The organism is Demequina sp. NBRC 110054 (assembly GCF_002090115.1).
In the GTDB taxonomy this organism is placed as follows: domain Bacteria; phylum Actinomycetota; class Actinomycetes; order Actinomycetales; family Demequinaceae; genus Demequina.
Map to the genome: position 1 here is coordinate 571996 of NZ_BBRK01000005.1, position 55862 is coordinate 627857.

55 protein-coding genes, 3 tRNA genes and 1 other RNA gene (2 of these 59 only partly in view) are annotated in these 55862 nt (G+C 70.7%); 23 read left to right on the top strand and 36 right to left on the bottom strand.

What is annotated here, in order from left to right; genetic code table 11:
• A protein-coding gene (locus B7K23_RS11890; RefSeq protein WP_084126788.1) for a potassium channel family protein crosses the window boundary here: on the top strand, window positions 1–54 show its 3' portion. 249 nt of this gene lie to the left of the window's left edge; only the last 54 of its 303 coding nucleotides appear in the window; the start codon falls outside the window, past its left edge; the stop codon is at window positions 52–54.
• Between the two features lie 48 nt (window positions 55–102).
• On the opposite strand, the gene rnpB is transcribed toward B7K23_RS11890, so the two are convergent.
• An RNA gene (rnpB, locus tag B7K23_RS11895) (RNase P RNA component class A) lies at window positions 103–470 on the bottom strand.
• A gap of 62 nt (window positions 471–532) precedes the next feature.
• Between rnpB and B7K23_RS11900 the strand changes: the two genes are divergently transcribed.
• On the top strand, window positions 533–1303 hold the full coding sequence (locus B7K23_RS11900; protein WP_084126789.1) for a YaaA family protein: 771 nt from the start codon (window positions 533–535) through the stop codon (window positions 1301–1303).
• Window positions 1304–1357: 54 nt separating this feature from the next.
• On the opposite strand, the gene B7K23_RS11905 is transcribed toward B7K23_RS11900, so the two are convergent.
• The 5 genes from B7K23_RS11905 to B7K23_RS11925 all read right to left on the bottom strand — a co-directional run bounded on the left by B7K23_RS11905 (window position 1358) and on the right by B7K23_RS11925 (window position 5426).
• Window positions 1358–2119, bottom strand: a complete 762-nt coding sequence (locus tag B7K23_RS11905; RefSeq protein WP_200809830.1) for an SDR family oxidoreductase — start codon at window positions 2117–2119, stop codon at window positions 1358–1360.
• 97 nt (window positions 2120–2216) lie between these two features.
• Window positions 2217–2957 (bottom strand): histidine phosphatase family protein, encoded by a 741-nt coding sequence (locus B7K23_RS11910; protein WP_159451402.1) that lies wholly within the window; start codon window positions 2955–2957, stop codon window positions 2217–2219.
• 4 nt (window positions 2958–2961) lie between these two features.
• Entirely contained in the window at window positions 2962–3693 is a 732-nt protein-coding gene (locus tag B7K23_RS11915; protein ID WP_084126791.1) for a zinc ribbon domain-containing protein, read from the bottom strand.
• Between the two features lie 20 nt (window positions 3694–3713).
• Window positions 3714–4541, bottom strand: coding sequence for a Nif3-like dinuclear metal center hexameric protein (locus B7K23_RS11920; protein WP_084126792.1), 828 nt, complete (start codon window positions 4539–4541; stop codon window positions 3714–3716).
• A 9-nt stretch (window positions 4542–4550) separates the two neighbouring features.
• On the bottom strand, window positions 4551–5426 hold the full coding sequence (locus tag B7K23_RS11925; protein ID WP_084126793.1) for a potassium channel family protein: 876 nt from the start codon (window positions 5424–5426) through the stop codon (window positions 4551–4553).
• Window positions 5427–5638: 212 nt separating this feature from the next.
• On the opposite strand from B7K23_RS11925, the gene B7K23_RS11930 reads away from it, so the two are divergent.
• Entirely contained in the window at window positions 5639–5944 is a 306-nt protein-coding gene (locus tag B7K23_RS11930; RefSeq protein WP_143338263.1) for a hypothetical protein, read from the top strand.
• 176 nt (window positions 5945–6120) lie between these two features.
• On the opposite strand, the gene B7K23_RS11935 is transcribed toward B7K23_RS11930, so the two are convergent.
• Window positions 6121–8367 (bottom strand): Ig-like domain repeat protein, encoded by a 2247-nt coding sequence (locus B7K23_RS11935; RefSeq protein WP_143338264.1) that lies wholly within the window; start codon window positions 8365–8367, stop codon window positions 6121–6123.
• A 218-nt stretch (window positions 8368–8585) separates the two neighbouring features.
• On the opposite strand from B7K23_RS11935, the gene B7K23_RS11940 reads away from it, so the two are divergent.
• Both B7K23_RS11940 and B7K23_RS11945 read left to right on the top strand, forming a co-directional pair.
• Complete coding sequence (locus B7K23_RS11940; protein WP_084126796.1) at window positions 8586–9524, top strand: hypothetical protein; 939 nt, start codon at window positions 8586–8588, stop codon at window positions 9522–9524.
• Window positions 9521–9991: a MarR family transcriptional regulator gene (locus B7K23_RS11945; protein WP_084126797.1), complete on the top strand. Its 471-nt coding sequence runs from the start codon at window positions 9521–9523 to the stop codon at window positions 9989–9991. Before B7K23_RS11940 ends, B7K23_RS11945 begins: the two co-directional genes overlap by 4 nt.
• 14 nt (window positions 9992–10005) lie before the next feature.
• Here B7K23_RS11945 and B7K23_RS11950 read toward each other — a convergent pair.
• The 3 genes from B7K23_RS11950 to B7K23_RS11960 all read right to left on the bottom strand — a co-directional run bounded on the left by B7K23_RS11950 (window position 10006) and on the right by B7K23_RS11960 (window position 11032).
• Window positions 10006–10079, bottom strand: a tRNA-Val gene (locus tag B7K23_RS11950).
• 63 nt (window positions 10080–10142) lie between these two features.
• Window positions 10143–10607: a redoxin domain-containing protein gene (locus tag B7K23_RS11955; protein WP_234996516.1), complete on the bottom strand. Its 465-nt coding sequence runs from the start codon at window positions 10605–10607 to the stop codon at window positions 10143–10145.
• On the bottom strand, window positions 10604–11032 hold the full coding sequence (locus B7K23_RS11960; RefSeq protein WP_234996517.1) for a DUF3052 domain-containing protein: 429 nt from the start codon (window positions 11030–11032) through the stop codon (window positions 10604–10606). The genes B7K23_RS11955 and B7K23_RS11960 overlap by 4 nt, the downstream gene beginning before the upstream one ends.
• Before the next feature lie 270 nt (window positions 11033–11302).
• Between B7K23_RS11960 and aceE the strand changes: the two genes are divergently transcribed.
• Window positions 11303–14014 (top strand): pyruvate dehydrogenase (acetyl-transferring), homodimeric type, encoded by a 2712-nt coding sequence (gene aceE / locus B7K23_RS11965; RefSeq protein ID WP_084126800.1) that lies wholly within the window; start codon window positions 11303–11305, stop codon window positions 14012–14014.
• A gap of 77 nt (window positions 14015–14091) precedes the next feature.
• Here aceE and B7K23_RS11970 read toward each other — a convergent pair whose 3' ends face one another.
• Window positions 14092–15033, bottom strand: coding sequence for a hypothetical protein (locus B7K23_RS11970; protein ID WP_084126801.1), 942 nt, complete (start codon window positions 15031–15033; stop codon window positions 14092–14094).
• 315 nt (window positions 15034–15348) lie between these two features.
• On the opposite strand from B7K23_RS11970, the gene B7K23_RS11975 reads away from it, so the two are divergent.
• The 5 genes from B7K23_RS11975 to fabF all read left to right on the top strand — a co-directional run bounded on the left by B7K23_RS11975 (window position 15349) and on the right by fabF (window position 20188).
• Entirely contained in the window at window positions 15349–16518 is a 1170-nt protein-coding gene (locus tag B7K23_RS11975; protein ID WP_084126802.1) for a CdaR family transcriptional regulator, read from the top strand.
• 77 nt (window positions 16519–16595) lie between these two features.
• On the top strand, window positions 16596–17510 hold the full coding sequence (locus B7K23_RS11980; protein WP_084126803.1) for an ACP S-malonyltransferase: 915 nt from the start codon (window positions 16596–16598) through the stop codon (window positions 17508–17510).
• Window positions 17507–18508 (top strand): beta-ketoacyl-ACP synthase III, encoded by a 1002-nt coding sequence (locus tag B7K23_RS11985; RefSeq protein WP_084126804.1) that lies wholly within the window; start codon window positions 17507–17509, stop codon window positions 18506–18508. The genes B7K23_RS11980 and B7K23_RS11985 overlap by 4 nt, the downstream gene beginning before the upstream one ends.
• Window positions 18509–18582: 74 nt before the next feature.
• Window positions 18583–18831 (top strand): acyl carrier protein, encoded by a 249-nt coding sequence (locus B7K23_RS11990; protein WP_084126805.1) that lies wholly within the window; start codon window positions 18583–18585, stop codon window positions 18829–18831.
• A 121-nt stretch (window positions 18832–18952) separates the two neighbouring features.
• Window positions 18953–20188, top strand: coding sequence for a beta-ketoacyl-ACP synthase II (gene fabF, locus B7K23_RS11995; RefSeq protein ID WP_084126806.1), 1236 nt, complete (start codon window positions 18953–18955; stop codon window positions 20186–20188).
• Window positions 20189–20412: 224 nt separating this feature from the next.
• On the opposite strand, the gene B7K23_RS12000 is transcribed toward fabF, so the two are convergent.
• Both B7K23_RS12000 and B7K23_RS12005 read right to left on the bottom strand, forming a co-directional pair.
• Window positions 20413–20775: a DUF4440 domain-containing protein gene (locus B7K23_RS12000; protein WP_084126807.1), complete on the bottom strand. Its 363-nt coding sequence runs from the start codon at window positions 20773–20775 to the stop codon at window positions 20413–20415.
• The gene (locus B7K23_RS12005) at window positions 20775–21272 is read right to left on the bottom strand and encodes a DUF3145 domain-containing protein (protein ID WP_084126808.1); all 498 of its coding nucleotides are present in this window, start codon (window positions 21270–21272) and stop codon (window positions 20775–20777) included. Before B7K23_RS12005 ends, B7K23_RS12000 begins: the two co-directional genes overlap by 1 nt.
• A gap of 179 nt (window positions 21273–21451) precedes the next feature.
• On the opposite strand from B7K23_RS12005, the gene B7K23_RS12010 reads away from it, so the two are divergent.
• Complete coding sequence (locus tag B7K23_RS12010) at window positions 21452–22102, top strand: NAD(P)H-hydrate epimerase (protein WP_159451403.1); 651 nt, start codon at window positions 21452–21454, stop codon at window positions 22100–22102.
• A gap of 24 nt (window positions 22103–22126) precedes the next feature.
• Here the strand turns inward: B7K23_RS12010 and def are convergent, their stop codons facing one another.
• The gene (gene def / locus B7K23_RS12015) at window positions 22127–22624 is read right to left on the bottom strand and encodes a peptide deformylase (protein ID WP_084126810.1); all 498 of its coding nucleotides are present in this window, start codon (window positions 22622–22624) and stop codon (window positions 22127–22129) included.
• A 42-nt stretch (window positions 22625–22666) separates the two neighbouring features.
• Here def and B7K23_RS12020 point away from each other — a divergent pair, with 42 nt between their 5' ends.
• Window positions 22667–23545 (top strand): NAD(P)H-hydrate dehydratase, encoded by an 879-nt coding sequence (locus B7K23_RS12020; RefSeq protein ID WP_084126811.1) that lies wholly within the window; start codon window positions 22667–22669, stop codon window positions 23543–23545.
• A gap of 75 nt (window positions 23546–23620) precedes the next feature.
• Here B7K23_RS12020 and B7K23_RS12025 read toward each other — a convergent pair whose 3' ends face one another.
• Together B7K23_RS12025 and B7K23_RS12030 are read right to left on the bottom strand one after the other, a co-directional pair.
• Window positions 23621–23917 carry a DUF1905 domain-containing protein gene (locus B7K23_RS12025; protein ID WP_084126812.1) on the bottom strand — a complete coding sequence of 99 codons (297 nt, stop codon included), beginning with the start codon at window positions 23915–23917 and terminating at the stop codon, window positions 23621–23623.
• 131 nt (window positions 23918–24048) lie between these two features.
• Window positions 24049–24121 (bottom strand) — tRNA-Asn (locus B7K23_RS12030).
• Between the two features lie 131 nt (window positions 24122–24252).
• Here B7K23_RS12030 and B7K23_RS12035 point away from each other — a divergent pair.
• Window positions 24253–24326, top strand: a tRNA-Ile gene (locus B7K23_RS12035).
• A 37-nt stretch (window positions 24327–24363) separates the two neighbouring features.
• Here B7K23_RS12035 and B7K23_RS12040 read toward each other — a convergent pair.
• The 6 genes from B7K23_RS12040 to dnaG all read right to left on the bottom strand — a co-directional run bounded on the left by B7K23_RS12040 (window position 24364) and on the right by dnaG (window position 31771).
• Window positions 24364–25746, bottom strand: a complete 1383-nt coding sequence (locus B7K23_RS12040) for a DUF2252 domain-containing protein (protein WP_084126813.1) — start codon at window positions 25744–25746, stop codon at window positions 24364–24366.
• A gap of 225 nt (window positions 25747–25971) precedes the next feature.
• Entirely contained in the window at window positions 25972–26856 is an 885-nt protein-coding gene (phnE, locus tag B7K23_RS12045; protein WP_084126814.1) for a phosphonate ABC transporter, permease protein PhnE, read from the bottom strand.
• Window positions 26856–27671, bottom strand: a complete 816-nt coding sequence (gene phnE, locus B7K23_RS12050; RefSeq protein WP_084126815.1) for a phosphonate ABC transporter, permease protein PhnE — start codon at window positions 27669–27671, stop codon at window positions 26856–26858. The genes phnE (B7K23_RS12045) and phnE (B7K23_RS12050) overlap by 1 nt, the downstream gene beginning before the upstream one ends.
• Window positions 27668–28435 carry a phosphonate ABC transporter ATP-binding protein gene (phnC, locus tag B7K23_RS12055; protein WP_084126816.1) on the bottom strand — a complete coding sequence of 256 codons (768 nt, stop codon included), beginning with the start codon at window positions 28433–28435 and terminating at the stop codon, window positions 27668–27670. The genes phnE (B7K23_RS12050) and phnC overlap by 4 nt, the downstream gene beginning before the upstream one ends.
• Window positions 28436–28520: 85 nt before the next feature.
• Entirely contained in the window at window positions 28521–29558 is a 1038-nt protein-coding gene (gene phnD, locus B7K23_RS12060) for a phosphate/phosphite/phosphonate ABC transporter substrate-binding protein (protein ID WP_234996518.1), read from the bottom strand.
• 230 nt (window positions 29559–29788) lie between these two features.
• Entirely contained in the window at window positions 29789–31771 is a 1983-nt protein-coding gene (gene dnaG, locus B7K23_RS12065; RefSeq protein ID WP_084126818.1) for a DNA primase, read from the bottom strand.
• A gap of 114 nt (window positions 31772–31885) precedes the next feature.
• On the opposite strand from dnaG, the gene B7K23_RS12070 reads away from it, so the two are divergent.
• The 4 genes from B7K23_RS12070 to B7K23_RS12085 are packed head-to-tail and all read left to right on the top strand — an operon-like array spanning window position 31886 to window position 34187.
• Window positions 31886–32341 (top strand): DUF6941 family protein, encoded by a 456-nt coding sequence (locus tag B7K23_RS12070; protein ID WP_084126819.1) that lies wholly within the window; start codon window positions 31886–31888, stop codon window positions 32339–32341.
• A complete protein-coding gene (locus B7K23_RS12075) occupies window positions 32341–32760 on the top strand; it encodes a hypothetical protein (RefSeq protein WP_084126820.1) in 420 nt (139 codons plus the stop codon). The genes B7K23_RS12070 and B7K23_RS12075 overlap by 1 nt, the downstream gene beginning before the upstream one ends.
• Complete coding sequence (locus B7K23_RS12080) at window positions 32757–33209, top strand: hypothetical protein (protein WP_234996519.1); 453 nt, start codon at window positions 32757–32759, stop codon at window positions 33207–33209. The genes B7K23_RS12075 and B7K23_RS12080 overlap by 4 nt, the downstream gene beginning before the upstream one ends.
• Window positions 33210–33221: 12 nt before the next feature.
• Complete coding sequence (locus tag B7K23_RS12085; RefSeq protein ID WP_084126821.1) at window positions 33222–34187, top strand: DUF368 domain-containing protein; 966 nt, start codon at window positions 33222–33224, stop codon at window positions 34185–34187.
• A 47-nt stretch (window positions 34188–34234) separates the two neighbouring features.
• Here B7K23_RS12085 and B7K23_RS12090 read toward each other — a convergent pair whose 3' ends face one another.
• The 12 genes from B7K23_RS12090 to B7K23_RS12145 form a co-directional block, all read right to left on the bottom strand.
• Entirely contained in the window at window positions 34235–35515 is a 1281-nt protein-coding gene (locus B7K23_RS12090) for a deoxyguanosinetriphosphate triphosphohydrolase (RefSeq protein WP_084126822.1), read from the bottom strand.
• On the bottom strand, window positions 35512–35985 hold the full coding sequence (locus B7K23_RS12095) for a hypothetical protein (protein WP_084126823.1): 474 nt from the start codon (window positions 35983–35985) through the stop codon (window positions 35512–35514). The genes B7K23_RS12090 and B7K23_RS12095 overlap by 4 nt, the downstream gene beginning before the upstream one ends.
• A gap of 6 nt (window positions 35986–35991) precedes the next feature.
• The gene (locus B7K23_RS15530; protein WP_143338265.1) at window positions 35992–36774 is read right to left on the bottom strand and encodes a hypothetical protein; all 783 of its coding nucleotides are present in this window, start codon (window positions 36772–36774) and stop codon (window positions 35992–35994) included.
• Between the two features lie 11 nt (window positions 36775–36785).
• Window positions 36786–37556: a twin-arginine translocase subunit TatC gene (tatC, locus tag B7K23_RS12105; protein ID WP_084126824.1), complete on the bottom strand. Its 771-nt coding sequence runs from the start codon at window positions 37554–37556 to the stop codon at window positions 36786–36788.
• The gene (tatA, locus tag B7K23_RS12110) at window positions 37553–37810 is read right to left on the bottom strand and encodes a twin-arginine translocase TatA/TatE family subunit (protein ID WP_084126825.1); all 258 of its coding nucleotides are present in this window, start codon (window positions 37808–37810) and stop codon (window positions 37553–37555) included. The genes tatC and tatA overlap by 4 nt, the downstream gene beginning before the upstream one ends.
• A gap of 33 nt (window positions 37811–37843) precedes the next feature.
• Window positions 37844–38905: an intradiol ring-cleavage dioxygenase gene (locus tag B7K23_RS12115; RefSeq protein ID WP_084126826.1), complete on the bottom strand. Its 1062-nt coding sequence runs from the start codon at window positions 38903–38905 to the stop codon at window positions 37844–37846.
• A gap of 208 nt (window positions 38906–39113) precedes the next feature.
• The gene (gene dusB / locus B7K23_RS12120) at window positions 39114–40289 is read right to left on the bottom strand and encodes a tRNA dihydrouridine synthase DusB (protein WP_084126827.1); all 1176 of its coding nucleotides are present in this window, start codon (window positions 40287–40289) and stop codon (window positions 39114–39116) included.
• Between the two features lie 245 nt (window positions 40290–40534).
• Window positions 40535–40888, bottom strand: coding sequence for a hypothetical protein (locus B7K23_RS12125; RefSeq protein ID WP_084126828.1), 354 nt, complete (start codon window positions 40886–40888; stop codon window positions 40535–40537).
• Window positions 40889–41148: 260 nt separating this feature from the next.
• Window positions 41149–42666 (bottom strand): sugar transferase, encoded by a 1518-nt coding sequence (locus B7K23_RS12130; protein ID WP_234996520.1) that lies wholly within the window; start codon window positions 42664–42666, stop codon window positions 41149–41151.
• A gap of 154 nt (window positions 42667–42820) precedes the next feature.
• Window positions 42821–45073 carry a glycosyltransferase gene (locus B7K23_RS12135; protein ID WP_084126829.1) on the bottom strand — a complete coding sequence of 751 codons (2253 nt, stop codon included), beginning with the start codon at window positions 45071–45073 and terminating at the stop codon, window positions 42821–42823.
• A gap of 65 nt (window positions 45074–45138) precedes the next feature.
• Window positions 45139–46491 carry an NAD(P)-binding protein gene (locus tag B7K23_RS12140; protein WP_200809831.1) on the bottom strand — a complete coding sequence of 451 codons (1353 nt, stop codon included), beginning with the start codon at window positions 46489–46491 and terminating at the stop codon, window positions 45139–45141.
• A 220-nt stretch (window positions 46492–46711) separates the two neighbouring features.
• A complete protein-coding gene (locus tag B7K23_RS12145; protein WP_084126831.1) occupies window positions 46712–48124 on the bottom strand; it encodes a hypothetical protein in 1413 nt (470 codons plus the stop codon).
• Window positions 48125–48226: 102 nt separating this feature from the next.
• Between B7K23_RS12145 and B7K23_RS12150 the strand changes: the two genes are divergently transcribed.
• The 4 genes from B7K23_RS12150 (at window position 48227) to B7K23_RS12165 (ending at window position 52720) form a co-directional block, all read left to right on the top strand.
• Window positions 48227–49525 (top strand): Wzz/FepE/Etk N-terminal domain-containing protein, encoded by a 1299-nt coding sequence (locus B7K23_RS12150; RefSeq protein WP_084126832.1) that lies wholly within the window; start codon window positions 48227–48229, stop codon window positions 49523–49525.
• A gap of 167 nt (window positions 49526–49692) precedes the next feature.
• Window positions 49693–50787 (top strand): glycosyltransferase, encoded by a 1095-nt coding sequence (locus B7K23_RS12155; protein ID WP_084126833.1) that lies wholly within the window; start codon window positions 49693–49695, stop codon window positions 50785–50787.
• Window positions 50784–51824 (top strand): glycosyltransferase family 1 protein, encoded by a 1041-nt coding sequence (locus tag B7K23_RS12160; protein WP_084126834.1) that lies wholly within the window; start codon window positions 50784–50786, stop codon window positions 51822–51824. Before B7K23_RS12155 ends, B7K23_RS12160 begins: the two co-directional genes overlap by 4 nt.
• Window positions 51821–52720, top strand: a complete 900-nt coding sequence (locus B7K23_RS12165; RefSeq protein WP_084126835.1) for a glycosyltransferase family 2 protein — start codon at window positions 51821–51823, stop codon at window positions 52718–52720. Before B7K23_RS12160 ends, B7K23_RS12165 begins: the two co-directional genes overlap by 4 nt.
• Window positions 52721–52803: 83 nt before the next feature.
• Here B7K23_RS12165 and B7K23_RS12170 read toward each other — a convergent pair whose 3' ends face one another.
• The gene (locus B7K23_RS12170; protein ID WP_084126836.1) at window positions 52804–54012 is read right to left on the bottom strand and encodes a hypothetical protein; all 1209 of its coding nucleotides are present in this window, start codon (window positions 54010–54012) and stop codon (window positions 52804–52806) included.
• Window positions 54012–54746 carry an HAD family hydrolase gene (locus B7K23_RS12175; protein WP_143338266.1) on the bottom strand — a complete coding sequence of 245 codons (735 nt, stop codon included), beginning with the start codon at window positions 54744–54746 and terminating at the stop codon, window positions 54012–54014. The genes B7K23_RS12170 and B7K23_RS12175 overlap by 1 nt, the downstream gene beginning before the upstream one ends.
• 124 nt (window positions 54747–54870) lie before the next feature.
• On the opposite strand from B7K23_RS12175, the gene B7K23_RS12180 reads away from it, so the two are divergent.
• On the top strand, window positions 54871–55862 hold the 5' portion of the coding sequence (locus tag B7K23_RS12180) for a lipopolysaccharide biosynthesis protein (RefSeq protein WP_159451404.1). It continues 343 nt past the right edge of the window; only the first 992 of its 1335 coding nucleotides appear in the window; it begins with the start codon at window positions 54871–54873; its stop codon lies beyond the right edge, outside the window.

Sequence of the window (55862 nt, forward strand, 5' to 3'; positions counted from 1 at the left end):
ATCCTGGTCTCGTACCTGAACGCCCGTCTCGCGCGCAGGCGCTGGCGTCAGTGACGGTTGGGCCGCTCAAGCCGGGCGCCACACGGCCGGACGACAAGAGGGCGGATGAGCTGGCCGATACGCCGGGTTCTGTCTCTCAGACCGGAGCCTGAGGGGCGGCCATCCATCTAGGCCCTGGATTGCTCCAGGGCTCGAGCAGCCTACCCGGGAGCATCGGGCGAGCAGCCCTCGAACGCTCCCTGTCTGGCCTTGCTTCGGGTGGGGTTTACCTTGCCGCTCCCGTCACCGGTCGCGCGGTGAGCTCTTACCTCACCCTTTCACCCTTACCCCCGCCGTGAGGCGAGGGCGGTCTTCTCTCTGTGGCACTGTCCCGCGGGTCACCCCGGGTGGCCGTTAGCCATCACCCTGCTCTGCGAAGCCCGGACGTTCCTCGGGATCCCGGAGGATCACGCGACCGCCTGGCCAGCTCATCCGCTCCACAAGGATACCTGGCGGTTCTTCGGGACCGCACGCTCCGGCTAGCCTGTCACCCGTGCTCGTCCTGCTCCCTCCCTCCGAAGGCAAGACCGCGCCCGCGCAGGGCGCCCCCGTCGATCTCGCCACCCTGTCCCATCCGGACCTCGCGGACGCGCGTGGCAGGGTCGGAGACACGCTCGCCAAGGTGAGCGGGCAGCGCAACGCGATGCAGGTGCTCGAGGTGGGCGCGAGCCTCGCCGACGACGTGGCGCGCAACGTGACCGTCTGGGACAACCCCGCCGACGCATCGTCCAGGGTCTACACGGGCGTCCTGTACGACGCGGCCGGCATGGCGGGCTGGGACGATGCGACGCTCGCCCGCGCGGCGGACCGCGTCCGGGTGGTCTCGGCGCTGTGGGGCGCGGTCTCCCCCGCCGACCGCATCCCCGCCTACCGACTGTCCATGGGGACGACGCTGGGGCGCCTGGGCGGTCTCGCCTCCTTCTGGCGGCCTCACCTCACGCCCGAGCTCGACGCGCTCGCCGGCGGCGGCCTGGTCGTGGACTGCCGCAGCGCGGCGTACGTCGCGGCCTACCGGCCCGACGCGCCCTGGGTGACGGTCAAGGTGATGCGCGAGCTGAACGGCAAGCGCGCGGTGGTGAGCCACATGGCCAAGCACACCCGCGGTCTCCTCGCGGCACACCTGGTCAGGTCCGATGCTGCGCCCGAGACCGCTTCGGACCTCGCCGATGCCGCGGCCGGGATGATCGGCGACGCGCTCGTCGACGTCGCGCTCGCCGCAAAGGCCAAGGGGCCCGACGAGCTCACGCTCGTCATCGCGGGCTGAGCCGCCTCCGCGGTCTCCAGAAGCGAGGAGCCTCCCGCACCGCTCTGGCTCGGCTCAGGCGAGCGAGATGCCGCCGTCCACGGCGAGCGTCTGCCCGGTGACGAATCCGCACGTCATGAGGAACAGGTAGGCCTGAGCGATCTCGCTGACCTCCGCGGTGCGTCCCAGCGGGATCGCCTCCGCCATCGACGCCTTGGTCTCCTCGAGTTGCTGAGGGTCCAGGTCGCGCCACAGGCCCGTCTCGGTCCACGTGGGGGCGACGGCGTTGACGCGCACGCGCGGCGCGAGCTCGATCGCGAGCCCCTTCACCATCGTCGCGATCGCCTCGTTGCCGACCGTCGCACCGGACGAGGTCGACGGCGAGCCGCCGGTGCCCGCGGTGAAGGTCAGCGATCCGCCGTCGGCGATGCGCGGACCCAGGGCGCGCGCGACCTCGAGGTTCGCGAACAGCTTGCCCTCGACCGTCTCGCGGATCGTCTCGAGGTCCGCGTCGAGGAAGCCCCCGCCCATCGCGCCGCCGAGCGTCGACACCACGTGGTCGACCTCTCCCAGCTGCTCGCCCATCGTCGCGAGCGCGCCGGGCGCGGTGGCGTCGATCGCCGCGCCACCCGCGGCGGCACCCGTCGCACGCAGCTCGGAGACCGCGGCCTCGAGACGCTCGCGATCCCTCCCCACGAGCACCACCCTCGCGCCCGCATCCGCGGCCCTGCGCGCGACTTCGAAACCGAATCCCGAGGTGCCCCCGATCACGAGCAGTCGGGCTCCACGCAGCGAGGCGAGAAGGGTGTCGGAGGCGGGCATGGCGGCGTCGGACATAGGTCGCTCCAAGGTGTCAGGGGGTCTCACGTGCGGAACGTTGCGGGCCCCATCGTAGTTCCCCACGCCAGTGCTGAGAACGGCGACTCGCGGCGGCTCAATGCGTCGGCGCGCCGATGCACAGGATGTGCCTCTCGGCGAGCTCCCCGTCGCGCGTCACGCGCAGCTGAAGGATCGTCATCGACGCGGGCGAGGGCCAGATCCGGGACCACCGCGCGGGGGGCGCCTCGAGCGACCTGCCGACGATGGACTTGATCGCGACCGCATGCGACGCGAGTGCGATCGACCTCGCCTTGTCTGCGCCCTCGACGCACGACCGCGCGTGCTCGCGCGCAAGGTCTCCGAGCAGGTCCTCGAGGCGATCCGCGACGTCGTCGAGCGACTCCCCTCCCGGGGCGCTCGCCTCGCCGTCGCGCCACCGCAGCAACTCGCCACCGTCGCGCTCGATGATGTCGGGAGCCGTCAGCCCCTCCCAGTCGCCGAAGTCGACCTCCTTGAGCCGCGGCTCGACCTCGACGTGCGCACCCACCCGGCGACCGATCGCGCCGCCGGTCTCCTGCGTGCGGGTCATGGGCGAGGCGAGGACGCGGTCGACCTTCGGCAGGTCCATCCAGGTGCGTCGCCCGATCTGGTGCACCGCGTCGGCAGCCTTGGCGGCCTGCACGCGCCCCGCAGAGGCGAGCGACGGGCCGGGCACGCCCGAGCCGGAGAACCGATGCTCGAGCGTCATCGGCGTCACGCCGTGGCGCACGAGCACCAGGACGAGCGGCGCGACGAGGTTCTCCGTGGGGGCCTCGGTGATCGAGGAGGTGGCGGCGGCCGCGGTCTGACCCGTCACCGGCTCACGCGTTCCTGACGAGGATCCGGCCGCACTCCTCGCAACGGACGATGCGGTCGGGCGCCGCTGCGGTGATCTCGGCGAGGTCGCCCGCATTGAGCGTCATGTGGCAGCCCTGGCACGTGCTGCCGACGAGCGAGGCCGCGCCCACGCCGCCGTGCTGCTCGCGGAGCTTGTCGTAGAGCTTCAGCAGGCCCTCATCCAGGTCGCGGGCCGCGGTGCCGCGCTCATCGTGCACCTTCACGAGCTCGTCGTCGATCTCCTTGACGGCGGCGTCGCGCTCGGCGTTCACCTCGGCGATCTGCGCCTCGAGCGCGACGGCCTGCTCGACTGCCGAGGCGAGCACGGTCTCCGCGTTCTCGGCCTGCTCCATCGCCTCGAGCTCGACGTCCTCAAGCGCGCTCAGCCTGCGCGCGAGCACCTCGAGCTCGCTCTGCAGCGCCTGGAGGTCCTTCGGCGAGCCCGAGCCCGAGTCGAGCCGCTTCTGGTCGCGCTCCTGACGCGTGCGCACCGCCTGGACGTCGTCCTCGGCCTTGGTCACGGCGCGGCGCAGGTCACCCGCCTCGGCCGTCCTGGCGATCCGCTCCTCGTGGAGGTCGGCGAGGCGCGCGTTGAGCTCGTCGAGCTGCGCGTTCTGCGGCAGCGTCGCGCGCTTGTGGCGCAGCTGCTGCGCGCGGAGGTCGGCGTCCTGGACGTCCAGCAGACGCTTCTGGTCTGCTGCGGGGGCGGTGGCCACGAGTGGTCTCCTTCAGGGGGTCAGGAACCGGTCGCGCCGAAGCGCGCGGTCCACGGGTCGGTGGTGAGGGTGCTCACGGTGGTCTCGATGCCGAGCGTCTCCTCGAGGTGTCTGGCCGCGCCCTTGAGCCACGACCACTCCGACGCGGAGTGTGCCACATCCACCAGGTACGGCCGACCATCGCCGAGCAGCGCCTCCTCGCGAGCCTCGGACGCGGGGTGGTGGCGCAGGTCGGCGGTGACGTACACGTCGGCGCCCGACGCGCGCACGAGGTCCAGGAAGGAGTCTCCGCTGCCGCCGAGGACGGCGACCGTCTCGACGCGTCCCGTGAGGTCCCCCGCGACGCGCACTCCGTGCGCCGTGGGAGGCAGCACATCGGCGGCGCGGGCCGCGAACTGGTGCAGGGTCGTGGGCTCCGCGAGCCGGCCGATCCGTCCCGCGCCGAGCGTGGGGTCCTCGGAGTCAGGCACGAGCGGCACGGTGTCGACGATCCCCAGGTCGGCCGCGAGCGCGTCGGCGACTCCCCCGGCGGCCGCGTCGGCGTTGGTGTGAGCGTTGAACAGCGCGATGCCGCGCTCGATCAGCTCGTGCACGACCGCGCCCTTGCCCGTGTCGGCGCGCACGGTGTGCACGCCCCTGAGCAGCAGCGGATGGTGGGTGACGATCATGTCGGCGTCCTCGTCGACGGCCTCCTCGACGAGCGCCAGCACCGGGTCGACCGCGAGCAGCACCTTCTCGACGACGGCGTCGGGCCGACCGAGGATCAGACCGTTGCGGTCCCAGCTCTCTGCCAGGCGCGGCGGATAGCGCTCTTCGAGGACGGCGACGACGTCGGATACCTGGGCCATGGCTCCACGCTACTGCGCCGGGGGCTCCTGCGCGCTACCCGCCCCCGCATCGTCCGGGGACGATGCCTTCTTGCCTTCGCCGAGGATCGTCGCGGGCGTCTCGCCGTGAGACAGGAGCGCGTCGATCTTGCCCTCGAGGTGCTCGATCCGGCGCAGCATCTCGTTCTGGCGCTTCTCGGCGGCCAGGAACGCGTGGTGGTCGCGGTCCACCTCGGCAGCGTCGCGCTTCTCCTCCTCGTCGCCGGACGTCACGGAGACGAACCACGCCGCGACCGACGCGGTCACGACACCGATGAGGGCGATGCCGAGGAGCATCATGCCGCCCGCGACGAGCCGGCCCGTGACCGTCACCGGGGCGTAGTCCCCGTACCCGACCGTCGTGACGGTCACGAAGGCCCACCACAGCGCATCCGTGAACGACGTGATGTCGGACCCCTCGTGACCGCGCTCGGCCGAGAGCACCCACACGGAGCCGATCCACAGCAGGAGGACGGTCGACGCGATGACGGCCTGCATCGTCTTCATGCGGCCCTGCGAGGACAGGAACGACGTCCCCTGCGCGAAGACCGTGAGGATCTTGAGGGGGCGCGCGGCCGGCAGGAGCACCGCGATGACGTCGAGCGGATGCGTCCACAGGTAGTTCCACGACTTCTTGGACAGCGTCGCGCGGATGATGAGGTCGGCGAGGAAGATCGCCCAGATCACGACCTGAAGCGTCTCGAGACCGGTGCGCACACCCCACGGCAGCACCGCGAAGGCGATGATGCGGGTCGACCAGGCCACGAGGAAGACGAACGCGAGCACCGCCATCGTCCCGTCGGTGCGCTTCCGGTAGCCCTCGTACTTGCTGCCGTCAGTGAGCTCGTTCAACTGGTCGAGCGCCATCGAGTCCTCCCCGTTCCCGCCGTCTCCCCCGAGGCTAGCGCGCGGCGCGCCGCGAGCGCGTGAGGCCGCGTCGCCCCAGCGTCGAGTGACATTCCTCACGATGACCCCCGGAAACCTTCCACGCGGAGAGCGGCTGCCGATGGGCCGGGCGACCCGCCGTCTCGCTCACGGCGGATCCGCACGACTCGACAAGAACAGACTGGGGGGACGCGATGCGTTCAGATACTGTGATCACTCTTTCGCTGCGGCACTGGACCCGTCGGGACCACGCCCGCTTCTGGATCGACACGCTCGCGCCGTCGCTCGCCGCGGCCGTCATCGGCCTCACGACCGCGGCCACGATCCTCATCGTCGCAGGCACCGAGGAGCCCCGCGCCCTTGCGACCGCCGCGCTCATCGCCACGTGCGGCCTGGCCTTCCCGACCGCCGTCGCCTGGAACGTGTCACGCTTCCGCGCCCCGTCCGGCTTCGACGTCGTGCGCTCCGAACTGCCCTCCACGGAGTACGTCGCCGACTGAAGCTGAGTCTCCCCGCACGCCGGGCCCGGCCTCATGCCGGGCCCGGCGTTCGCGTCTCCGGGCACTGTCGGCCGCGCGGGCGCCGGGACGTGCGGGACCCGGTGTGTGGGCAGGGTGTTCGTGGGGGCGGTATTCGTGGGCTGGCCCACGCCGCCGCGGGCCCCCGCGCGGTCAGGCTAGCGAGCGAAATACGAGGTCGACTGACGCTTCGACGTCAGGAAGTCGTTGCGCGAGAGGTATCGGATCTCCACGCGCCCCTTCGGCAGCTTCCAGCTCTTGACCTTGGCCTTGTACGCCGACCCCGAGAGCTCGAGCGTGACCCACTGCGACCTTCGCTTGCCGTCGACGTACACGGCGACCTTGCCGGACTCCTTCGCCTTGAGCGGACCCGTGACCTTGACGGCGAAGACGGAGCTCTTGCCCTCCTCCACCGTGGGCGAGTTCGTGACCCTGACCGTCGGGATGGCCTTGAGCGTCTTCGCGACCACCGTGGCGGTCGAGGACGCGTGCGTCGACGTGCCCTCGTACGCCACGGACAGCGTGCGCTGGCCTGGCTTCCACGTCGCGGGCATCCAGAACGCGACCGTGCCATCGTCCCGCAGCGTCTTCTCCCAGGTACTCGACCCGCGGCTGACGACGACCTGCCCCCCGGCACCTTCGGCGCCCTCGACGGCGACGACCACCTTGATCGCGTTGCCGTACCGCTTGGTCTTCGCCGTGGCCGAGGCCTCGGTCGCGACCTTCGGGGTGACCGTGAGCTCGGTCGTGGACTCAGAGCCTGCGATGCCGTCGGCGCCGCCGTAGACCGCGCGCACAGCATGCGTGCCGACCGCGAGGCTCGAGGACAGCTCCGCGGTGACGTCGCCATCGGTCAGTGAGACGGTCGTGTAGATGCTGCCGTCGACATACAGGTCGACGTCGCCGGTGGGCGTCGTGTCCGCCGCGACCGTCACGGTCGCCTCGGGCGCGGTGCCCCTGTACACCGACGGCACGCTCACGGTCGTCGTCGAGGCGTCGGCGGCCGCAGGCTCCTCCGTGGGATCGTCCGTGGGCTCCTCGGCCGCGGGCGCGGTCGGGTTCGTGACGATCTCCACGGTCGCGGTGGTGCTCGTCGTGCTCACGACGGTGACCGTGAACAGGTCGGAACCGGCGGTGTAGGCCTCGCCCGCCTGGAACGAGGACCACATGTCGCTGCCGTCTTCGACCGCGAGGATCTCGATCTCACCGTCCGAGCCCTGGATGCGCGACACGACGACGCCCGGCTCGTAGTAGAGCGCGTGGGAGTAAGCGAAGAGGTAGTAGCCGTCGTACGAGTAGAACGCGCTCGAGTCGACTCCTAGGCCGCTGCGGTACTCCACGAAGTACTCGCTGCCGTCGTCTGGGTCGACGACCGTCGCCGCGGTGGTGCCGGACGATGCGGTGGTCTGGTTGAGCGTCACGGTCGTGGTCTGGCTCGCGTCGGCGTCGTAGGTCAGCACGTCGGTCAGGGACGATGCGCCGGGCAGGTCGAGGTCGTAGCGGTAGGCGGCGTCGAGCGCTCCGGACGGGAAGCCGCTCACCGTGAGCGCCTGAGGACCGTAGACGCCGAAGTACTCGGCAGAGCCGGTCTCCCACGTGAGGTACGAGTGGCCGAGGCTCAGGTTGTGGCCGAGCTCGTGGACGGTCGTCGCGGTGCCGAGAGCCGTGATCTGGACCGTGCCTCCGTAGTGGAACGACGAACCGACGGTCGCGATCCCCGCGTAGCCGTAGTCGCAGTCCTCGGGCGAGTAGACGATGAGGTGATTGGCGGTGCCCACGAAGGACACCCCTGGGAACTCGGCCTTGGCGGCTGTCCAGATCTCGGAGTAGCTCGCCGAGCACGACCCGTCCCAGGACATCGTCGCGGTGTCGGCGACCTCGAAGCTGCCGATCGCGCCCCGCGCCTCGGTGACCCAGTAGTCGGCCGCGTATTCAGTGTTCGCGACCGCATCGGCGAGCGAGACGTCCTCCGTCGCGCTCGCATCGTCGATGGTGACGACGTACGCGCGGTGGGACGCGACGGCCACCGTCGCCTCGGCGGGGGCGACCACGGTCGCGGACTGCACCTCGGAGCCTTCGACGGTCGCCTCGACGGTCGACCCGGACTCGATGTCCTCGAGGGCCTCGCCCTCCACCGCGTCGACCTCGCCGTCCTCGCTGATGATGACCTGGGCCTCCTCGGCCTCGCCGTGGCCCTCCGCCTCGATGACCACGTCGAGCAGCGTGCCCTCGAGCGTCTCACCCGCCTCGTCGGACGCCGTCGCGGGCACTCCGACCATCGCGAGGGACGCGGCCGCGACGAGCGCGGCGAGCGGGCGCAGCCGCCCGAAGCGGGCCTTCGACGCGCGCGCGGCGGCCCCCGGTCGCAGGGGCTCGCGGTGCATCGAGGGGTCGGGAAAAGCCATGGCCCAGACACTCCGGCATCCGAGGACAGTTTCTCAAGCGACTGTGAGCAATTCCGCGGCGCAAATGCAGTCATAGGTGGACAAACGCGCATCCGAGGCCTGGATCGCCGCCTCGCCCACGGCCGCGGGACATAGGTCCCTTCAGATCGCTCCACGAAGATAGGTAATGTGTTGCATAAGTCAACGCTGACCCACCGACGATCGAGGAGCGCAGCGCCATGGACTCCCGCTTCCGCACACCGCTCATGATGTCCCTGCCCCTGGCGGCCCTCGCCGCCCTCGCCTCCGGCGCAGGGGTCCTGGCCGACGACCTGTATCGGCGCGACATGGAGAGCTTCGCGGTCCAGGGCGCCGCGCAGGACTGGGTCACGCTGCTGCTCGCCGTCCCTGCCGTCCTCGCGCTCGGCTTCGCCGCGTGCCGTGGCTCCCGTGGCGCGCTGCTGCTGTGGCACGGCGCGGTGCTCTACCTCGCCTACACGTACGCGATCGCGTCCTTCATGGTGCAGTTCAACGTGCTCTTCCTCGTCTACACCTCCACCTTCGGCCTCGCGGTCCTCACCCTCGCGACGAGCCTGCCCCGCACGATCCACACCACGCCGTCGGACGCTTTCGGGGTCGGTTGGCCGCGCAGGACCGTGACCGCGGTGCTGTGGGCGATCGTCGTCGTCTTCGCCTTCCTGTGGCTGTCTGACATCGTCCCCGCCCTGCTCGGCGGCACCCGGCCCGAGTCGCTCGCCGAGTCCGGCACGCCGACCAACGGAGTCGAGGCGATTGACCTGTCACTGCTGCTGCCGACCTCCGCCCTCGCCGGCTACTGGACGCTCCGGCGACAGGTGCGCGGCGCGGTGCTCGCCATGGCCTTGCTCGCCTTCACCGCGCTGCTTGGGCTCGCACTCGTCGCGATGGTGATCGGGCTCGATGCGGCAGGGCTCACCGACGGGATCGCCCCCGCGTTCGTGTTCGGGATGCTCGCACTCGGCACGACCGGGCTCGGCGCGATCGCGTGGCGCCGTACCGCAGGCATCGCGACCGCATCTGACCACCGACGCGACGGCTCTTCCACCGGTACCCCCACCGCCTGCGACTTCGCCGGCCCGCCCGACGAAGCCAACCGAGCCCGCGTTGCCGTGGCAGCCGCCTCGGAGCGCACCGCGTGACCGCGCCCGCCGACCCGGCTCGGGTGCTGTTCGCCACCGTCTTCCTGCTCGCCCAGTCGTGGAAGAACCTGCTGGACGACGAGCTCGCGCCCGCGGGCCTGTCCGCCAAGCAGTGGATGCTGCTCGTCGCGATCGAGACCTTCGGCGACGAGGCGCCGACGCTCAACCAGGCGGCCGAGCGCTACGGCGCCACGCGGCAGGCCACCAAGCAGCTCGCGGTGAGGCTCGAGCGCGGCGGCTTCGTGCGCATCGAGAGCGATCCCGACGACGGCCGCACGCTCCGGTTGAATCTCACCGCACGGCACCGCGAGTTCTGGGACGCTCGCGCGCAGCGGCACCTCGAGGGCCTGACGGCGCTGTTCTCGGAGGTTGATGACGGCTCGCTCTCGGGTGCGGCCGAGACGCTCACCGTGCTGCTCGCCTCGTCCAGGGACGCCGAGCGCACGGGGCTGTTCGGGGACCGCTGAGACGAGCGGATCAGTGGGCCCTGCCGGACTCGAACCGACGACACCTGCGGTGTAAACGCAGTGCTCTAACCAACTGAGCTAAGGGCCCGCGGGGACCCATTGTCCCCCACGCGCGCCGCCGGCGTGAACGGCCGGCGCACGCGCCACGCGCTCAGTCGAGCAGCGTCGCAACCTCGCGCCGGTAGTCGTCGACGTCCCGGGCCTCGCCGGTCGGGTTCACGACGGCCCACCGCACGACGCCCTCGGCGTCGATGAGGAAGGTGCCGCGCGTCGCGAGTCCCTTGCGGGGGTTGAAGACGCCGTAGTCGCGCGAGATGTCACCGTGCGGCCAGAAGTCGCTCAGGAGTGCCCCGCGGTACTGATGCGTGTCCGCCCACGCCTTGAGCGTGTAGATCGAGTCGCACGACACGACGAGCACCGTGAGGTCGTCGCGCTCGAGCAGGTCGGGGGCGTCTCGCAGGTCCACGAGCTCATTGGTGCACGTGTCCGAGAATGCGAAGGGCACGAACACCAGCAGCGTCGCTGTGCCGCGCAGATCCGCCAGGGAGACGGTCCTGCCGTTCTGGTCGGTGAGCGCGAGCTCGGGAGCGGGATGACCGACCAGCGGGTTGGTCACTTGCTGCGCCCCTTCTCGACGAGCTGGGTGGCCCACCATCCGGTGCCGACCACGAAGGTCGAGGTGGCGTGCAGGCCCGCGATGGACGAGGCCTCCTCGACGTCGCGCGGCTCGACCGCGCCGGTGCTGCCCGCCTTGGGCGTGAGCAGCCACACGGGCCGCCCGTCGTCCAACAGCGACTGAACGTCCATGAGGAGGTCCGCGAGGTCGTCGTCCCCGTCACGGAACCACACGATGGCGCCGTCGGTGACGTCGCCGAAGTCTTCGTCGACGAGGGATTCCCCCGTGGTCTCCTCGATCGCGTCCCTCAACGCCTGGTCGACGTCGTCGTCGTAGCCGAACTCCTGGATGACATGCCCATGCTCGAGGCCGAGCCTCGCGGCGAGGCTGCTGTCAGCAGCCGTCGCGCCCTCCTGTGTCGCCACGGTGGCGGCGCTCCCTTCGTCGTCGAAGCCGCGCCGTCCGACGCGTCTTCCGCACAGCGTAGAGGCCGACGCGTACACGGTGCAATTGCCACGGTCGGGACCATGGTCCTGCCGGTGATACTGTGCCTCGGTCCCCATGCGACCCCGCGGGGTTGCCGCCGGCGTGACAAGGCGCCGGAATATGACCAGAATGGCGAGGAGAGCGGCCATAGCCGCGTTCCCCGATAGACAGCGGCGCAGCATCCCGCGCCCGCGACAGGAAGAGGACCCGTGACAGAGCACGGCGCAATCGACAAGGACCCCACCGAGACCTCCGAGTGGCTCGAGTCCGTCGACGAGATGATCGAGCACGGTGGCGAGAGCCGCGCCGAGTACGTGATCGACCGTGTGGTCGACCACGCCGCCAAGCGCCAGCTGTCCGTGCCGCTGAGCCTCAACACCCCGTACGTCAACACGATCCACGTGGATGACGAGCCCGAGTTCCCCGGCGACGAGGAGCTCGAGCGCCGCTACCGCGGCTGGATCCGCTGGAACGCGGCCGCGATGGTCACGCGCGCACAGGGCCCCGGCAAGGGCGTCGGCGGCCACATCTCGTCGTACGCGTCCGTCGCGACGCTCTACGAGGTCGGCCTCAACCACTTCTTCAAGGGCAAGGACCACCCGAGCGGTGGCGACCAGATCTACTTCCAGGGCCACGCCGCCCCTGGCATGTATGCCCGCGGCTTCATGGAGGGCCGATTCTCCCCCGAGGACCTCGACTCCTTCCGCCAGGAGAAGTCCGCCCCCGGGCGCGGTCTCTCGTCGTACCCGCACCCGCGCCTCATGCCCGACGTCTGGGAGTTCCCCACGGTGTCCATGGGCCTCGGCCCCGCGTCCGCCATCTACCAGGCGTGGACCAACCGCTACCTGCAGCTGCGCGGCATCAAGGACACGTCCGAGCAGCACGTCTGGGCGTTCCTCGGCGACGGTGAGATGGACGAGCCCGAGTCGCGCGGCATGCTCCAGCTCGCCGCCAACCAGGGCCTCGACAACCTCACGTTCGTCGTCAACGCGAACCTCCAGCGCCTCGACGGCCCGGTGCGAGGCAACGGCAAGATCATCCAGGAGCTCGAGGCGTACTTCCGCGGTGCCGGCTGGAACGTCCTCAAGGTCGTGTGGGGCCGCGGGTGGGACCCGCTGCTCGCCAAGGACGACGGCGCGCTCCTCAACCTCATGAACACCGTCCCCGACGGCGACTTCCAGACGTTCCGCGCCGAGTCCGGCGCGTTCATCCGCGACCAGTTCTTCGGCGGCGACCCGCGCGCCAAGGAGCTCGTCAAGGACATGACGGACGACGAGATCTGGGCGCTCAAGCGCGGCGGTCACGACTACCGCAAGCTCTACGCGGCCTACCAGCGCGCGACGCAGATGAAAAACGGCAAGCCGACCGTCATCATCGCGAAGACGGTCAAGGGCTACGGCCTCGGCCCCAACTTCGCGGCGCGCAACTCGACGCACCAGATGAAGAAGCTCCAGGTCGCGGACATGAAGGTGCTGCGCGACACGTTCGACCTCCCGTTCACCGACGAGGAGCTCGAGGCCGACCCGTACAACCCGCCGTACTACCACCCCGGCTTCGAGGACCCGGCGATCAAGTACATGCTCGAGCGCCGCAGCGCGCTGGGCGGCTTCGTGCCGTCGCGCCGCGCGGTCGAGAAGCCGATCGCGATGCCGAGCGACAAGGCCTACGACCTGCTCGCGAAGGGCTCGGGCAAGCAGGAGGTCGCCACCACGATGGCGCTCGTGCGCCTGTTCAAGGACCTCGTGAAGGACAAGGAGTTCGGCTCGCGACTGGTGCCGATCATCCCCGACGAGGCGCGCACGTTCGGCCTCGACGCGATCTTCCCGTCGGCGAAGATCTTCAACACCCAGGGCCAGAACTACCTGCCCGTCGACCGCGAGCTGATGCTCTCCTACAAGGAGTCCACGGCCGGCCAGATCATGCACACGGGCATCAACGAGGCCGGTTCCGCCGCCGCGTTCCAGGCCGTGGGCACGTCCTACGCGACGCACGGCGAGCCGCTCGTGCCGTTCTACATCTTCTACTCGATGTTCGGCTTCCAGCGCACGGGCGACCAGTTCTGGGCCGCGGGCGACCAGCTCACGCGCGGCTTCATCATCGGCGCCACCGCCGGCCGCACCACGCTCACCGGTGAGGGCCTCCAGCACGCGGACGGCCACTCGCCGCTGCTCGCGGGCACGAACGCCGCGATCGTGCAGTACGACCCCGCGTTCGGCTACGAGATCCGCCACATCGTCAAGGACGGCATCCAGCGGATGTACGGCCCCGAGGACGGCCGCGACAAGAACGTCATGTACTACCTGACGGTCTACAACGAGCCGATTCAGCAGCCCGCCGAGCCGGAGAACGTGGACGTCGAGGGCATCCTCAAGGGCATCCACAAGTACGCCGACGCCCCCGAGGGCCAGGGCCCCGAGGCGCAGATCCTCGCGTCCGGCGTCGCCGTGCCGTGGGCCCTCGAGGCCCAGGAGCTGCTCTGGGCGCACTGGGGCGTCCGCGCCACCGTGTGGTCGGTCACCTCGTGGAACGAGCTCCGTCGCGAGGCTCTCGCCGCCGACGAGCACGCGTTCCTGCACCCGAACGAGCCGGTGCGCACGCCGTACCTCACGCAGAAGCTCGCCGGCGCGAACGGACCGTTCGTCGCGACGACGGACTACGACCACCTGGTCCCCGACCAGGTGCGCGCGTGGATCCCGGGCACGTACGCCACGCTCGGCGCCGACGGCTTCGGCTTCTCGGACACGCGTGCCGCGGCACGTCGTCACTTCAAGATCGACGGCCCGTCGACGGCGGTCAAGGTGCTTCAGCAGCTCGCCCGTCGCGGCGAGATCGACCCCTATGTGGTCGGCCAGGCCATCGAGCGCTACGAGCTCCACGACGTCACCAAGGGCGCGTCGGGCAACGCGGGCGGCGACGCCTGATCCCGCTAGCCGAGGACTGACCGGAGGCCCGCCGCGCACTGCGCGGCGGGCCTCCGTCATGTCTCGCGGGGGTCGAGCTACCTGTTCCCGTCCTCGGGCCCAGGCCCAGGCCCGGCATCGTCCGCGGCTCCCGACTCCGTTGCCCCGTCCTCGCTCTCCCGCCTGGGATGGCCGCCGACCTCGCCGGGATGCGGCTCCTGGGCGGAGGGCTCCGTCCGTGCCCGCTCCCGTATGTGGGCACCGAGGTGCGAGGTGTCCGCGTCCTTGATCGAGCTGCGCACGTCGTAGGCGAGCACGAGGAACGTCAGCACCAGCGCGGCGGCGAGTGCCCACAGTCCCATCATGATGAAGCCGTCGAACAGGCCCTCGGGCTCGATGCGCACGTACAGGTCGAGCGTGCACATGCCCTCCGCGGCCTGGAGCTCGCCGACAAGGTGGTACGTCCCGACCGGGGCGAAGCCCTTGTCCTCCTCGATCTCGCTCAACTGAGCCCTCATCCGCTGCGCCCCGGAGAACTCGGTCGCCTCGTCCTCGTTCTCGTACTCGGCCGTCCACAGCGTGAGCTCCCTGCCGCTCACCCGGATGCCGAGCGTGCTGTTCCACAAGGTGAGGACCTCGTCCGAGGCGGCGTCCCACACCAGGACGTCGCCCTGCGCGATCCTGAACGGCTCTCGCGCGGAGGTCTGCTCTGGGGTGACCGCCTCTTCCTGCGATGCCGAGTCGAGGGTGAGATAGCAGCCCTCGGAGACGTGTCCTCCGCCCCGATACTCGGGAAGCCCCGCGAGCGCCATGCCCGCGGCGGCGCCCACCGCGATCATCGCGACCAGCACGCGGCGAGGCGCGAGGGAGAGCCGCTGAGTGAGCGCCACGGTGCCCAGCAGCGCGCCGAGCGAGGCCAGCCCCCATACCACGGTCTGGTCCGCGGGCGCGATGCCCAGCACGGTCAGCAGCGCCGCCGCCTCGAAACCGATCAGCAGGCCCAGGAGCGCTCCTAGCAGGGGCTTGGGGCGTTCACGCATGGGGCACCTCCGTCATCCCCCACGCTAGACGGCGCGCCCTCACGTCGCACGGCGGGGCGGGCGCGGATCCTCGCTGCACCGCCGGCGACCGGGTGCTCCGTGCGCCACAGAACCCGCGCCGGCCGCCGCCGAGGACGAGGGCGAGCGCCGTCCCCACCGCGCGCCACCCACATCGACTTGTCGTGCATTTCCACAGGCCCCTGGGGATACCGCAGGCGATCAACCAGGCTATTTACTCCATAGCGAACCGGTTCTCCCCCATAATGGGGGGCAATGCATTGTCGGGATCGCACAAAGCGGCGCTAGGCTCTGCCCATGCCCCAGACCGATCCGAGCGCCGAGACTCTGCGCCGACTTCGCGCGGGCAGCGGCCAGCTCGCGACCGCAGCGCTGAAGTCGCTCGACGCGGACTACCACTGGTTCCGGGAGCTGCCCGCGAAGGAGCGCTCGTGGGTGGGGATCGTCGCCCAGGCGGGAATCGACGCCTTCGTCACGTGGTTCGCCGACCGCTCGGAGACCGCGCGCTCCGCGATGGAGGTCTTCGCGGCCGCACCGCCCGAGCTCACACGGGTGATCTCGCTCCAGCACGCGCTCGCGATCGTGCGCACCGCCGTCAAGGTGGTCGAGGGCCACTCCGACGAGTTCGCGGCCCCCGGCGCCGAGCAGATGCTGCGAGAGGCGATCCTGCGCTACTCGCGAGAGATCGCCTTCTCCGCGGCAGAGGTCTATGCGCGCGCCGCCGAATCGCGCGGCGCATGGGATGCGCGGATCGAGGCGCTCGTCGTCGACGCGCTCGTGCGCGGCGAGGTGGACGATGCGGTGCCGTCCCGCGCCGCGGCGCTCGGCTGGAAGCCGGGACCGACATTGGTCATGGTCGGCACGACCGATGGCACTCTCGGCGAGGTCCAGTCCGCCGAGGTGCGCCGCACGATCCGCCGCGCAGCCGGCAACGCGCTCGTGGGCATCCACGGCGAGACGCTCGTGATCGTCGCGCGCTCCGACGAGGACCACGAGGCAGTCGCCGCTCAGCTGCTCCAGGTCTTCGGACCGGGGCCCGTCGTGCTGGGTCCGCCCGCCGTGACGCTGCAGGAGGTCGCCAAGGCGACCCGCGGAGCGATCGCCGGGGCCACCGCGGCCCCCGCGTGGGCGCAGGCCCCCCGACCCGTGCACGCCGACGACCTCCTGCCCGAGCGCGTGCTCGTCGGGGATCCGACCGCGCGCGAGCGTCTCCTTGCGATCGCCTACGAGCCGATCCTCCAGGCGGGAGGCTCCCTCCAGGAGACCGTCGCCACGTTCCTCGACTGCGGGCGCTCGCTCGAGCTCACCGCGCGCACGATGTTCGTGCATGCCAACACCGTGCGCTACCGACTCAAGAAGGTCTCGGAGCTCACCGGCTGGGACGTGCTCCACACCCGCGACGCCCATGTCCTGCACACCGCGCTCGCGCTCGGCAGGCTCCAGGCGGCGACTCCGCCGTCTTTGTAGGGATCCGACAGAATCTGGCGTCGCTTTCTTCGTCGTGCCTTCCCCGCACGCACGCGGCCGTAGGGCACCCTAGACACATGCTTGCAGTCCTCTGCCCCGGTCAGGGTGCCCAAACGCCTGGAATGCTCGCCCCGTGGCTCGAGCTCGACTCGGTCGCCCAGGCCCTTCATGCTTTGTCGGATGCCACAGAGGTCGATCTGATCGCCCACGGCGTCACCTCCGACGCGGACACCATCCGCGACACGGCGATCGCGCAGCCGCTGCTCGTCGCCACCGCGCTCGCCACGGGCCGCGAGGCGCTCGGCGCGGCCGCGCCCGGCGTCGTGGCAGGCCACAGCGTCGGCGAGTTCGCCGCTGCCGCCCTCGGGGGCGTGCTGTCCGACGCGGACGCCGTCTCCCTCGTGACCGTGCGCGGTCGCGCGATGGCCGATGCCGCCGCATCGTCCGAGCCCACGTCCATGGCCGCGGTGCTGGGCGGCGTGGCCGACGAGGTCGCCGCACGGCTCGCGGAGCTCGGCCTCACGCCTGCGAACGCCAACGGCGGCGGCCAGGTCGTCGCCGCGGGATCCAAGGCAGCGATCGATGCGCTCGTCGGCGAGCCGCCCACGCGCGCCCGCGTGATCGAGCTCCAGGTCGCCGGCGCTTTCCATACGTCGTACATGGCCCCCGCGGTTGAGGTTCTCGCCGCCGCCGCGGCCGACGTCGCGCGCAGCGCCCCGCAGGTGCCGCTGCTGTCGAACGCCGACGGCACCGTCGTCGCGACCGGCGACGAGACCGTCGCGCGCCTCGTCACGCAGGTCGCGAGCCCCGTGCGATGGGATCTGTGCATGGAGCGCATGCTCGAGCTCGGCGTGACGGGCATCCTTGAGGTAGCACCCGGCGGCGTCCTCACGGGCCTCGCCAAGCGCGGTATGAAGGGAATCCCCGCCGTCGCCCTCAAGACCCCCGAGGACCTGACTGCGGCACGAGAGCTTGTGGAGGCGCACGCGTGACCACCATCAACGTCCGACGCGGACCCGAGTACACCCGCATCCTCGGCCTCGGCGTGTGCCGCGGCGAGAACGCGGTCCCGAACGACGACCTGATCGAGCCGATCGACTCGTCCGACGAGTGGATCCGCAAGATGACCGGGATCGTCACGCGCGTGCGCGCCGACAAGGAGACCTCGGTCGTCGACCTGTCGGAGAAGGCGTCGCTCGATGCCATCGCGCAGGCCGGCATCGAGCCCTCGCAGATCGACGCGGTGATCCTGTCGACAATCTCCCACCCGCACATCACGCCTGGCGGCGCACCGATCCTCGCGGACCGCATCGGGGCCTCCCCCGCGGCCGCGTACGACATCTCCGCCGCGTGCGCCGGCTACTGCTACGGCATCGGCCAGGCTGACGCGCTCGTGCGCTCGGGCGCGGCGACCTACGTGCTCGTCGTCGGCGCGGAGAAGCTGAGCGACTGGGTGGACCCCGCCGACCGCTCGATCTCCTACCTGCTCGGCGACGCCGCGGGCGCGGTCGTCGTCGGCCCGTCCGACACCCCCGGCATCGGCCCGACCGTGTGGGGCTCCGAGGGCGACGGCGCCGAGCTGATCTACCAGACCTCGTCGTGGCTCGACGTGCGCGACGACCCCGAGGCGCCCTTCCCGACTCTGCGCCAGCAGGGACCGAGCGTGTTCAAGTGGGCGTCGTTCAAGATGCCGAAGATCGCACTCGAGGCCATCGAGGCCGCGGGGGTCACGCCCGACGACATCAAGGCGTTCATCCCGCACCAGGCGAACGTGCGCATCATCGACCAGATGGTCAAGCAGATCGGCCTGCCCAAGCACATCGCCGTCGGCAAGGACATCGTCGACTCGGGCAACACGTCCGCCGCGTCGATCCCGCTCGCGACCGAGCGTCTGCTGCGCGACGGCGACGCGAAGTCCGGCGACCTCGCGCTCCAGATCGGCTTCGGCGCTGGCCTGGTCTACGCGGCGCAGGTCATCGCGCTGCCCTGACGCCCCGCATTAGTCTTCAAGAGTTCATCCACGAGAACGGTGCCGCCCCGGCACCCCAGAGCAAGGAGAAGAACATGGCTCTTTCCAGCAACGAGGTCCTCGAGGGCCTGGCCGAGATCGTCGTCGAGGAGACCGGTATCGACGCGGGCGACGTCACGCTCGAGAAGAACTTCACCGACGACCTCGACATCGACTCGCTGTCGATGATGACGATCGTCACCCTCGCCGAGGAGAAGTTCGACGTCCGCATCCCCGACGAGGACGTGAAGAACCTCGTCACCGTCGGCGACGCCGTCACCTACATCACCGGCGCCCAGGCCTGACCCACGGCCTGACGCAGTCCCCGCAGCATTCGCTGCACTCGCAGCATCCGCTGCTCTCGCAGCATCCGCTGCTCTCGCAGCATCCGCTGCCCCCGCAGCACCGCATCAGAAAGGCACTCCCATGACCGTTGTCGTCACCGGACTCGGCACCACGTCCCCGCTCGGCGGAGACGTTCCCAGCACGTGGGAGGCGGCCCTCGCAGGCCGCTCCGGCGTCCGGACGCTCGACAACGACTGGGCCGAGCAGTACGGCGTGCCCGTGCACTTCGCCGGCCAGCTGGCGGTGCCGACGGCCGAGGTGCTGAGCCGCCCCGAGACCAAGCGCATGGACCCGTCTGCCCAGATGGCGATCGTGGCTGCGCGCGAGGCCTGGGCGGATGCCGGCCTCGAGGACGTCGACCCCGAGCGCCTCGGCTCGATCGTGTCCTCGGGCATCGGCGGGGTGTGGACCCTGCTTTCGGCATGGGACACGGTGAAGGAGCGCGGCGCCTCGCGCGTCCTGCCCCTCACCGTGCCCATGCTGATGCCGAACTCGCCGACCGCGTACGTGTCGCTCGAGTTCAAGGCCCGCGCGGGGGCCCACTCCCCCGTGTCGGCATGCGCGTCGGGCGCCGAGGCGATCGGCATGGGACTCGAGATGATCGAGTCCGGCCGCGCCGACGTCGTCATCGCGGGAGGCACCGAGGCGGCGATCCACCCGCTTCCCATCTCCGCGTTCGCGGCCATGCAGGCGCTGTCCAAGCGCAACGACGACCCCGCAGGGGCCTCGCGTCCCTACGATGTGAGCCGCGATGGCTTCGTCCTCGGTGAGGGCGCGGGCGTCGTCATCCTCGAGTCCGAGGAGCACGCCAGGGCCCGCGGGGCCAAGGTCTACGCGCGCCTCCTGGGCCGCGGCATGACCGCCGACGGCCACCACATCGCGGCGCCCGAGCCGAACGGCACGGGCCAGACCAAGGCGATGCAGCTCGCGCTCGAGTCCGCCGGGCTGACCACCGCCGATGTCTCGCACGTCAACGCGCACGCCACCTCGACCCCGGTGGGCGACATGATCGAGGCCCGCGGCATCCGCAGCCTCCTCGGCTCGCACGCCGACCAGGTGCTGCTGTCCGCCACCAAGTCCATGACCGGCCACCTGCTGGGCGGCGCCGGCGCGCTCGAGTCCGTCTTCACCGTCAAGGCCCTCGAGACCCGCACCGCTCCCCCGACGATCAACGTCACCGAGCCCGACCCCGAGCTCGAGGTCGACCTGGTCCGCGACACCCCACGCGAGCTGCCCGCCGACGGCCAGCTCGCCGCGATCAACAACTCGTTCGGCTTCGGCGGCCACAACGTGGCGCTGGTCTTCGCGACCGCCTAGCCACCGCATCGTCCGAGCGACAGGGCCGGTCCCCTACGAGGGGCCGGCCCTTCGTCGCCCCTCCTCCGCCCTCCATGCACTCCGCACGGATCTGAATCCGCCACCCCGACGACACGCCGACGCAGCACGCGACACGCTGGCGCGTCGCAGGACAATCCGTGCAGAGCGCATGGAGCGGGACGATGCAGGCGGCAGGACGATGCGGCAGACGGCCGGCTCTCGCGCTACAGATCGACCGGGGTCGCCTGGTGGTAGCGCAGGCGCCAGCGCTCCGACCGCTCCCAGATGGAGCTGCGATGCGCTGCGCCGCGATCCCCGTGCTTGGGGATCGACGTGTAGAGCACCATCGCGCCGTGCGAGCAGAAGGCCTCGACCCGGAAGTCCGTGAGGGGCAGCTTCACGTCGATCTCCTGGAAGGGCAGGTCGAGCACCTCGTCGCGGGTGTAGATCCGGCCCGACTGGCCGATCTCGACGTAGCTCGGCGCGAGGACGGCGTCCATGTACGACCGGTCGAAGCGGGTCTCCGCGCGCCACATCGCCTCCTCCATCGCCTGGAGGAGAAGTGCGTCGTCACGCGCGAGCTCCATCAACCCACTCTATGCAACCATCGCACCGGGGCGCCGTGGCCGGCGTAGCGGAAGGGCTCGAGCTCCTCGTCCCATGCGGTGCCGAGAGCGAGGTTCATGGCGCGAGCGAAGTCGGTCGCGGTGCCGCCGGCCTCCATCACGGAGCGGATCCGGTCCTCGGGCACCACGATGTTGCCGTGGACGTCGGTGACCGCGTGGAAGATCCCGAGCGACGGGGTGTGCATCCAGCGTCCGCCGTCGCAGCCGAACGACGGATCCTCGGTCACCTCGTAGCGCACGTGCTCCCACCCGCGCAGGGCGGAGGCGAGCGCCGCGCCGGTGCCGGGGCGGCCCTGCCAGGCGACCTCCGCACGGAACATGCGGTGGCCGGCGGGCTGGTCGGTCCACTCGAAATGGGCGCGCGGACCCAGCACTCCCTGCGCAGCCCACTCGATGTGTGGGCCCATCGCGCGCGTAGCAGAGTGCACGAAAAGAACACCGCGGGTGATGGTGGCCATGACCCTTCCTTCCTGTGAGGTGCGTCTTCCCCAACGACCTCGAAGGCGGTCCAGCTCCAGCCGGGCGTGCCTCTATCGTGCCCCAATCGCGAATGAAATGCCAGCACGACGCCCGGTTCCGACCGCATCGTGGCACTCGCGGGCGCCATTTCCGCGCCGGTCTGTGCGAGGCTGGCGCCATGGCCACCGTCGACCAGCCGCTGACCGTGTCCCAGATCCGCGACGCGGAGGACTGGACGATGCTCACCGTGCCCGAGCGCGATCTCATGGATCGCGCCGCGGAGGCAGTGGCCCGCGAGTGCTCGCTGCTCCTCGCCGCACGCCCCGAGGGCGTCGCGGGAGCCGAGGTGGTCGTGCTCGCGGGGCCCGGCAACAACGGCGGGGATGCGCTCCTCGCCGGGGCGCTGCTCGCCGAGCGGGGAGCGACCGTCCGCGCGATCCCGTGCGGGGGCCGCCTTCACGAGCGCGGCGAGGCCCGTCTCAGCGCGGCCGCGGGCAGCCGGGTCGAGCCGTCGGCTGGCGCGGTGCTCGTCGCGGGCGCCGACCTTGTGGTGGACGGCATCGTCGGCCTCGGCGCGAAGGCGGGGCTGAGGGAGCCGGCGGCCTCGCTCGTGCCGCTCATCCCGCCGACGACGCCGGTGGTCGCCGTGGACCTGCCCAGCGGCCTCGAGGCCGATTCAGGGGACGACGACGCGCCTCACGTCCGCGCGACCGTCACCGTGACCTTCACGGCACCCAAGCGCTGCCTGGTCGAGCAGCCGGCCGCGCAGGCGGCGGGCAGGGTGATCATCGCCGACGTCGGCATCGAGCTCACCGAGCACGAGGGCTGACGTCTCGCGCGCGAAGAGACGGGATCAGGCCTTCTCGAGGGACTCCCGCAGCTCGCGCATCGCCTGCTTGCGGACGCCCTTCCCGAGGCGGTCCAGGTAGAGCTTGCCGTTCAGGTGATCGCACTCGTGGTTGATCAGGCGCGCCCAGATCTCCTCGCCGTCGATGACGACCGGGTTGCCATCGAGATCGATGCCCTCGGCCTTCGCGTAGGCGGGACGCTCGCACGGGTACCAGAGGCCGGGCACCGAGAGGCAGCCCTCCTCCCCGAGCTCCTGCATCTCGTCCGAGTTCTCGGTGATGACGGGGTTGAGGATGTAGCCGATGTCGCCGTCGATGTTCCACGAGAAGGCGCGGAGGCTCACGCCGATCTGGTTCGCGGCGAGTCCGGCGCGGCCCTCGTAGTCGACGGTCTCGAGCAGGTCCTCCACGAGGCCCCTGACGTGATCGTCGATCTCCGTGATGGTCTCGCAGGGCGTGCGCAGCACGGGGTCGCCGGTCACTCGAATCTCTCGCATTGCCATGGGGCCATTCTTCCACGTCCCGCCTTGTGCCAGGCTGGTGACATGGTGACGGGTTCCAGGGTCGATGCGGCGGGCATCGCCGCGCTGTGGCCGCGCCCCCTCCCCGAGGACGACAAGTACACGCGCGGCGTCCTCGGAGTGGTCGCGGGCTCCGACGCGTATCCCGGCGCCGCGGTGCTGTGCGTGACGGGCGCATACCGCGCGGGCGCGGGCATGGTGCGCTACGTCGGCCCCCGGCGCGCACAGGACCTCGTGCTCGCCGCACGCCCGGAGACCGTCGTGCACGCGGACGCCGACGCGGTCGACCGCCTGCCGCGCACCCATGCCTGGGTGGTCGGGTCGGGGGTGTCGGACGCGCCCGGGCAGGACGCAGTGATCGGCGCGGCATGGGCGAGCGGGCTGCCGTGCGTCGTCGACGCCGGAGCCCTTGAGGACTGCGCGCGGGCGCGTCACTCGGGTGCCAGGAGCACCCCGCCGGAGAAGATCCTGCTCACCCCGCACGAGGGCGAGCTCGTGCGCGCCCTTGCCGCCATCAGGCACGACGTGACGGCGGACGATGTGCGGCGAGACAGGTCGGAGCACGCCCGCCTGCTCGCGGAGACGACGCGTTCCACGGTTCTCCTCAAGGGTTCGCGGACGCTCGTGGTGTCTCCCGGCGGGGCGACGTGGGAGCTTCCCGTCGCCACGCCCTGGCTCGCGACCGCGGGATCCGGGGACGTGCTCGCCGGGATCGCGGGCGCGCTGCTCGCCGCCGGTCTCGACGCGGCCGAGGCGGGCGTGTGCGCCGCGTGGGCGCATGCGCAGGCCGGGGCGCGCGCCTCGGGAGACGATCTGCTCTCCCCCTCCGGCCATGGCGGCCCTGTGACCGCGTCCGACGTTGCGGAGGCCGTGCCCGCGGTGATCGCCGCAGTCACCGCCTGACGCCGGGCGCTGAGGGCGTCGGCGCGCAGCGCCACTCAGGACGCAGGGCACCGGCACGCGCGGTTCGTCGCGACCTCAGACGAGTCGCAGGCTCAGGCTCACCGTCTCAGGCGGAGCGACGCCCTCCGCGTCGAGCACCGCCCGCTTCACGGGCAGGATGTACGTGGCGCGGTCCTTGGACGGGAAGATGCTGGTGCGCCACACCGTCTCCCCCAGCGTCACCTCGACCTTCACGGCGCCGAAGCCGCGCCGGGGCCCTGACTGCGCGTCCTCGACGACGTCCGCGACGTCCTCTGGAATGTCCGCGAAGACCCAGGTCTGGAGGCGCGCCTCCCACAGATATAGCGACGCCTCGAAGCTGAACTCGGTCATGCCCGCACCCTCCTTCCCGCGCTCGGACCGCGGGGCGATGGGTCCAGCATGCACCGTGACGCTGACATCCGCGGGGAAAGCGAAAGGCCTCCCGACCGCCTTGTGAGCGGAAGGAAGGCCTTCTCTTGCAGCTCCCCCGACTGGACTCGAACCAGTAACCCTTCGATTAACAGTCGAATGCTCTGCCAATTGAGCTACGGGGGATCGCGCTGTAGAACTCTACACGATCCGAGAGACCTCTGAAACCACTCCTGGCCCCGCGAGGCGTCGATGTGACCGAGAGCACTCGCCCATCCCCGCTAGGCTTTGTCGGGCGCGCCGGACAGGTCGCGCACGGGCCAGTAGCTCAGCCGGTTAGAGCAGTGGACTCATAATCCATCGGTCGCGGGTTCAAGTCCCGCCTGGCCCACTCTCCGCCTCGCGGCAAGACCTCACAACCGCCAAGATCACTCGGCGACGGCCACGCGCCCTGCGCGGATCGCCTCCGCGTGAGCGGCGTGATCGCTCTCGTTGAGATCCGCATAGCGCTCGGCGAAGTCGGCGAACACGTCGTCCGCGGTGCGGTCCTCGCCCAGGTAGCCGTGGATCGCCGCCGCGTCACCCGTGCGCGCGTGCGCAAGGGCGAGCGTCCCGCCGCACAGCGCCGCGTAGCGCTTCAACCGCTTCGGGCCCATCTCATCCACGGCGGCGGAGGCCTTGCCGTCCCAGAGCTGGCGCAGGTAGAACTCGACCGTGCGCCCGTCGGCCTCGGCGTGGGACCACCCGAGCAGGACATCCCCGGTCGCCTGCATGCTCCGCTGGCCCTGCACGACCCGCTCGCCCGAGTGCGCGTACTGGCTCGGCCCGAGGAAGGGCTCGAGCACCGAGCGCGTGGCCTCCTTGAACTGGAGGAACAGCGGGGCTCCTCCGTCAGACTCGAGCAGCACGATGAAGCAGCGCGTGCCGACGCTCCCGACGCCCACGACCTTGTGCGCCAGGTCGAGGAAGCGGTAGCGGTCGATCACCGCGGCCCGATAGGGCGGCAGGGACTGCCGATACCGATCGAAGAAGGTCCGGATCCGCGCCGCGTCGGGCTCGCCCAGCTCCTCGCCGAGCGGGACGATGAGCGGAGGGCTCGGCACGATCCTCCGGCGTCCATCCACGACCTCCGTGAGCTTGGCCAGCGCGCGCAGACTGTCCTTGCGCGAGGCCTTGTCGATCTCGCGCCGCGAACCCTTGTGCAGCTCCTCCCTCTCCTCCAGATAGCGCGCCACATCGACCCGGTAGTACAGGAGGTCGAGCGGACTCACCACCACGGAGGCGGCTATGGCCTTGCGGTAGCCGCGGACCGCCGCTCGGGTCGCTGTGCGCGCCTCCTTGGGCGCGAGGCCGTTGTGGCGAGCTGCGATGCTGACGCTCGCCGCGAGCCGCTTCAGGTCCCACTCGAACGGCCCAGGCAACGTCTCATCGAAGTCGTTGACGTCGAAGACCAGACGCCGATCGGCGCCGTTGAACAGCCCGAAGTTGGACAGGTGCGCGTCGCCGCAGAGCTGCACCGTGAGCCCGGACGACGCGCCACGGGAAAGATCGGAGGCCATGATCGCGGCGGCGCCACGGAAGAAGGTGAACGGCGTCGCATTCATCCGCGCGTGCCGGATCGGCACGAGCGAGGCCACACGCCCCTCGTCCTGGGCGAGGAGGATCTGCACGGGATCGGGGCGCACCTCGGGCACAGACACCTCGGCATGCGACTCGAGCGGCACGCTCGCACGCCGGTCGCGCCCGGTCTCCACTCGCGCGCGAAGGGCGGGGGTCAGCGCCGAGGGCGGCGGGCCTGTCTTCTTCGCCATGCGCGTCTCCTCGCGTCGCCCGCACCATCGGAGGTCGAGCGACCGGGAGCGGCACCGTCGCCGCTCACCTTCGATTGTGCCGCTTCCCGCTGCGTCGCGTTCCACCGTGCCGCATCCGGACCTGCTGCGTTCCACCGTGCCGCGTTCGAACGTGCCGTACGCAGCCGTGCCGCGACAGCACGAAGCCGGCACGCCGTACGGCGTGCCGGCTTCGCTAAGGATGACCTAGAGCCCCACGGGCTCCGTGTCGATATCCTTGTCCGTCTTGCCCGTGCCGCTGATGATGCGGTGGCGGACGGCGCCCGAGACGGAGTCGATGAGGACCGTCACGACGATGATCACGAACAGCAGGATGCCGATGAAGTCCCACTCGCGATACCGGAAGGCCTGCGACAGGACGGATCCGATTCCGCCGGCTCCGATCACACCGAGGATCGCCGAGGCGCGGATGTTGATCTCGAAGCGGTACAACCAGAAGGCGAGGACCTCGGGCAGCACCTGGGACCAGTAGGTCCACCGCAGGATCGCGCTGCGCGGCGCGCCCGACGCGCGGGCGGCCTCGACCGGTCCGGGATCGATCCCCTCGAGCGCCTCGGCCGTCAGCTTGCCGAGCGTGCCGACGGCGCCGATGCCGAGCGCGAGGGCGCCGGCGTTGGGGCCGAAGCCGAAGATCGGCAGCAGCAGGATGATCGCGAAGACGAGCTCCGGCAGCGTGCGGATGACGTTGAGGATCACGCGGGTGATCTGCACGACGACCTGGTTCGACACGTTGCGCGCAGCAAGGAAGCCCATCGGGATGGACAGCACCGCGCCGATCAGGGTGCCGATCCACGCCATCGAGATCGACTCGAGCATCCCCGTGAAGGCCGAGGACCAGTACTCGCTGTACGGCTCGGAGAAGGGGTTCTGCACGAGCCCCTTGAGCATCAGGTAGAAGTACCGCCAGCCCTCGGTGAAGATGTCGGGCAGCTTGCCCCAGTCGGCGTTCGACAGGTAGCCGCCGGCGACGACGAGGACCACGAGGACGAGTGCCCCGATGGTCGCGCGGGCCTTGCCGGGCTCCTGCGGGCGCGCGGTGCGCGTCGCGGACTCAGTGGTCTCGGCGCTCATCAGACGAGCCTCCTTCTGAGGTACTGGGAGAGCTGGTCGATGAGCAGCACCACCACGAACATGCTGATCACGATCGCCGAGACGTTCTCGTAGTTGAATCGCGCGAACTGCACCTGGATGAGCTGGCCGATACCGCCACCGCCCGCATATCCGATGACGACGGACGAGCGGATGTTGAGCTCGAAGATGTACAGCGCGTACGACAGGAAGTTGGGCAGGATCTGCGGCTGGACCGCCCATCGGGCACGAGAGAACGTGCCCGCTCCGGAGGCGTCGGCCGCCTCGAGAGGGCCCGCGTCGACCGCGTCGATGGTCTCGGCGGTCAGCTTCGCGGCGATGCCGATGTTGAAGATGAACAGCGCGAGGATTCCGGCGAGCGAGCCGACGCCCACGAGCGCGACGAAGATGAGGACGTACGCGACGTCGGGCAGCGAGCGCAGCACCGCGAGGAACCACTTCGTGAAGCGGTACAGGCGCGTGGACCTGTTGGTGACCTGCGAGGCCATGTACGCGAACACGAGCCCGACGGCCACGCCGAAGAAGCTCGCGACGACCGCGATCGAGATGGTCTCGAGCCACGCGGTCGAGGCGTTGCCCAGGTACGACCAGTTGGGGTGGAGGAAGTCCTGGATGACCACCCAGCCGTTGGAGAAGTTCTCGAACAGCGACGTGAGCTCGAACTCGATCTCCCACGCGGCCCACGCCGTGATCGCCACGACGGCCACGAGGCCGAGGATCAGCGCGCGGCTGGGAGCCGGCTTCCGGGGACGTGCGGGCGCCGCGGGCCCGGAGGCGGAGGGCGACGCGACCGTCATGCCGGCCCCGAGACGTCGTCCGCGGTGAGGGAACGGCCGTAGATGTCCTCGAACACCGCATCGTCCGCCTCGGCGCCCGTGCCGTCGAAGACGACCTTGCCTGCGCGCATGCCGATCACGCGGTCGCCGTACTGGCGCGCGAGATCAAGGAAGTGGAGGTTCACGAGGGTCGTGATGTCGAGGTCACGGTTGATGCGCTGCAGGTCCTTCATGACCATCTGTGCGGTCGGCGGGTCGAGCGAGGCGACGGGCTCGTCCGCGAGCATGACCTTGGGGTCCTGTGCAAGGGCGCGCGCGATAGCGACGCGCTGCTGCTGACCGCCGGACAGCTGCGAGGCGCGGGTCCAGGCCTTCTCGACGATGCCCACGCGCTCGAGCGACTGGTAGGCGATCTCCTTCTCCTCGGACGTCCACGCTCCGAAGAAGGACCGCCAGGCCGGGATGTCGTGCATCTGGCCGATCATCACGTTGTTCATGACCGACGTGCGCTTCACGAGGTTGAACGACTGGAAGATCATGCCGATGCTCGACCGGACCTCGCGCAGCTTCTTGTCGGACGCGCCCGCGACCTCGACACCGTCGACGACGAGGCTTCCCTCGGTGACCGGCACGAGGCCGTTGATGGTGCGGATCAGGGTGGACTTGCCCGCTCCTGACAGCCCGACCACCACGACGAACTCGCCGTCGGGGATCGTGAGAGAGACGTTGTCGAGGCCGACGACGCCGTTCGGATAGCGGACGGTGACGTCCTTGAGCTCGATCATGTTTCCTGCCTACCAGTGGAATGGCACCGGCGGCCAGTCGCTGGGACTGACCGCCGGTGCGCGGAACCTTGTCGGACGGTGGTGCTTACTCGCCGCCGAAGGTGTCGTACGTGGGGCCGACGAAGTCGTTGAACGCGTCGAGGTTCGCAGCCTCGAGGCCCTCGATCTCGTAGACGGCGTCCAGGGCGGCGAGGCCGTCCTCGGTGCTCGCGAGGTCGAGCAGCGACTGGGTCAGGGTGTCCTGCACCGAGTCGTCGAGCTCACCGTTGAGGACCACACCGTCGTTCGGGATGTTCTTCGTGTAGGCGAAGACGACGACCTTCTCGCCGACGTCCGAGAACTCCTCGGCGAGGTTGCCGCGGGCGTCGTTGTAGGACAGGCCGATCTCGGCCTCGCCGTCGTAGACGGCCTGGACGGTCTGCGAGTGACCACCGGCGAAGAAGCCGTTCGGGAACGCGGAGGCCGCGTCGTCGATGCCGAGGATGTCGGCGAGCTGGATGGCCGGGAAGTAGTAGCCCGAGGCCGAGGTGGCGTCGGTCCACGCGATCGAGGCGTCCTCGGAGATCAGCGCGAGGGCGTCCTCACCCTGGGGGCCGTCGTAGCCGGTCGCGCCGTTGCAGTACGAGTAGTTGATGCCCTCGTCGTCAGCCTCGGTCGTGACCTCGTCGAGGCAGTAGGTGTCGGGGTCGTTGGTGAACCACTGACCGACGTACTCGGACGAGCCGTAGCGGACCGACTGGAGGACGATCTCCGCGCCGGCCTCCTCCTGGGCCTGCCACATCGCGATCGGGCCGAGGAAGCCGATGTCGGCCTGGCCGGTCTGGAGCGCGACGACGACCGCGTTGTAGCTGTCCGGCACGAAGACCTCGACGGTCACGCCGAGCTCGTCGCCCAGCAGCGAGGCGAGGGCCTCACCGTCGGCGGTGATCTGCTCCACGTCGTCCGACGGGACGAGCGCGAGGGTCAGCGGGTCGGGCAGCTCAGCGGTGGCCTCGGCAGTCTCGCTCGACTCCGCGGAGGCGGACTCGGTCGACTCCGACTCGCCGGACGAGCAGGCTGCCAGCATCAGCGCGGAAGCGCCGATCAGCGCTGGGACCGCAAGGCGCTTAGGGAACTGATTCACGTTCATACCTCTTGCTTCTCACTCGAGATGCGCGCACCCCCTCCGGGCGGCGACAGTCGCATGGCGACCACTCGACGCTAGCGGACGATGTTGGTGAGATGAACGTTCCTTCGCAGATTTAACGCGACGGTTACCTGGGATTCATCGGACCGTGTCCAAAAAGTTGCACAGTCTTGGACGGAATGTCCGCGAATGTATGGCAGTGAGTGCCGCGACGGGACGGCGTTCGCTCACTCCTCGCGCAGCGCGCGGCGCCGCGTCTCAAGCGCGATCAATTCCGCGAATGCCTGCTGCGCCTCGGCGGAACCCTCTCCGGCCCGCTGCATCGCACCGCGCAGCTCGGCGATCTGGCGCGTCAGCGCGAGGTCGAGCAGCCGCGACAGCACGGACGCCGCGTAGGGCCCGTCATCCCCTCCCTCGTGCGGAAGGGGCGTGACGGCGAGCTCGGAGATCGTCGGCGCGAGCATCGGCCCCGCCTGCTCGACCACTGCGTCCACCCAGTCGGGCGCCGCGCTCGGCCCGCCCGCGGCGAGCATCGATTCGAAGACCGCGCGGTACTGCGGCACCGTGAACGACTCGGGGGTGAGGCCCGCATAGACGCCCGCGGGCTCGGCCTCGCGCGAGATCGCCGCCGCGAGCTGCAGCAGCACGCCGAGCGACAGCGCCTCCTGGCGCACCACGGGGTCACGCCGCGACGGTCGCGCGGGACCGGGAGCCACCTGCAGCACCGCTCCGGTCTCGGGATCCATCGGGGGCGGGCCGTCCTCGTGAGGCGGCGCGGAAGGACCCGCCGGTCCCGTCGAGGCGGCCGGGCGGTTCCCTTGAGGACGATGCGACGCGTGCCGGGGAGCGCGGCCGGCACCGGAGCGGGCGGCGTCGGAGACGGCGCCGCGCACGGCCTGAACCTCCATGCCGAGCCAGCCGGCGAGGCGACGCGCGTACTCGGGCTGGAGCACGCGATCGCGGATCCCGGCGACGACCGGGGCCGAGGCGCGCAGGGCGGCGACGCGCCCCTCCGCGGTGTTGAGGTCATGCGTCGCGAGCGTCGTGCGGATGACGAACTCGAACAGCGGCTGGCGCGATTCCATCAGGGCGCGCACCGCATCGTCACCGCGATGCTGGCGGATCTCGCACGGGTCCCGTCCCTCGGGGTCGACGGCCACGAACGTCTGCGCGAGGAACTGCTGGTCCAGCTGGAAGGCCTTGAGCGCGGCGTTCTGCCCTGCCTCGTCGCCGTCGAAAGTGAAGATCACCTTGGAGCCGGTGGACCCGACCTTGAGCTGGGCCCCGGCCATGTCGCCCATGAGCCGCCGCACCACCTTGACGTGGTCCTCGCCGAAGGCCGTGCCGCACGTCGCGACGGCGTTGGTGACGCCCGCGAGGTGACAGGCCATGACGTCGGTGTACCCCTCGACGACCACGGCGGTCCGCTCCGAGCGGATCGAGCCCTTCGCGAGGTCGAGGCCGTAGAGCACCTGCGCCTTCTTATAGAGCGGGGTCTCGGGAGTGTTGAGGTACTTGGGACCCTGGTCGTCGTCATAGAGCCGCCGCGCGCCGAAGCCGATGACCTCGCCCGTGACATCGCGGATCGGCCACACGAGACGGCCGCGGAAGCGGTCGTACACGCCGCGCGACCCCTCGGACACCAGGCCAGACGTGCGCAGCTCTGCCTCGGTGAAGCCGTTGCGGCGCAGGTGGTCGGTGAGCGCCTGCCACCCCTGCGGCGCAAACCCGACGCCGAAGTGCGCGGCGGCCTCGCGCCCGAAGCCGCGCTCGGTGAGGAAGTCGCGCCCCGTCTTCGCCTCGGGGGTGCCGAGCTGGGTGACGTAGAACTCGGCGGCGACGCGGTGCGCGTCGAGCAGGCGCTTGCGCTGCCCCGCCGTCCCCTCCTTGCGCGGTCCCGCGCCCTGCTCGTAGCGCAGCGTCACGCCCGCGCGCTCGGCGAGGTACTCGACCGCGTCCACGAACGTGAGCCCGTCCATGCGCATCACGAACTCGATGACGTCGCCGCCCTCGCCGCAGCCGAAGCAGTGCCAGCGGCCCGCCTGCGGTCGCACATGGAACGAGGGGCTTCGCTCGTCGTGGAAGGGGCACAGACCCTTGAGGGAGCCGACGCCTGCCGGCTTGAGGGTGACGTGCTGGGAGACGATGTCCTCGATCGGCGCGCGCTCGCGCACCGATGCGATGTCCTCCCTGTTGATCGTGCCCGCCACGGCATCACACTACCGGTGCGGAGGCTCCCGGCCGCTCGCTCGCGCCACGGCTCTTTCGGTGTCGCTCTCGAAGATGGGTAGGCTTGACCGCGGTTATCGATGAAAGGACATCCCGTGCGCGTCAACTCCTTCCTGTGCGACTCCGCTGAGGTGGTGCAGGGCAAGATCTACGCCCTCGGCGCCGGCTGGAACGTCATCAACGTGCGAGCCTTCCCCGCGGTCCACCGTCGCCTGACGGTCGCGGCCACCGTGCACGTGCCCTTCACCTCGACCAACGAGGCTCACCGCTTCGAGATCAAGCTGCTCACCGAGGACGGCAAGGAGCACGCCGTCGGCCTGCGCATGGGCGAGGACGGCAAGCCGGTCCCGGTCCACGGCGTGGGCGGCGAGTTCACGCTCGGCCGTCCCCCGCACCTCGTCGACGGCGACGAGCAGGTCGCCCCGTTCGCGTTCCCGTTCGACGGGCTGCGCTTCAACGAGGCCGGCATGTTCTCGTGGGTCATCTCGATCGACGGCGAGGAGGCAGCACGCCTGCCGATGCGCGTGCAGCAGGCCCAGCAGCAGGCCTGATGGGCCTGTACTCGGGACTCGTCTATCCCGCAGTCCTCGTCGTGGCAGGCGCGCTCGTCGTCGCAGCCATCGTCACCCTGATCGTCCAGCGCGCCCACGGCATTCTCAAGGCCGTGGTCACCGCGGCGTGGGTCGTCACGGCGATCCAGGCGATCGCGGTCGTCGGGCTGCTGCTCACGGGCAACGACGCTGGCATCGTCCTCACCGTCGGCTACCTGCTCGCGTCCGTCGCGCTCGTGCCGCTGCTCGGCATCGGCCGACTCGGCGCCCCGCCCGCACCCGGAGAGCCCGTCGACCCCGATCGTCCCGTGCTGCGCGACGATCAGATCGTGCGGCTCGACGCGATCGCCGCGCTCGTCATCGGCGTGGCGATCGCGGCGGTCGCGTGGCGTCTCGCGGTGATCCTGGGGGCGGCATGAGCGGGCACGGCATGAACAGGGACGATGCTGCAGTCACCGCGGCTCCGACGCGCCGGGTCATGAATCCCGTCGCCCGGATCTCGCTCATCGCGGTCTACGCGGTGCTGTGCCTCGCGGCGACGGGTCGCTCGGCGTACCAGATCTCCACCAAGTTCTCCGAGGCACCGCTCCCGTACTCGATCTCCGCGCTGTCGGCGGTGCTCTACGGCGTCATCGCGCTCGCGCTGTGGCGCGGATGGCGTCGCGTCGCGCTGATCGGCTCCGCGATCGAGCTCGCGGGCGTGCTGATCGTCGGGACGCTCGGCTACGTCGAGTCCTCGTGGTGGCCCGACGAGACGGTGTGGACGGGCTACGGCTCCGCGTATGGCTGGGTGCCGCTCGCGCTCCCGCTCGCCGCTCTCGTCGTGCTGGTGCGCGCGCGGCGCGTCCCTCGAACCGAGACCACCTGAGAGGGTCTGACCATGGATGACAACGTGACCCCGGCGACCCGCCGCACCCCGACGCACGTCGCCCTCGATGTCGTGAGGGGCGCCCTCATCGGCACCGCCGAGACCGTGCCTGGCGTGAGCGGCGGCACCGTCGCCCTGATGACGGGCGTGTACGAGACCCTGCTGACGTCCGCCGGCCACGCGATCACCGGGATCCGCTTCGCAGCGGCCGACCTGGTGCGCGGGCGCGGCCTCGCGCGCGCACGCGGCAGGTTCGAGGGCGTGCGGTGGGCGATCGTGGTTCCCGTGCTCGTGGGAATGGCGGTCGCCCTCGTGACGATGGCGCACGTGATGGAGAGCCTCGTCACCGAGCATCCCGAGACGATGCGGGGCTTCTTCTTCGGGCTCGTGCTCGCCTCGCTCGCGGTGCCCTTCCGCCACGCGATCGCCTCGCCCTCGCGGCGGCATGACGCCGGGCGGTTCCGCGCATCCGAGTGGGCGATCGCTGCCGTGGCCGCCGTCGCGGTCGCGATCGTGCTGTCGCTGCCGGGCGGCACGCTCGAGCCGACGCCGCTCGTGCTCATCCCCGCGGGAGCGATCGCGGTGTCCGCGCTCGTGCTGCCCGGCCTGTCCGGTTCGTTCCTGCTGCTCACGATGGGCCTGTACGAGCCGACGCTCGCGGCCGTCAACGATCGCGACCTCGCCTATCTCGCCGCCTTCGCTGTCGGCGCCGCGATCGGCCTCGTCTCGATCGTCAAGCTGCTCCAGTGGCTGCTCGAGCACCACCGCAGGCTGACCCTCGTGATCCTCACGGGCGTGATGGCCGGCAGCCTCGTCGCGCTGTGGCCGTGGCAGGACGACTCCGGCTACCTCGCCCCGACCGGCTCGGTGGCCGCTCCCCTGCTCGCCGCCGTGGGCGGCTTCGTCCTGGTGGTCGCGGTCCTGGTGGCCGAGCAGCGTCTCGTCTCCCGCCGCGCGACGGAGCCCGCCGAGCGCTAGCGGGCCATCGCGTCTCAGGACCCCGCGCGTGGGACCTCGCGAGCGGCTCAGCCCTTGCGGGTGCGCTTGGGGCTCACCACAAGCCGGTGGTGCCAGTCATACGCCGACTTGTCCGTGAGCGATGCCACCTGGTCCACGGCCGCGCGCAGGCGTCCCGCATCGTCCGCGGCGTCGCGGTAGTCCGCGGCGAACTGCGGCTCGAAGAAGTCCGGCCCGCGATCGGCGAGCGCCGCGACGAGCTGCTTGAGCACCCTGCGCTGCTTCCCGTAGCCGGGCGAGGCCTCGCGCGGCGCCATGAGGAAGTGCACCGCGATGCCCTTGAGCAGCACGATCTCGGCGTGGGTCTCCTGGGGAAGCACGAGTCGCGCGTTGTACCGGGTGAGCGGCCCGTCGCCGTGCTCGGCGCGCGTCGCCTCGATCGTCGCGGTGCAGAACCGGCCGATCAGCTGGCTCGTCATGTCCTTGAGCGCGGCGAGGGCCTTGCGCGAGCCGTCGTACTCGTCGGCCCACCAGCCGAACACGCGGAGGCGCTCGAGCGCCCCCTCGAGGGCGGCCTCGTCCTCCCAGCCGTACCACTCGCGTGCGCCCGCCACGACCTCGCGCACCTTGCCAGGGTCCCGCAGGACCGAGAGCGAGACGCCCTGGTGCACCACGGAGTCCTCGACGTCGTGGACCGAGTAGGAGACATCGTCGGCGAGGTCCATGACCTGCGCCTCGAAGCTCGGCTGGCGCGAAGGCGCGTCCGCACGCAGCCACTGATAGACCGGGCGGTCGTCCTCGTAGACGTTGAACTTGCGGATCGGCCTGCCGTGAGCGTCGAGCTTGAGCTCCTGCTCGCCCCACGGGTACTTCACCGTCGCGTCGAGCACGGCGCGGGTCAGGTTCAGGCCGATGCTCTCGCCGGTCTCCGGGTGCATCGTCTTGGGCTCGAGGCGCGTGAGGACGCGCAGGGTCTGCGCATTGCCCTCGAAGCCGCCCACGTGGCGGACCGCCTCGTCGAGCGCGCGCTCGCCGTTGTGACCGAACGGCGGGTGGCCCAGGTCGTGCGCGAGGCATGCGGCGTCGACCACGTCCGGATCGCAGCCGAGCGCCTTGCCGAGCTCACGTCCGACCTGCGCGACCTCGAGCGAGTGCGTGAGGCGCGTGCGGACGAAGTCGCCGCTTCCCGCGCCGAGGATCTGGGTCTTCGCCCCGAGCCTGCGCAGCGCGCTCGAATGGACGATGCGGGCGCGGTCGCGCGCGAAGGACGTGCGGTTGGCTGTCTTCGCCGGCTCGGGTACCAGGCGTTCCTTGTCCGACTCCGTATAGCCGGGGCTCGCGTCGCTCACGTTCCGATGCTATCGCCGCGCCATCCCTCGACCTCCACCAGCACGGCGGACAGCACCGGGCCGAGGCCCGCGCGCACCATGTGGCCGAGCATCTCGGGGTCGGGGACGCGGCCCGCGAAGCCCGGGGTGTGCTCGAGGAACCCGAGGATCATCACGTCCTTGAGCGCCTCGGAGGCCTCGCGGTAGCCCGCGTCGAGGATCGAGAAGAGCTGGAAGGTGCGGCCGTTGGGTCCGACCGTGCGGAAGTTCTCGAGAAGCCAGTCCATGAGGTCCTGCATCATGAGGTGCGGCAGCACCTCTCCCTCGGCCAGCTTGAGGTGCTCGCCGAGCACGCCGCGCAGGTCCGGCATCACGTACGCGATGTGACCGAAGAAGGCGACGATCTCGGCGTAGTCCGGGTGCGCTTCCGGCTCATGCAGGCCGAGCTCGCGGTCCACGGGGAAGCGCTGCGCGCCGTCGTCAGGATTCATGACACCTCAACCTAGCGGCTGAGGCTGCGGCAGGCGATCCCCTTCCGACTCGTGCGCACCGTCGTCGTCCTTGATGTCTGCAGGATCGTCGACGTCCACGAGCCTGCGGATCGGGTGGCCCGAGGTGCCGCCGACCACGACCCACTTCTTGCGCGTCGACCTGTCCGCCTGCCCCGACTCGCTGGCCGGGGCCGCGGCTCCAGCATCGTCCCCGGCGACAGCATCGGTTTCCGCTGCAGCATCGTCCCTGACACCCGCATCGTCTCTGGCGTCAACCTCGTTCCCCGTGATCGCAGGAGGCCCGGAAGCGCCCGGGACGTCCTCCCCTGCCGTGAGCGGAGCCGCGCAGGCCGCGCACAGCGGGCCCGCACCGGCATCCGCGCGGGGACTCTCGGACGGCTCGCTCGCCGCCCTGATCTCGGAGGAATCCGAAGCGACGGGATCCTGCCGTTCCGCGCGATCTCGCCTCGGCGAAGCCGGGCCCGCCGGGCTGACCACGACGACGGGAGGAGCCTGGTCCTCGGCGCGCGACGGCGTCGGCTGCTCGAGGGCCTCGCGGATGATCGTGCGCGGGTCGTAACGACGCGGATCGAGCTGCCGCCACTCCTCGTCATCGAGCGAGACCCCGCTCTCCTCCTCGATGCGGGTCCGCGCGCTCTCGAGCGCGTCCCTCACCTGGCGGGTGAACGTCGCGAGCAGGTGCGCGTAGTGAGGCAGCCGATGCGGGCCGATGACCACTGCTGCGAGCACCATGACGATGAGCAGCTTGTCCATGGACAATCCGAGCATGTGTGCCTCCCTCAGGCGGAGATCGCGGCCGCACGGCGGCGCTCGAGGCGACGGTCGTGCACGGCGGAGACGGCGTAGGCGGCGAAGAACAGCAGGGTCATCGAGCCGGCGACGACGAACATCGACAGCACGTCGGCCGACGGGGTGACGAACGCGCTGAACAGGGTGATCAGCACCACCGAGACGCGCCACTGGCGAGCGATGGTGCGTGCAGGGAGGATGCCCAGCAGGTTGAGCATCACGATCAGCACGGGCAGCACGAACACGAAGCCGACCGCGACGACCATCCGGGTCACGAAGTTGACGTAGTACGAGGCCTGCAGGATCGTGGTGTCCTCCTCGGACGCGAACGAGGTCAGCAGCTCGATCATGTGCGGGAAGATCCACAGGCCGAGCGCGCAGCCGGCGAGGAACAGCGGCACCGCGGCGGCCACGAAGCCGTACGTGTAGCGCTTCTCCCTGCGCGTCAGCCCCGGTGAGATGAAGGCGAACAGCTGGTAGAGCCACACGGGGCTCGACATCACGATGCCGGCGAACAGCGCGATCCTCAGCCGCAGGTCGAACGCCCCGGTGACGGAGTCGTAGTTGAGGCTCGCATCGTGGGACTCGGCGATCGCGAGCACGGGCTCGCGCAGGATCTCGAGGATCGGATCGGCGAGCAGGTAGCCGCCGATCATCGCGACCACGAGCGCCACCGCCGCGCGGAAGGCCCTGCGTCGCGCCTCCCGGAGGTGGTCGACGAGCGGCATGTGCGACCGCGCGGTGGTGGCGGTCGCGGTCATGACGCGGCGCGCTCCTGGCTCTCGGTCGCGGTCGCGTCGGAGGTCGACGCGGAGGTCGCTGCGGAGGTCGCAGAGCCGTCGACGACGGCCGGCTTCGCGCCGGAGTCCTTCGACCCCTCCGCGACCTCATCCTTGAGGATCTTGACGGACTGGCCGACGCTCTTCGCGAGCTCGGGCAGCTTCGAGGCGCCGAACACGAGAAGGACGACGACGAGGATCAGGATGGCGTGCCATCCGGTGAGGTTCGCAAGCATGGTGGTTCTCCTTGGTGAAAGTGGGGGTAGGGATCAGCTCGACGAGCTGTCGCTGGGCATCTCGGGGGCGTCGCCCGAAGGGGCCTCGCCCGACGGGGGCTCGCCGCCCTCGCCACCGGGGCCTCCGTCGCCGCCCTCGGGCGCGCCGCCCTCGGCGTCGCCGCCGTTCAGCACCTCGCCGCTCGTGGGCTCGGTGCTCGTGTCGACGCGGACGGTGAGGGTCGCGACGTAGCCCGAGTCGTTGTCGCCCGAGATGGTCGCCATCTGGAGCTCGCCGCCGTCGTCCCCGAACACGTTGTCAGTGTCGAGGGTGATCTGGTCGAGGTTCTCCGTGGAGCCCTCGTAGTCGTCGAGCTCGTAGACGTCGCGCAGGACATCTTCGGGGAAGGCCATCTGCGAGGTCGCGATCGCGTTCTCGGAGTCCGTGATCGAGTCGATGTCCGGGTAGACCTCGAAGTGGATGTGGGTCCAGCGGCCCGTGTAGCAGCCGGGCAGGATCGACGTGAACTCGACCCGGCCGTCGTCGTCCGTGACCTGGACGCCCCGCAGCCATGTCTCGTCCTCGACCCCCTCGGAGTACATCGAGTACAGGCCCGCCGCGTTGCAGTGCCACGCGTAGACGGCGGCGCCGACCATCGGCGCGTCGTCGTTGACCATGTCGGTGACGGTGAACGCGAAGGTCAGGGGGACCCCGGCCACGGCGCTGCCGCCGTCGATCGAGGTCGTGAGGTCGGCGCGCTCGATGCCCGACTCCTCGAGCACATCGGGCCCATTGGAGCCGTCGCCCGGGTACGGGCCGGCGGTCTCGTCGGGGATCTCGGCGCTCGGAAGGTCGGAGTCGGTCGTCGTCGTACCGCTCGAGTCGGAGGACGCGGTCGCGCTCGACGAGCTGTTCGTGGACGACGGCGCGCACGCGGCGAGCGCGGCCACGCCGACGCCGGCCCCGACGAAGCCGACGACGCTGCGTCGGCTGATCGCGGTGTGGATGTCGAAGGATGCGCCCTGGTCGACGACGGGCTCATCAGGGTGGGCCAGGAGGCGACCCTCGTAGGCAGGACCGTCGGGGGTGTGCTGGGGCTCCGGAACTCGGCTCATGGTGAGGCCTCTCACTGCTGGGTCGGTGGGCGGCTCTCGCTCCGCAGGCGCGGTGCGAGGTTGCTCACCAGAGTGGAGACCAGACCTGGGAACGGCCTGAGAACCAACCCAGAAGTGCCTAGGACCAAGGTCCCGGTCCGCGGATTGCGCCGCGCGGCCCGTGTGGAGGAGGGCGCACCCATCCGCCAGATAGGCGAAGGAGGCCGGGTCAGCCGCCCGACACGCTGAGCTCGGCCTCCCTCAGGCGCGCCTCATGCTCGGGGGTGAGGTCCTGGCTGTCGAGCCAGCCGTCGGGAAGCGCGGGCTGGCGCGCGCTGCCCTGGCGGCCTCGCGCGCCCTCGGCCTCCGCGCCCGGGTAGGGGGTGTCGAGATCGAGTCCGTCGAGACGGCCCCGCAGCTCCGCGAGCGTCTCGACCAGGCCGAGCGCGCGTCGCGTCTCTCCCCCGACCGGGTAGCCCTTGAGATACCAGGCCATGTGCTTGCGGATCTCGCGCATCGCCTTGCCCTCGTCGCCGCCGAAGGTGTCGACCATGAGCTCGCCGTGGCGGTAGATCGTGTCGGCAACCTCGCGCAGTCCCGGCGTGACGCGGTCGTCGCGACCCTCGAACGCGGCCTGCAGGTCGGCGAAGAGCCACGGGCGCCCCATGCATCCGCGGCCCACGACGACGCCGTCGCAGCCCGTCTGCTCGACCATCGCCACCGCGTCCTCGGCGGACCAGATGTCTCCGTTGCCGAGCACCGGGATCGAGGTGATCGCGTCCTTGAGGCGCGCGATCGAGGACCAGTCCGCGGTGCCGGAGTAGTACTCAGCGGCGGTGCGGGCGTGCAGCGCGACCGCCGCGACGCCCTCGCGCTCTGCCATCCGCGCGGCGTCGAGATACGTGAGGTGGTCGTCGTCGATGCCCTTGCGCATCTTGACGGTCACGGGGATGTCCTTGCGGGACGCCTCGGCGACGGCCCCACGGACAATGTCGCGGAACAGGTCGCGCTTCCACGGCAGCACCGCGCCCCCGCCCTTGCGGGTGACCTTGGGCACGGGGCAGCCGAAGTTCATGTCGATGTGGTCGGCGAGGTCCTCGTCGACGAGCATCTTCACCGCCGCGCGGATCGTCGCGGGGTCCACGCCGTAGACCTGGACCGAGCGCGGGCGCTCGTCCGGCTCGTGGTGGATGATCCTGAGGCTCTCGGGCGTGCGCTCGACGAGGGCGCGTGAGGTCACCATCTCCGCCACGTAGAGGCCCCCGCCGTGCTCGCGGCACAGCCTGCGGAAGGCGGCGTTGGTCACCCCAGCCATCGGCGCGAGCTCGACGGGCGTGTCGATCTCGAGCGGCCCGAGGCGCAGGGGCGGGAGCAGGCGCCGTGTGGTCGATCCGGTCGAAGTCATTGCTCCATTGTCCCCGATGCCCCGTTCAGCGAGCGCCGCCTCGGAACCTCACGCGGACCGGACCGACCGAGGTGCGCGAGCGGGCCGCGACATAGACCGACCCGCCCGAGCGGCTGAGGGATCGCTCGAGCGGGCCGGCACTCTGCGCGCGTCCCGTGGGAGCCCCGCTGCGACCCTGGTTCGAATCGCCGGTGCGCCTCGACGCGCAAGTCTTCAGTTGCCCGGCGGCGCCGGGAGGGCACGACCTACGCGTGCGCCGGGAAGTGCGAGGCCGACACGGCAGCGGCGGGGCGGGCGACAGGCGAGGCCTGCTCTCGCGGCGCCTGATCGGCCTGTCCGACCCCGCGGGCGAGACGCCTGCGGCGGGCGAGAAGGGCAAGAGACACCATGCCGAGCACGAGCGCGAGGAGCCCCAGGCCGATCCACGCCGCCAGGAAGGTCATCTCCCCTCGGCTGGCCGCGCTCGACGCGGCCTGCTCGAAGCTCCCCCAGGTCGATGACACCGCCGCGGGAACGCCGAAGGCGATGTATCCGCCGACCAGGCCGGCTCCCCCGAGCACGCGCAGCCCCGCACGGCTGCCAGATGAAGTCATGGACATGCTTTCCTCCCCCAAGAACTACAGAAGGGCTGCTCAGAAACAGTGACCCCGCCGATTCCGACGGGCCTTTCCCGAGTCAGCCCTGACCCTCAGCGCCACCGCTCCCGAACCCTCCCCGGTCTGCGTGTGACATTCCTCACACTAACCGGCAAATCGGACATAGGCCACCCTGTGCGGGTTACATCTAAGTAAATTGTCCGATTTCGGCCTCAAGTTCCGCTGAGGATCTGCCCACGGAGCACCGCCGGGCATGCACGCTGCTAGTGCGCTGTCTCCCCTGGTACCACGACGGCCTTGAAGGTGCGCAGCATGATCTCGACGTCGCCGAGGAGCGACCAGTTCTCGACGTAGAACAGGTCGAGACGCACTGCGTCGTCCCACGTGAGCATCGAGCGCCCGCTGACCTGCCACAGCCCCGTGACGCCAGGCCGCGTGAGGAGCCGGCGTCTCGCGGAGTCCGTGTACATCGCGACCTCCGCCTCGATCTGCGGCCGAGGTCCCACGAGGCTCATCGACCCGCCGAGCACGTTGAAGAGCTGCGGGAGCTCGTCGAGCGAGTACTTGCGCAGCACCTTGCCGATCGGCGTGATCCGAGGGTCGTCCTTCACCTTGAACAAAGGCGTCTCCGCGGTGCCCTGGGCCTCAAGGAGCTTCTTGAGCTCCTTGTCCGCCCCTTGGCGCATCGACCTGAACTTCAGCATCGCGAACGGCTCGCCGCGCAACCCGATCCGCTGGGACCGATAGAGCAGCGGCCCCGGCGAGGTCACCTTCACCGCGAGCGCGACGGCCAGCAGGATCGGCGACGCGACGACGATGAGCGCTCCGGACACGAGCACGTCGAAGGCGCGCTTCGTGAACCTGTCGGCGGGAGACAGCTGAGGCGTCTCGACATGGACCAGCGGCAGCCCCGCGACCGCCCGCGTGTGAAGCCGGTGACCGGCGATCCCGACGATGCTCGGAGCGAGCACGAGGTGCTGGCTCCCGGGCTGCAGCTCCCAGCCGATCTCCTGGACGCGATGCGGCGAGAGCACGTCTGCGCTCGTGATGATCACCGTGTCCGCGCCCGTGGCCGCCGCGCTGGCCACGCTCGACTCCGCGTCGCCCACGATCGGGACATCGGTGCCGGGAACCTCCTGCCCTACGACGCCGTCGGGCACGCACGCGCCGACGATGAAGTAGCCAGCGTCACGCGCACGGGCGAGCTCGGTCGAGATCTCCTCGACGGACTGCGGGGAGCCGACGAGCAGCACTCGCGCCCCGTATTCGCCGTCCTCGCGCTTGAATCGCAGCCACTGCCGCCAGAGCCACCTCTCGACGAACAGGACGAGCAGCCCGAACGGCACGGTGAGGAACAGGAAGGGTCGGATCGCCTCGACGCCGAAGACGAAGGCCACCGTGGCGATCGTGCCGAAGACCATGAACGTCGCATCGAAGACGCGCTCGAACTCCTGCGACCCCTGGCCGACCACGCGGTCGCTGCGGGTGTCCGCGAGGGCGAGCGCCGCCTGCCACGTGATGAGCACGAACAACGGGAATCCCACGCTCAGGATCGCCTCGCGGGCGCCCTCGGTGGGATCCGGGATGACTCCGCCAGCCGACAGGACGAGCTGTCCACCGACGACGACCCACAGCAGCACCGCGAGGTCGCTCACCGCGAGCCTGCGGGCATATGCGCGACGCCACTCCTCGGCCATCCTCGGCGCCCCTTCGCCTCCGTCGACGCCGACGTCGGAGCCCTCACGCTCGACATCGACCTCGGTGACGCTACGTCCGGTCATCAGTCCGCCCCCCAGCCCGGCCGCGCCGTACAAGGCACCCACCCCTCAGGGAAGCCCTCCGCAAACCGAATGAAATCGATGCTAGCCGACAAATGTGACAGCGACGTGAAATCTAGGACATATCCCCATGCCTCATCGGTGAGCTGATCCCGGGTCACGCCGACCCTCGCGATGCCGCATCGTGCGCGCGGGCCTCGGCCCGGGAGCGGAGGCGCGAGCCGACGAGGCCCCGAAGCGCCTCGACATGATCCGCCGCGGCCTCCGCAGGACGGTACTCGGCCGCCATCGCCCTGCGCCTCGACTGCGCCGCCCTGCTGTCGCCGCGTCGCAGCGCGCGCCTGAGCCCGTCCGCGAGCGCCTCGGGGTCCTCCGAGGGCACGAGCTCGCCCAGCTCGGCGTCGGTCACGATGTCCGCGGGCCCGAACTCGCAGTCGGTCGCGAGCAGAGGGAGCCCGAACTGAAGCGCCTCGACGAGGGCGACACCGAAGCCCTCCCACCGCGAGGCGAGGACGAAGCAGTCCGCGTCGGCGAGCAGCGGCGCGGGTTCCGAGACGTAGCCCTTGAACTCCACCGCCTCCTCGATCCCCAGCTCGCGCGCGAGTGCCTTGAGCTCGTCCGCGAGGGGACCGGAGCCGATGAGCACGAGCCGCGCGCCATCGAGCTCGTCCGCCGCGAGCGCGAACGCGCGCAGGAGCACATCGTGCCCCTTCTGGGGCGCGAGACGGGCGACGCAGACGAAGGTGAAGCGCGCATCGTCCTCGCGCTCGCGACGCTCCGGAGCGTGCAGGTCCCTCACGGGGTTCTTCGAGAAGAGCACCTTCGTGCCGGACGCCAGCCGATCCCTGACGTGGTCCGCGAGCGACGGCGAGACGGCGAGCACCCCCGCCAGGTCGCGCGACACGAAGCCCCTGAATGCCTTGAAGGAGGCGCGCGTGAGCAGCGTGCCGTCGCCCTCCTCGACCTCGGGGTTGCCGTGCAGGTGCCCGATCAGGGCCGCCCCGCCCTTGCCCCGGGTCGCGATCCAGCTGACGACTGTCGCCTCCACCTGGGGGCTCACCAGGACGTCGATCCGCTGACGGCGGAGCACGCGCCGCAGCGGACCGGCGAGCGTCAGCAGGCGATCGACGCCCATCTCGTGCTTCGTGTACGAGGTCGAGCCGAGCTCGCGCTCGGCGTAGTGGCACGCGTAGATCACGTGCACGTCGAGCTGGTCGCCGTAGGTCCGCGCGAGCTCCTCGGCGAGCTCGTGCACGACGCGCTCGATGCCGGCGAAGCTCGGCGACGGAGGCACGAGGTAGGCGATGCGGAGCCTTCCGTCCTCGTCCCGAGCATCGCGGAGCCGCCGTCGCTTCGCGCGCGGCAGCACGTCGAGGTACACGTCGTCGTAGTCGCCCTGCATGCGCTGGACCGTGAAGCGCTCGGACCCCTCCTTCGCGAGCCGCCGCCAGCGAGCGAGGCTCTCCTCCGAGGCGAGCAGATCCCGGAACGCGTCGGCCATCTGATCCGGCGCATGAGCGTCGACCAGGTGACCGAAGGCGCCATAGCCGAGGACCTCGGGGATCCCTCCGACGCGGGTGCCCACCACCGCGGCGCCCGCGACGCGCGCCTCCATCACCGTGAGGGGGCACGGATCGGCGAGCGTGCCGGTCGCGACGATGTCCGCCTGCGCCAGGTACTGCCACGGCGTGAGCGTCGCGCCCATGAAGTGCACGCGATCCGCGAGCCCCGCGTCGTCGGCCTGCCGCTCGAGGTCCTCTCGCGAGGCGCCCCATCCCAGGATGCTGAGATGCCAGGCGGGATGCTCGTCCGCGATCTGCCGGAAGCCCTCGAGGACGTCGCCCACCGCCTTGCGGGGGTGCAGTCCCGACAGCGTCATGATGGAGGGACGATGCAGGGGCCCGATGTCGTCGAAGGGCTGCCCCTCCCTGGCCGAGCCGGCGGTGCCGTTGAGCACCGTGACGACCTGCCGGTCGGGGTACCGCCGCGAACGGAGCAGGCGTCGCTCGGCCTCGCTCACGGCGACCACGCGGCGGCTGACACGCATGAGCCACGAGTGGGTGTCGAACGAGTTGTGCATGGTCGCGACGAGCGGCGCCCTGAACAGGATCGACACGGGCAGCGAGATCACCGCGGAGGACATCATGTGCGCGTGCAGCACATCAGGCCGCACGTCGGCCGCGAGCCTCGCGAGCGCGACCAGGTTCTCGAGCGCGTGACGCTTCGAGTCGGGCTCAGGCAGGTCCGTGACGTGCACCCCATGGTCGGCGAGGACCTCGTCGTACGACCCGCGGGCGCTCGCGAACCACACCTCGTGGCCGGCGTCCGCCTGTGCGCACGCGAGGTCGACGGCCATGTGGACGGAGCCATTGCCCTGGACCGCATGTTTGAGCAGATGGATGATCCTCACGTGCTACCCCCTCGCGTGCGCATCGTGGTCGGTGGTCGAAGATCGCGGTGTCGCTGGCGCTGCCCTCACTTCGGAGACACCTTGCCGCCGAGCGCCCTCTCCGCGTGCCTCGTGGAGACGCGCGCCGTCGGCTGGTACTCGAAGCCGCCCTGCTTGCCGAGCGAGGTCACGCCGAGCTGCTTGAGACGCGCGACCTGCTCCGCGGCTCTCGCGGCGCTCCCCTCGGTGAAGACCGGGTACACGCTGTCGAGCACGTGCCCTCCCTCGACGCGAAGGTCGCCGTCGAACAGGTCGTTCGCGCTCGTGTGGTCCCGGAACGCCCGCTCGGCCTGCGCCACGGTCCGCACCGATGGCGACCCGACCACCTCGACGCAGAAGTACTCGCGCCCCCGCTCCTGGCCGTAGAAGTCCGAGTGCATGGTGAGCCGCTTCCACGAGCCGCCGTGGGAGAAGTTGTAGAGGATCGAGGTGTCGAAGCCGCGCCGCCCCGCGAAGCTGCACAGCAGGGTGATGATCGTCACCGTGGGCAGGGGCTCCGCTTCCGCACCGGCGAGCGCCAGCGCACGATGCGTCGGCACCGTGGACACGAGCATCGGGCTGGAGAAGGCGCCCGCGGCGGTCCTGACGACCATCGTGTCGTCGGCTCGCTCGATCGCGGTCGACGGCGTCGCGAGCATGAACTCGACGCCCTCCGCCTCAAGCCGATCGACCACGGGCCGGTAGAGCGCACCGAAGCCCTCCCGCGGGCGGACGAGCTGCTGCACGCGACGCGCTGGGGCCGGCTGCGCAGCCTCGCGGTGCGGCGACAGCTTCCGGCCGATCCTCCGACCCACCGCGGCCACCCTCGGCCACACCCTGGCGTTGTCCGCGATCCACATCATGCGCGCCTTGGCGAAGTCCAGGTCGATCCGCTCGGCGGGCAGCCCGCAGAAGCGCTCGACGTAGTGCTCGAGGCCCGTACGCTGCGCGGCCTTGGCTCCGACCCAGAAGCGGGTGAAGTCGCGCGCATTGCGCTGGTGGCGATAGCGCACCCGCGACGCGACGAGGGAGCCCGCCATCGCGGTCCAGGCGAGGGGCCCCGCGGCGAGGAGATCATCCTTGAGGGAGATCGGATAGTCGGTGACCTTGCCCTGCGGGTTGAGGCGGGACCAGGACGGTTCCACCGGCACGTACTGCGGAAGGAGCTCGGGAAACCGGTGCAGAAGCGGGGAGTCGTCCTGGAAGATCAGGCTCCCGACATCAAAGGTGTAGCCGTCGATCTCGAAGTCGAGGTGGTTGCCGCCGACCTTGGCGTACTCGTCGATCACGAGGACCGAGCGCGCGCCCTTCTCGAGCAGGACGGACGCGGACACGAGTCCGCTGATCCCCGCCCCGAGCACGATCCCGTCGTACTCCCGCGTCCCCCCAGCGTCGGTCACCCGGGGTCCCCCTCTCGTCACGAATCCTCACGAAGCTCCTTGAGCGTGAGCGCTCGCTCGTGCGGCACCCCGTCCGTGGCCCCACAGCCCGCCCTGCGTCGAGTCCCGAAGCGACGCCCGAGCACGGAACCCGCCCCACGCACGGACTCACCTCAGGAGTCGACCGATTTCTCCACAGATGTCCTGTATGCCCGACGTTGCGCGAGAGGCGCCCCTTTTGTCAATCCCCCTGGGTCAAGTCGTGGAGGGAATCGGCCCCGGCAGCCGGGCGTCCCGCACCCACCCCGTCGTGCGCGAATTCCGCGCCTTGCGCCGACGAGCCCGGCCCGCTCGACGCCTCGCCCTTCGCCCTGCGATCCGCGAGAACCATGCTCACGAGCACACCCAGGGTCATCCACAGGACGCCCGAGGTCGAGGTCACGTCGGGCCCTGACAGGAGCTTGGTGAGGAGCACGACGACGAGGACCCACATCACCGGCTGGGCAGCGTGAATCCTGGACGCCGGGCGCGCCACCGCGAAGATCGCCGCGGCGAAGAGCAGCGCACCCACGTAGCCGGTGGCGCTGAGCAGCGTCGCCAGGAAGGACGAGGCGCGCGCGCTCCCCAGTCCCACGCCGAACCCGTAGGTGTCCAGGAATACCAGGTAGGAGTTCGCATCCGACCCCGAGCGCTGGCCGTAGGAGTCGGAGGCGACCTTGTCCGTCAGCACCTCGTGCAGGTACTCGTACGTCACCGGCACGAGCCACACCGAGGCGACGACGAGCGCGAGCACCACATAGACGACAGGAAGCGACCAGCCCGTCCTCCTGCTCGCGAACCGACCTACGACGAACGCGGCGGAGAGCCCGAGCATGACCGCCCCGATGACCACGAAGGACGTCGAGGTCGAGATGATGCCGAGGAAGATCGCGATGCCCGCGATGACGAGGTTGCCCACCCTCCACAGCCCGCGCACCTGGACCGCCCTGGACACCGAGTACACCGCGGCGGCGAGCGCCATGCCGGCGAGAGCGGCCGGCTCGGGGTGGATGCCACGGAAGCGGGAGGTGCCGTCCGGCGACGTCTCGATGTACTCGAACCCGGGCGAGTTGTCGAAGACCCCGTACGGGAACGGCACGCCGAAGTTGATCCCCAGGTAGCGCCACAGCGAGAGCAGCATCGCGACGGTGAACATCAACCCGAGCGTCTGCGGACCGGCGCCGACGGTGTGGGCGAAGATCAGGACCACCCCGATGCTGAGCGCCAGGTAGAGGATCTGCGCGATGTTCGAGGTCGTGAGGTAGCCCGCGACGAGCTCCGCGTCGGCGGGCGTGACCGTGTCCAGCCCCGGGAAGAGCATCGGCGCGACGAGCGTGACGAGCACGGCCCACGCGAAGAAGGCGAGGAACAGCCCGGCGCCGGGCACGGCCCCGAGCGACGCCCTCCCCCGCGCCGCTCCGCCGAGGAAGTATCGGGACCCCAGCACCACGACCAGCCCGAGCGCGACCGCATAGAACGTGGGCACCGCGATGGGCCCGACGACCGCCACCGCGCCGGCCGATGTCACGCCCGACAGCGCGAGCGCGCGATCGTATCGGCGCGTGGCGAGCCCGTAGCCGATCAGCACGAGCGCGACGACGGTGAGCACCCCCATGTCCGTAAAGTACCTTGTGTCCAGGTGATCCGTCTCGGGTATGTTTCACCCAGGGGTTGTGTGGGAGCGCGCCGGCGGCGCACTCCGAGGCTAAGGGGGACCATGGAGCTCGACTACTACCTCAAGGCGATCCGCCGCGGCTGGTGGCGCATCGTCCTCGCCGCGCTCCTGGGCGCCGCGCTCGGCGCGGCCTACCTGGTGATCTCCCCCAAGACCTACGACGCGACGGCGCGCGTCGTCGTCGCCGCGAACGACCCTACGAGCATCCCCGACGCGCAGTCAGGAGCACAGTTCGTCTCCTCGATGGCCACGACGGTCGCGGCCATGATCGTGTCCCCGGTGGTGCTCGAGCCCGTGGCCGAGGAGCTCGGGGAGGCGCTCTCACCGACGGAGCTCGCCTCGATGATCACGGTCGAGACCGAGTCCGAGACGGGCCTGCTGACAGTGAGAGTGCGCACGGACGATGCTCAGGTCGCCGCCGAGGTCGCGACGGCAGTCGCCGAGTCGGCGAGCGCCACGGTCCCCGAGCAGGTCGGCGGCACGAACAGCGAGGGCGACGACCTCCTCCGCGTGGACGTGCTGAGCACCCCCGAGCCGCCGAGCAGGCCGACCAGCCCGAGCACGAAGGGCGTCATGGTGATCGCGGTCCTCATCGGCGTCACCGTAGGACTCGCGCTGGCGATCGCGGTGTACGCCTCGGATCGCAGGATCCGGCGGGTCGAGGACCTCGCCGCCTCGGGCACCTCCGCGCTCGCCGTCATCCCCGGCGGGTCGCGGTCCGACGCCGGTTCCCTGCGCGTCGACGACAGGGCCGCAGCCGCGTACCAGACGCTTCGCACCGCCGTGGCGGCGGGCTCGGACGGCGCGCGATCGAGCATCCTCGTGGCCCCGCTCACGCGGGGCGAGCATGACGCCGACGTCCCCGCACGGCTCGCGGCGGCCTACGCACGCGCGGGCCGCCGCACGCTCGTGATCGACCTCGACGCTGGCAGCGCCGCGCTGGCCGCGATCCTGGGACTGCCCCAGGCGCCCGGAGCCTTCGAGATCCTCGCGCGCGGCGCCGGCCCCGACGAGGCGATCATCGAGACCGCCGAGGTCGGCCTGTGGGCGATGCGCGCCGGCGAGCCCGAGGGCAGCCCCGCGGACGGCCTCGCCGGGCCCACGCTCGACCACCTGCTCAACTGGGCCGAGGCCAGGTTCGAGGCCGTCGTGCTCAGCGCGCCCGCCGTCCTCGACCGCCCCGACGCCTCGGTCGTGGCGGGATGCGCAGGGCGCGTGCTCGTCACAGTGAAGTCCGGCAGGGACGACACAGACGGGCTGCGCCGAGGCCTGGATGTTCTCGCGACCGCGAGCGGGACGGTGCTTGGCGTCGCGCTGGTCGACCCGCCTCACGCGCATTGAGCGCACAGGAGCCATCCACATGGCCCTTGCCCGGATCGCCCCGGCTTGGGTACTTTGGGGATGAATCATCCGATTCATCCAATGGGGCGCAGAGGCTTCGTCGGCGTGGAAGGCGGCAGCGCGCCCGACCCCGACGACGCACCTTCGCCGCAGTGCCGGGGGGTGGCATGGGCGGGGTTCTGGTACATGAGTGGCTCGCACCCGCGGGGGGCAGCGAGAACGTCTTCGAGGCGATGGGGCGCATCTACCCCGACGCGGACATGTTGTGCCTCTGGGACGACTCCGAGGGCCGCTTCACGTCCGAGCGCCTCAAGCAGACCTGGCTCGCGAGGACGCCGCTGCGCAGGAGCAAGGCGGCGGCACTGCCCCTGATGCCGCTCGCGTGGCGCACCCAGCGCGGCCCGGACTACGACTGGGCGCTCATCAGCTCACACGCCTTCGCCCACCATGTGAACTTCGGCAGGCCAGACATGCCTCGGTACGTGTACGTGCACACCCCCGCCCGCTACGTGTGGACTCCGGATCTCGACAAGCGTGGAGACGGGAGGGCCGCGAGGATGGTCGCGTCCGCGCTCAAGGGCCCCGACCGCAAGCGCGCCGCCGAGGGGGCGCGCTTCGCCGCCAACAGCGCCTTCGTGCGCCAGCGCATCGCGGACACGTGGGGCGCCGAGGCCGACGTGATCCACCCTCCGGTGGACGTCGAGATGATCCAGTCGCGCGACTGGTCCCAGACGCTCGACGCCGAGGAGTCAGCGGTGCTCGAGAGCCTCCCGTCGACGTTCATCCTGGGCGCGTCTCGGTTCATCCCCTACAAGGAGCTCGACGTCGTGATCCAGGCGGGCGAGGCGTGTGGCCTTCCGGTCGTGCTCGCAGGCAACGGGCCCGAGCTCCCGCGCCTGCAGCAGATCGCGGAGGAGGCGAGCGTGCCCGTCACGTTCGTCCTGTCGCCGTCGAGCCCGCTGCTGTGGTCGTTGTTCGCCCGCGCCGCGGTCTACGTGTTCCCCGCCGTCGAGGACTTCGGCATCATGCCGGTCGAGGCGATGGCCGCCGGCGCTCCGGTCGTGGCCCGCGACGTCGGAGGTACCGCGGAGTCGGTGGTGCCTGGCATGACCGGGGCGCTCACGTCCTTCGAGTCTCCCTCCGCCGTGGCCGCCGCGGTGGAGAAGGCGATGGCGACGTCGGCCGAGGACCGCCGCGCGCACGCCCAGAGATTCTCGCAGTCCAGGTTCGCCTACGAGATCCGTGAGTGGGTGGGAGCATGACCGCACCGACCGTGACGGACACGCGGGCGCTGATCGTCAACGGCGCGTTCCGGCCCCAGCGGGTGACGGGCCAGCAGCGGTACGCGATCGAGATCGCGGACCGGCTCGTGGAGGACCACGGCTTCGGCGAGCGCGCGCCGCAGGGCGGCTGGCTCGGCTCCGCGGCCAAGGAGTGGGCATGGACGATGCTTCGCCTCCCCACGCTCACGGGCGGCGCCGTCGTGGTGTCGCTCACGGCGCGCTCCCCGTTCACGCGCCGACAGGTGCTCGTGGTGCACGACCTGTTCGTCCTCACCAACCCCGAGTGGTTCTCCCGCAAGTACGTCCTCACGCACGCACCCAACCTGCGTGCGCAGCTGCGCACGGCGGCCGCCGTCGTCGCGGTGAGCGAACCCACCGCCGAGGCGGTGCGAGGACGGTTCGACGGCACGGTCGTCGTGGCACCGAACGCCCCGAGCGACACCTTCTTGCGCGCGGGCGCGGACGATTCGACCGCGCTCGAGTCGCGTGGACTGCGACAGGACGGCTACCTCCTCACGGTCGGCAGCAAGGACCCCCGCAAGAACCTCCCGCGCCTGGCCGAGGCGTACGGCCTGCTGCCCGCGTCGGTGAGGAAGCGCTTCCCCCTCGTCGTCGTGGGAGGCGGCGCGGCGATCTATCAGGGCCAGCGCATCGACTGGCCCGAAGGCACCGTCGACGCCGGCTACGTCTCCGACGAGGATCTGCGGGATCTGTACGCGGGGGCGCGCGCAGTCGTGTTCCCCTCGATGGCGGAGGGATTCGGGCTGCCGCTGGTCGAGGCCGCGGCCGCGGGCGCGGGCTCGCTCGTCGTCTCCGACCTGCCGGTGTTCCGCTGGATCTGCGAGGACGGCGCGGTGTACGTGGATCCGTCCTGGCCGGCGTCGATCGCCGCGGGGCTCATCGACGCGGTCGAGGGACGCGCTCCCGCCATCACGATCGACCTGCGGCGCTTCGACTGGAACGAGTCCGCCAAGGTCGTGGCCGAGGTCTGCGCCGACGTAGCGAGGAAGCGATGAGCACCGACAACAGAAGGCCGCTCACCGCGGCGATCATCCTGGCCTCGGCCGGACGCCCCCAGCTGCTCGACGACATCGCATCCCGCCTCATGGATCAGACGGTCGAGCCCGTGGCGCGCATCGTCTCCGTGCCGGGCGAGGACAGCCTGCCCGCCGGGCTCCCGCCCGAGTGGACCGTCGTCACCGGCACGAAGGGCCTGGCCGCCCAGCGCAACGCCGGGCTCGACGCGCTCGGTGACGGCGCCGACGTCGTCCTGTTCTTCGACGACGACGCGATCGTGCGACGCGACTACGTCGAGGAGGCGCTCGCCTTCTTCGCGACGCACCCGGAGTTCGTAGGGCTCACGGGCCGCGTGCTGCTCGACGGCGCGGCGAGCCGGACCTACGGCGAGGTGCCGCTCGAGGAGGCGGACCGGCTCGTGACCGAGTCGGAGTCCGAGCCGCTCACGGGAGGCTTCGCGCCCGGTCGCACGCTGTTCGGCGCGAACTTCGCGTTCCACCGCGCGAAGGTGCCCGACATCCGCTTCGACGGTCGGCTGCCGCTGTACTCATGGCTCGAGGACCACGACTTCGCGCGGCGGCTCATGCGCTCGGGCGGCATCGCGCACGTCGAGGACTGCGTGATCGTCCACCGGGGCGCGGCGTCGGGAGGCCGGACCAACCACGTGCGGCTCGGCTACTCGCAGATGATGAACCCGATCTACCTGCATCGCTCGGGAAGCTTCCCGCTCTGGCTTGCCGCATGGGAGGTCTTCCGCCCGACCTCGAAGAACGTCGTGCACTCGATCGGAGGCCCCGCCGCCGAGTGGCGACGCGAACGGCTCAAGGGCAACGGCATGGCGCTCGGGGACGTGCTCCGCGGCCGCCTCACACCGGAGCGGATCACCGCGCTGTAGCCCTCGCCTCGGCGCGACGGATCTGACCGTCGCACCGGCGCACCTCGCCGCGACGGTCCGGGGCGGCGCCGCACGCCGCGCGATCAGGCGTGCTGCAGCCTCCGCAGCACGGGACGCACCCCGTACACGAGCTCGATCGTCGCGAGAAGCGGAAGGCGCAGCCACGTTCCCGACCTGGCGATCTCCCCCTCGCGCCACATCACGGATCCCTTGAGCGCCTCGACGGGGCCCCGCCACGGACGCGTGGTCCACGTGCCCTCGCGCCCGAAGTCGTGGCTGCGCGTCCCGACCTCGAGGACGCGGGCGTCGTCGCTCGTCGGCCAGACGATCGCGCGCGACAGCTCGCGCCACGCGCGTGGGGCATCAGCGAGCACGCGCTCCGCCGCACCGTCGCGGAGATCCTCCTCGAGATACGCGAACACGCCGGCGAGCATCGACTCCGCGTCGGGACGGACCCTCTCGCGCCAGCCCTCGACCTGCTCGAGGTTGGACAGGAGCTCGCCGTCGACCTCGTCGAAGCGTCGCACGCTGGGAAGGTCGGGCTCGAACAGCCACTCGACGAAGTGCCAGTACCGCAGCAGCGCGCTGCGGCGCCGCGCAGGCGAGTAGCCGTTCGAGTCCTCGAGAAGCCCGAACGTCGGCACCCCGGCAGCGCCGCGGAGCGAACGCGGGATCCGCGCGATCATGGCCGAGGAGACCCGCAGCTCGGGGAAGCCCTCCGCGACGAGGAGCCCGGTGGTGCCATGCAGCCCCGTGTCGACGAGCATGACGTGATTGGCGCCCTCGGCTGCCGCTCGGAGGTGAGCGCCGAACCTGTCCGCCTGGAGGAGGATCTCCTCGCGGGCCGCGGCGCCGCCGCTGTGACGCAGCACCGCGAGCAGCGACTCGGGCGTCGTGGGGTCGGTCGCGCCCGGGACGTCCCCGTCAAGGTCGAGCCCTGACAGCGCCCTCACCGTGTGCGCGGTGGTCGAGTCACGGAACTCGTAGTGCAGCGTGGCGGCGGCCGATGGTCCGAGGGATCCACCCTCGCGCAGGGCAGGCGCGAGCGCGGGCCTCGTCGCGGCGAGCCTCGACGTCATCAGGGGCACCGCGCGCACGGGCGACTCGAGCCCCGTCGCGTCGAGGAAGCGCTCGTACGCGCCGAGCATCGTGAGCCCGCCGCGCGCGCAGAAGAGCATGGCCGCGTCGTCGGGCTCGTCGATCAGGCTCGCAAGGTTCCACAGCCGCAGGCAGAACTCGCCGACCACCGGTCCGAGCACCCCGCGCCCGAACTCCTCGGGTGTGCGCGGCATCAGAGGATCGCCTTCAGCTGGAGAGGAATCGTCCGCAGCTTCCACCACACCCTCTGGAGGGTGTACCAGTGCGAGCGCGGCAGGTGCGCCGCGTTCCACCCTGCCGCGGCGGCGTTGACCTGGTCCGCCTCGAGCGTGTCGCCGACGTGGAGGAACTCGCCGGGAGGGCATCCCTCAAGCACCGCGACGCGATCAAACATCCCGCCCCCTTGCTTCGAGGTGCCCAGATCCGCGCTCGTGTAGATCGCGTCGAAGGGCTGCTCCCCCACGACCGCGTCGAGCAGGCGCGCGATGTCGTCGGCCGAGTACCAGGTGTCGCTCACCGCGATGACGCGCCTCGCCTTCGCACGCGCGTCCGAGATCAGTGCGAGGGCCGCGGGATTCGGCTTGAGCCGAGCGATGTCGGCCTCGAGCTCGCACTCGGCGAGCACCGCCGCGCCATGGGCACCGAGACCGAGCGGGGCGGTGACCGCGCGGCACAGCGAGGCGAATCGCGCGTCCGCGCCGGGTCGCTCCATCTGGATCGCCCGGTAGGCGTTGTCGTGAGACACGAGCCTCAGCTCCGTCAGCGGACCCGGGTCGACGCCCAGTCGGCGCGCGGCGAGGGTCGCCGCCTCGACGAACCGGAACGCCTGAGTCGTGCCGTCGCGCAGCACCACCGTGTCGAAGATGTCCAGGGACAGGACGGTCGTCGTGGGAGCGGAGACCGCGGCCCTCAGCACTTCTACGCTCAAGCCCGCCTCCGCCTGGTGGATTCGCCCCCTGTGACCGATTTCATCGTATCCGCGACACCCGGCAGTTGGCTACGAAATGTGCATAACTGCCACAAGCAGCCCAAAGCGCCCTACTGTGGATCGCGTGACGCCTGTCGACACGCGCGAGCCCGGCTTCCGACGGGCCGCGGTCCTCATGACCGCGACCAGTTTCCTGGTGCCCGCCGCGGGCGTCATCACCGCTCCGATCCTGGCCCAGGGGCTGGGCGCCGAGGGCCGCGGCATCCTGGCCGCGGCGCTCGCCCCCTCCGCGCTCATGCTCAACCTCGCGACGCTCGGCCTCCCCGACGCCCTGACCTACCACCTGGCGCGCTGGCCGAGCGTGACGCGGCGCGTCACCGCGTGGGCGTCGCTGGCCACGATCCTGCTCGGCGTGCTCTCCGTCGGGGCGACGGCGCTGCTCCTGCCCGTGCTCTCGGCCGACGACTCGGAGCTGTCACGGCTCATCCTCATCGCGAGCGCCTCGACGATCCCCGCGCTCGTGGTCGGCGTGCTGCGCGGCGCCGCCGTGGGCCGACAGCTCTGGAAGTACATCGCGATCGAACGGGTGATCCTCACGCTCGGGCGCGTCGTGCTCTTCGGCGCCCTGTTCTGGACCGGCACGCTGACCGTGTTCACCGCGGTGATCGTCAACGTGGCGCTGCCCGTGGCCGCCGGCGTCGTCTACGTCGTCGTGACCCGGCGCCCACCTGCCGACATGGACAAGCCCGGGCTCGAGTCGACATCGGCACGACCGGTCTTCGCCTACGGCCTCCGAGTGTGGTGGGGCTCCGTCGCGTCGATGACGCTCTCCCGGCTCGCGCCGCTGATCATGGTGCCGCTGTCGACCGCCTACGACCTCGGCCTCTACACAGTCGCCACCACGATCTCGGACCTCCCGCTCATCGTCGCGCTCGCCGTGCAGGGCGCGCTGTTCGGGGTGGGCTCGCGCGACCGGAATGCCGCGCGGGTCACAGATACCGCGCGCCTCACCGCCCTGCTCGCGATCGCGGGATCCACGGCGATCGCACTGACGCTGCCGTGGTGGCTCGTGCCGCTCTTCGGCGCCGACTTCTCCGGTGCGCTCGGCCCGACGAT

Excerpts from the sequence above, each read along its gene's own strand:
- B7K23_RS11905 (WP_200809830.1), bottom strand. The coding sequence starts at position 2,119 with ATGTCCGACGCCGCCATGCCCGCCTCCGACACCCTTCTCGCCTCGCTG.
- B7K23_RS11920 (WP_084126792.1), bottom strand. The coding sequence starts at position 4,541 with ATGGCCCAGGTATCCGACGTCGTCGCCGTCCTCGAAGAGCGCTATCCG.
- B7K23_RS11925 (WP_084126793.1), bottom strand. The coding sequence starts at position 5,426 with ATGGCGCTCGACCAGTTGAACGAGCTCACTGACGGCAGCAAGTACGAG.
- B7K23_RS11930 (WP_143338263.1), top strand. The coding sequence starts at position 5,639 with ATGCGTTCAGATACTGTGATCACTCTTTCGCTGCGGCACTGGACCCGT.
- B7K23_RS11935 (WP_143338264.1), bottom strand. The coding sequence starts at position 8,367 with ATGGCTTTTCCCGACCCCTCGATGCACCGCGAGCCCCTGCGACCGGGG.
- B7K23_RS11940 (WP_084126796.1), top strand. The coding sequence starts at position 8,586 with ATGGACTCCCGCTTCCGCACACCGCTCATGATGTCCCTGCCCCTGGCG.
- B7K23_RS11970 (WP_084126801.1), bottom strand. The coding sequence starts at position 15,033 with ATGCGTGAACGCCCCAAGCCCCTGCTAGGAGCGCTCCTGGGCCTGCTG.
- B7K23_RS11975 (WP_084126802.1), top strand. The coding sequence starts at position 15,349 with ATGCCCCAGACCGATCCGAGCGCCGAGACTCTGCGCCGACTTCGCGCG.
- B7K23_RS11980 (WP_084126803.1), top strand. The coding sequence starts at position 16,596 with ATGCTTGCAGTCCTCTGCCCCGGTCAGGGTGCCCAAACGCCTGGAATG.
- B7K23_RS11990 (WP_084126805.1), top strand. The coding sequence starts at position 18,583 with ATGGCTCTTTCCAGCAACGAGGTCCTCGAGGGCCTGGCCGAGATCGTC.
- fabF (WP_084126806.1), top strand. The coding sequence starts at position 18,953 with ATGACCGTTGTCGTCACCGGACTCGGCACCACGTCCCCGCTCGGCGGA.
- B7K23_RS12000 (WP_084126807.1), bottom strand. The coding sequence starts at position 20,775 with ATGGAGCTCGCGCGTGACGACGCACTTCTCCTCCAGGCGATGGAGGAG.
- B7K23_RS12005 (WP_084126808.1), bottom strand. The coding sequence starts at position 21,272 with ATGGCCACCATCACCCGCGGTGTTCTTTTCGTGCACTCTGCTACGCGC.
- B7K23_RS12010 (WP_159451403.1), top strand. The coding sequence starts at position 21,452 with ATGGCCACCGTCGACCAGCCGCTGACCGTGTCCCAGATCCGCGACGCG.
- def (WP_084126810.1), bottom strand. The coding sequence starts at position 22,624 with ATGGCAATGCGAGAGATTCGAGTGACCGGCGACCCCGTGCTGCGCACG.
- B7K23_RS12020 (WP_084126811.1), top strand. The coding sequence starts at position 22,667 with ATGGTGACGGGTTCCAGGGTCGATGCGGCGGGCATCGCCGCGCTGTGG.
- B7K23_RS12025 (WP_084126812.1), bottom strand. The coding sequence starts at position 23,917 with ATGACCGAGTTCAGCTTCGAGGCGTCGCTATATCTGTGGGAGGCGCGC.
- B7K23_RS12040 (WP_084126813.1), bottom strand. The coding sequence starts at position 25,746 with ATGGCGAAGAAGACAGGCCCGCCGCCCTCGGCGCTGACCCCCGCCCTT.
- phnE (WP_084126814.1), bottom strand. The coding sequence starts at position 26,856 with ATGAGCGCCGAGACCACTGAGTCCGCGACGCGCACCGCGCGCCCGCAG.
- phnE (WP_084126815.1), bottom strand. The coding sequence starts at position 27,671 with ATGACGGTCGCGTCGCCCTCCGCCTCCGGGCCCGCGGCGCCCGCACGT.
- phnC (WP_084126816.1), bottom strand. The coding sequence starts at position 28,435 with ATGATCGAGCTCAAGGACGTCACCGTCCGCTATCCGAACGGCGTCGTC.
- B7K23_RS12075 (WP_084126820.1), top strand. The coding sequence starts at position 32,341 with ATGGGCCTGTACTCGGGACTCGTCTATCCCGCAGTCCTCGTCGTGGCA.
- B7K23_RS12080 (WP_234996519.1), top strand. The coding sequence starts at position 32,757 with ATGAGCGGGCACGGCATGAACAGGGACGATGCTGCAGTCACCGCGGCT.
- B7K23_RS12085 (WP_084126821.1), top strand. The coding sequence starts at position 33,222 with ATGGATGACAACGTGACCCCGGCGACCCGCCGCACCCCGACGCACGTC.
- B7K23_RS12095 (WP_084126823.1), bottom strand. The coding sequence starts at position 35,985 with ATGAATCCTGACGACGGCGCGCAGCGCTTCCCCGTGGACCGCGAGCTC.
- B7K23_RS15530 (WP_143338265.1), bottom strand. The coding sequence starts at position 36,774 with ATGCTCGGATTGTCCATGGACAAGCTGCTCATCGTCATGGTGCTCGCA.
- tatC (WP_084126824.1), bottom strand. The coding sequence starts at position 37,556 with ATGACCGCGACCGCCACCACCGCGCGGTCGCACATGCCGCTCGTCGAC.
- tatA (WP_084126825.1), bottom strand. The coding sequence starts at position 37,810 with ATGCTTGCGAACCTCACCGGATGGCACGCCATCCTGATCCTCGTCGTC.
- B7K23_RS12115 (WP_084126826.1), bottom strand. The coding sequence starts at position 38,905 with ATGAGCCGAGTTCCGGAGCCCCAGCACACCCCCGACGGTCCTGCCTAC.
- dusB (WP_084126827.1), bottom strand. The coding sequence starts at position 40,289 with ATGACTTCGACCGGATCGACCACACGGCGCCTGCTCCCGCCCCTGCGC.
- B7K23_RS12125 (WP_084126828.1), bottom strand. The coding sequence starts at position 40,888 with ATGTCCATGACTTCATCTGGCAGCCGTGCGGGGCTGCGCGTGCTCGGG.
- B7K23_RS12130 (WP_234996520.1), bottom strand. The coding sequence starts at position 42,666 with ATGACCGGACGTAGCGTCACCGAGGTCGATGTCGAGCGTGAGGGCTCC.
- B7K23_RS12145 (WP_084126831.1), bottom strand. The coding sequence starts at position 48,124 with ATGGGGGTGCTCACCGTCGTCGCGCTCGTGCTGATCGGCTACGGGCTC.
- B7K23_RS12150 (WP_084126832.1), top strand. The coding sequence starts at position 48,227 with ATGGAGCTCGACTACTACCTCAAGGCGATCCGCCGCGGCTGGTGGCGC.
- B7K23_RS12155 (WP_084126833.1), top strand. The coding sequence starts at position 49,693 with ATGGGCGGGGTTCTGGTACATGAGTGGCTCGCACCCGCGGGGGGCAGC.
- B7K23_RS12160 (WP_084126834.1), top strand. The coding sequence starts at position 50,784 with ATGACCGCACCGACCGTGACGGACACGCGGGCGCTGATCGTCAACGGC.
- B7K23_RS12165 (WP_084126835.1), top strand. The coding sequence starts at position 51,821 with ATGAGCACCGACAACAGAAGGCCGCTCACCGCGGCGATCATCCTGGCC.
- B7K23_RS12170 (WP_084126836.1), bottom strand. The coding sequence starts at position 54,012 with ATGCCGCGCACACCCGAGGAGTTCGGGCGCGGGGTGCTCGGACCGGTG.